The sequence below is a fragment of the Pseudomonas sp. GW823-FHT02C02 genome, assembly GCF_058797635.1.
Genome location: NZ_JBXAJV010000016.1, coordinates 1 through 57,671, shown reverse-complemented (window position 1 = coordinate 57,671; position 57,671 = coordinate 1). Strand labels below are relative to the sequence as shown.

Below are 57,671 nucleotides of genomic sequence, written 5' to 3'. Positions count from 1 at the left end.
TAGGTTGACAGATTTAATCGCAACAGAATACTGTTCCGTCACAGAACATTATTCTGTTACGGAACATCATTCTGTAAAACCATCCCTCAGCGAGGCTTCAAAATGAGTCAGTTTCTCAGCATGTTCAACAGCGCCGGCCCGGAAGCATTCAGCAAAATGGCCTGCCAGGTGGCGCCCTACTTCAGCACCATCAAGCCGCTGATCTCGGCGTTGCGCCCGAGTCATGCCACGGTGCAGGTGCCGTTCAGCAAGGAGATCACCAACCACTTGGGCTCGGTTCATGCGATTGCGATGTGCAACGCCGCCGAACTGGCGGCAGGGACGATGACCGACGTGTCCATTCCCGCCGGTGCGCGCTGGATTCCGAAAGGGATGACGGTCGAGTATCTGGCCAAGGCCAAGAGCGATGTGACGGCGGTGGCCGATGGCGAGGCGGTGGATTGGCGGACGGAGGGCGACAAGATTGTGCCGGTGGATATTCATGATGCCGAAGGCAAGAAGGTGTTCACGGCGCGCATCACCATGAATGTGAAGCTCGCTTAAACGCCCGCCTGCCTGTAGCAGCCTGCGTCCGGCTGCTACAACAATTGCGCAACCCGCCAATCGCGTGAATGCTTTCAAGCAGGGCCGAAAAACCTTTCTACCTCCCTACTCCGAAACAGCCACTTGATTACGCCCACGCGCCTTGGCTCGATACAGCGCTTTATCCGCGTTATTCAGCAAACTTTGAAAATCGTTGTCGCCGATGTCCATCGCTGCCACACCGAGGCTGGCCGATATACGGTGAACCGGTCCGGTCATCAATCCACCGATCGACTGGATAAGTTGCTCGGCGATGTTAAGGGCGACTTCAATGGAAGTATCCGGGAGCAGGATCGCGAACTCTTCACCGCCGAGCCTGCCGAAGACATCCGTGTCGCGGAAGGACCGGTTGATGATCACGCCCATTTGCCGCAACACCTGATCCCCGACCTGATGACCGTAGGTGTCATTGATGTGCTTGAAGTGATCCATATCCAGCATCACCGCGCACAACGGTAACCGGTTGTGTTGGCAGTCATGGAACAGTTGCTGGGCATGCTCGAAAAAAGCGCGGCGATTTTTCAGGCCGGTGAGTTCATCGGTCTGTGCGGCGTAAGTGGCAATGCGATGGGCGCGTTCCATTTCGCGGGTTAGCAGGAAGGCGGTTTCCAGGGCTTCGGCCAGTTTGCGTGTCGCGCTGGCCACGAATGAGGCGAACACAATCACGGCCAGCGCCATGCCGACCTGAATCGCTGACGATTGAAACAGCAGCCAGAGCGTACACGGCAACAACACAAGGCCAATGGACGCCAGCGTCATGTATCGATACGCCGAATAACACGACACCGCGCTGACCGACATGCCGACGGCAAAAAGCATGACCAGTGCCTGGGCCAACAGGTCGTTTGCCGGCATGACCGCAAATGCACCCGCCCCCCAGATACCGGCGGACAACACCAGCGTGAACCCGTATTTCCTCTCCCAGCGTTGCGGGGTGCGCTCACTGTCCGGGCAGCGAAACCAGGCCACGAACATCAGGAGGCGCAGCAACGACGACGCTGTCAGCAGCCCTATCCAGGTGAAAATGACGGAGTGATCAAAACGCTCCCAGCACAGCCCGCACAGCATGATCGCGGCCAGAAAACTGCCGAAAATCGCAGGGAATGACTGGTGGAAAAGCTGATGCAATCGATCACTGCGCACCTGCGCTGCGATGAAAGCATCCTGGTCGTGCCGAAATCCTGGGCCACCCATTTGATCCGCCTGATCATGATGCTGCGACAAAAAAAGCGATTGTGGCATCCTGCCACCTAGGCAAACAAACAATTACGACTCGTGGGTACCCGCACATTCACGGCAATGCGCCCTTAAAGCCTCTGTGACAATCGTCAGAAAAGTAATAGCACAAAGTGAGCTATCCCTAGGCATCGAGCCAAATGACATTGCCCCGGCAACGTACAACGCGTTCGTCCTGCTACGCTTTTGAAGCCTCCCATGGAATCGGGCGATAGTGACTCATACGGATCCACTTGACTGTTGAGGTTGCGCAATGTGAGAGCCCAACTTATCAGCGCCGTCATTACCCTGACCATGATCGGAGTGACGACGTATGGGTTTATAGAATGGAACACTGGCGAACGCGCGCGCCGGGATGCAGTGTGCAAGGCAGCTCGACAGCACAAGGAAGAGGTGGAAATTCGAGCACGAGCGATGGCTGCCGGGCTGTCTGTCGATGCTTACGCCGAAGCCGAGAAAGCCGAAGTCGGCAAATTGGTCAGCTCCCTGGATACCGCGAAGAATGATGCCGAGGTTGAAGCCGTCATAGACGCACACGCTGCCGAGTTGCAGGCGCAAGACGCCGCCACCGACGCAGAGCTGAAAAACCAGGGGAGCCAGCAATTTCTCGAACAGAAGTTCAAGGAACAGCGGATCACCACGGACATCAAGCAGGAAATTGAACGGGCCGAGAAGGCCGTGGCGGATGCTTGCCGTTAGGCCCCACTGACCGCTACCGCTGCGGCGCAACCATCCGAAACCGGATAATGATGTCGTCGGAAACAACCGTGTCGCCCCATTCACCCTCGCCGACCTTGAAGTCGCTACGCTTGAGCGTTAGCTGGCCATCGAAGATCCCGATGGCCTCCTCCTCTTTCAGGAGGACCGGAACAGTCACCTCACGGGTGACGCCTCTGAGCGTCAGTTTGCCGGTGATCGAATAGCGGTGGTCACCCAGCGCGTTCACGGCGGTCGATTCAAACGTCGCCTCGGGATACTTCTGCGTGTCGAACCAGGCGGGCCTTTGCAGTTCGGTGTTGGCGTCTTCGCTACCGGCATCGATGCTGTCGAGCTGGATGGTCAGCGCGGCACGGCCCTCCTCGGGGTTGTCCGTGTCGAAGTCGAGCGTGGCCTTGAACGTGTCAAACGAGCCGTACACCCGCGAGCTGAACTGGTTGTACGTAAAGGAGATCGTGCTGGCGGTTTCATTCACTTGCGTGTATTCGGCCGCTTCGGCACCTGGAGAAAAGCCGAAGGCAAGCGCAGCAGCCAGTACGGAAAACGACGGGAATCGAGTGTTCATGGGGCGCTCCAGTCGTGGCACACGCTGGCCAGACAGGTGGACTAAAGCAAAGAACCACCGTTTATTCCACCAGGCATTGAGACTTCCGACCTCCTGTCGGCAACGTGCACCACCGCCCGATACGGCCACCTGCACAGGTGTTTAATGACTCAAGCACTAACCGCTTCGGGAGACAGGACATGAAAATCGTCGTCATCGGTGGCACCGGGCTGATCGGCAGCAAGCTCTGCCAGAACCTGCAGGATCTGGGGCACGAAGCCTTGGCGGCGTCGCCAAGCACCGGCGTCAATGTCATCAGCGGCGAGGGGCTGACGCAGGCGTTGAAAGGTGCGGACGTGGTGGTCGACGTGTCGAACTCGCCCTCGTTCGAGGACCACGCGGCGTTGCACTTCTTCGAAACCGCCGGACACAACCTGATCGCGGCGGAGAAAATTGACGGCGTCAAACACCATGTTGCGCTGTCGGTGGTCGGCACCGAGCGGATGCTCGACAGCGGTTACTTCCGGGCGAAAATGGCCCAGGAAAAACTCATCAAGAAGTCGGGCATTCCCTACACCATTGTGCGGGCCACGCAGTTCTTCGAATTTATCCATGCCATTGCTCACTCCGGGCGCGAGGAAGGCGACACCATTCACTTGACGTCCGCCGCGCTGCAACCGGTAGCCTCGGCCGATGTGGCGGCGGCACTGACGGACATCGCGTTGAAAGCACCGATCAATCAGACCGTCGAAGTGGCCGGCCCTGAAAACCGCCCTCTCATCGAGTTCGCGAGCGACTATTTGAAGCACACCCGGGACCCGCGCCAGACCGTCGCGGACGACACGGTCCCTTACTTTGGAGCGCCGATCAATGACCAGTCGCTGACACCAGGTGCCAATCCCATTGTCGGCGCGACCCGGTTTCAGGAGTGGCTTGAGACCCACTAGGCGACAAAGCCAGGTCAAATATGAGGCGTGGCCGTTGCGCTAGGCCACCGCCTCGATCAACTGCATCGGCGTCATCTTCGTGACCATCATCATCACGATCACAAACATCCCCGCAAAACCCATCACGCCCATCCAGAACCACTTTTGGTAGACCGACCGGTATTGCGCGTCGAGCCCCTCGCCCGTCTCCACCGCGCTCAACGCCATCCCGTGCAGCCGCTTCTGCAGCACCAACACCGGCAGCCACAATGACCCCACGCACAGGAAAATGATCAACGAGGTCAGAATCCATTCAGTGCTCATGGGCAGCCCGGACACTTTCATCAGCAGGTAACCGGAGACGATCTGAATGAAGCCTGCCGGGGTGGTAATCCAGGTGTCGAAGCGCACCACCATTCTGGCGACGTGTGCGATCACTTGCGGGTTGGCTGTGCGACTGGCCGCGATCAGATAGAGATAGGAGCCCATGCCGAACCCGAACAGGAAAATCGCGGCAATGACGTGCAGGTACTTCAGGCACAGATAGAGCATGCTCAGCCCTGCTCGTCAGAAAAGCGCACGGACAGCTGCAGATTGGCGGGGTCGTTGATCGCGGCCATGTACTCGTCGACGCTGATCTCGCCCACGCAGGGACGGGCGCCGGGTGCCGGCACGTAACCCGCGCCCCGTTTTGCTACCAGGGCGACAGCCGCGCAGCTCGGGATTTCAGGGCCCTTGTCATTGTGCGCCGTCAATTGCACGGTCATGGACAGCGGTTGCCCGTCAACGCCCTGCCCTTCGACGTCGATGTACATCGCACTCAAGCCATCACCGAATCGCTCAAACCACGTCCCCCAACGATGCAGCCTTGCCGCCCACGCCGCGGAGTCTCGCACCAGCCCGATTCTCAAAGCCTCGGCGAGCACGTAGTTGACCACGCCACCGAGTTTCAGGCCCGAACCTGCCTTGAAACTCAAGGTATGGGCGCCGTAACGGGCCGCGAAGATATCCATGTCCGGCACATCGACATTGGACAGGACACGAGTCCCCAATTGCGGCATCTTGCGCAGGGTCAAATCCTGCCAGCCCGACACTTCGTGCACCTGGCCGTTCTTGAGCTGCTTGATTGGTTTGCCCGCATAGGCCAGCACCCCTTCGACGGTCGAGAGGCCGGGCATCTTGGCCGAGGAAGAAATGCCATGCGCAATCGAGTCGATGCGTTTGAAGCGATATCGATAGTGGTCGATGAGCGCCGACGACAGCGTCGGCACCGAACTGCACCCACTGAGAACGGCCACGCCGGCCTGTTTTGCGCTCGCGTCGAGCACATCAATGCCATTGACGAAGGTGCGGCAGTCAGCCAGATCGCAGTAGTTCACGCCCGCGTCGATGCAGCTTTGCGCGACGGCATAGGATTGCCCCTGAAACGGGCCCCCGGTGTGCACGACCCACTGGATGCCCATCGCGCTCAGCGCGGAGCCGAACGCACTGCCCATGGCATCACCGCACCAACTTTCACAGACACGGCCGGACTGGGTTTTCAGTTCATTGACCTGGCGCTGCAACTTGTGTGAGTTACGACCGGAGACCACCAGCTCTACGTCTGGCATCGCAACTAAATGCCTGCAAACGATGCTGCCGAAATTTCCGTAGCCACCGACCACCATCACCCTGAGTGTCATTCAACGCTTTCCTTAACCATTGGATCATGTAGCTAACCCGCCCGGGACCGGGCGCGGCAAAGCTTTACTGATATCGAACGGACAGGCAAGCCGCGAAGCACCGCTAGCCATAAGCGAGCATCCATTCACCGTGCCCGCTTACAGTTACGCGCCAAGATGGCGGCAAAAAAAAGCGACCTTCTCAGTGCAGGCCTATATTGCCTTGCACTAAGAAAGTCGCCACTGCCAGGCTTTAAAATAAGCCCGCCAGACTTACGCGCTGAACGGGCCTAGCACTGGCTCGCAACGGTCCGCGCAGAGAAAACGGCGTAGTCCTGTTGTTTGACTCGCTGAGTCAACACCAGCATGGTCAGGAAACCCAATGCGATCAGCACCGGATACGCGATCAACAGTTCGGAAAGCGAGTATTTCCAGGCCAACGGGCGACCGACGCCCAGCATGGCCGCGTACATCCACGACACCGCCGACAGCGAGCCGCAAAACAGCGCCAGCATCCGTGCGCTGAATCCGAGATCGAGTAAGGAGCCGGCCTTTTGCAAAGCGGGCAATACCAGGCGATGCAACAACATGCCGTTGTAGGTCAGCAACATGACAATAATAACTTTGGCTTGAAGTTTTGGGTTCATGAAGTAGTTCATACCTTTATCCAGGTAATCAATTCCCATGACAGCGATACCGGTTACCCATAACGCGATTAACGCAACCACCACCGACTTCTGCAGACTTTCCATGTGAGCATGATCATGCCCAGTGGACGTTTTCCGTTTCAATAAATCTTTAACCATTGCAATATCACTGGTCAACACCAGACCAATAGCCACGCAACACGACAATAAATGAACGTAAATAACGCCCAGCCGCAAAAATTCCATACATTCTTTGTTTTCCAACAGGCTCATAATTGTATTTATCGCCACGGTAAGTTCCCCACCTTATTCGATAGTACAGATCGGTTCTTCAACAGGGCATTTCGCTCTTCAAACCCTGTGCGATCTTACTTTTTATAAGATATGCCAAATCGTCGACCTGACACTGCTTAGCCCATTGAATTACCTGGCAATTCAATGACCGGCTTAGTTATTACCTCCTGAATTTCAGATAAAAAAATCCCCATTTGCATTCACTGCACATGAGGTTTTTTTCCACTTCTTTTTTACGACAGCAATAACACGTCATGGTGACATGCTGAAGTATCAGAGGGCGCAGAGGCTAGAATGTTCATTTTTTGAGCAGACTACCGACAAACGGTTACTTCAGTCAAAGCAACTCATCCCGACGGTAAGTCGGCAACTTCCCGGAAAGCCGCATGATAACTGGCCCGCGTAAATTAGATGAGCGCCAGATACTTTAATTGGATCCATTAGTTGTTGCATTACTTACGATAAGTGCCTGAGAGACCCGCGCTCATTTACTGTCCTCACCGCTGAAACAGTCGGACTTTTTAACGCAAGCGGACTTACGACAATGACCCGGCCGTTGTCAGTCTCCGATCACCGTCGCGAGCGGTAACCAGACGCACACTTCAAAACCCTCTTGTCGACCGGTTGCAGGAGAGACCAATTTCATACTCGCGTTGACCCCTTGGACAATAGTTTTGGCGATCGCCAGCCCTAATCCAGAACCGCTTATTTCACTGTGACCTCGCACAAAACGCTCGGTCAGGTGCTGTAACACCGATGCCGGCACCGCCGGGCCGCCATTGACTACCCGCAGTTGGGCCTGTTCGGTGAGGCTGACTTCGATCGGCTGGTCGGTGGCGCCGTACTTCAGCGCGTTCTCGATCAGGTTGCGCAACAAGATGCCAAAGGCATCCGGGTCGATGTTCGAGTACACGCTGGCCTGCCCTGGCAAATGCAATTCAATGCGCTGGCCGCTGCGCTGGTTCCACTCATCAACGCCATGGGCCAGCAACGGAATCAGGTCCTGAGGCGTTTCGGACAACAGCCCCCCGCCCTCGGCCTTGGCCAATTGCATGAGCTTTTCCGAAAGCCGCGCCAGCTCACGCAAGGCGTTTTCGATCTTCGCCGCCCGCACCCGCAACGGCCCTTCGGGCGCCTCGTGGTGTAAACGCTGGATCTGCGCCAGGGTCGCGGCCAGTGGCGTGCGCAGTTCATGGGCGCTGTTGGCGGTAAAACTGCGCTCGGCCTCCAGGGCCTTGCGCAAGCGCTCCAGCAGGTGGTTGACTGCCTCGGCCAACGGATCGATTTCTGCGGGCAGGCGGGCCACCTTGATCGGCGACAGATCCCCCACCCCACGCGCCTCGACCGCCCGACGATACGCCAACACACTGCGCAGGCTGATCCGCACGAACAACCAGGTGCCCAACAGGCTGACGGGAATCAGCGCCAACAGCGGCAACAACAAGGCAAACAAAGCCTCCCGCGCGGCTTCACGGCGATGACCCAGCGGCTCGGCGATCTCAATGAACAGCGTCTCGCGTAACGCACTGGCGCCATACAAACGGTACTTTTCAGAGGTGGAAAATCCTTCGGTCGGCCGCTTACTGAAGATCTTCGGGTTGGCGTCGTGGGACTGCATCAGGATTTTGCCGCTGGCATCGCGCACCAGGTACGTCAGGTATTCGTTGTGCATTTTCAACGTCGCAACGTGCTGCGCTTCACGGGGTTCCTCCCGGTTGCTGATTTCCAGCACGGCCAGCGGCAAGATCCGTTGCGCGGTCTCTTCCAGCGCACTGTCGAACGCCTCGTTCAACTCATGTTGCACCACCAGCCAGGCGCCGACAGTCGCGCCCAGCCACAGTAAAGTCATGCCCAGGGTCAGCCCCAGACCGAGGCGTTTTTGCAGGCTCGAAGAAGACTTCATGCGGCCGCCAACCGGTAGCCCATGCCGCGCACGGTTTCAATCAGATCGCGCCCCAGTTTTTTACGCAGACGGCTGATGTACACCTCGATGGTATTGCTCTCGATTTCGGCACCGAAGGCATACAGCCGCTCTTCGAGCTGCGACTTGGACAACAACGCGCTGGGGCGCTGCACGAACGCTTCGAACAGCGCCCATTCGCGGGCCGTCAGGTCCACGGTGGTGCCGGCACGCTGCACGGTGCGGGCGCTCATGTCGACCTGCACATCACCAAGTCTGATCTGCGGATTGGGGTTGCCGCTGTAACGTCGGGCCACCGCCGCCACACGGGCCGAGAGTTCAAACAGGTCGAACGGTTTGACCAGGTAATCGTCGGCCCCGGCATTGAGGCCGGCGATGCGATCGGAAATCTGGTCCTGGGCCGTCAGGATAATCACCGGGGTCACGTCCCCCGCCGAGCGCTGCTGACGCAAGAAATCCAGCCCGCGACCGTCCGGCAGCATCAAGTCCAGCAGGATCAGGTCGTAAGGCGTGGTGCGCACGCTGTTGCGCGCATGGTCCAGGCGCTGCACCCAATCGACGGCGTGACCGTCATCGGCGATCTGTTCGCGCACCGCTTCCCCCAGCCCTGGGGCGTCTTCGACCAATAAAACCCGCATCTGGCACCTCCTGTGGTGGTTGTCGTGCCGCACCTTAATTGCCTTACCTGACGTGAATCTGAAGATTCAGCTGGTTGTCAGGAATGCACCTTAGGGTATGCCACAGACGCCGACCTCGGCAGGAGACAGATCATGAAATCAGGTTTTATTGCCCATGCCGCGCTGTTGAGCCTGCTGCTTAGCGGTTTCGCCATGGCCGACGACGACTGCAGCGACCCGGTGAGCGACTGGCAACCGCGCGAGACTTTGCGACAGCAGGTCGAGCGGCAATACGGCTGGAGCGTGCAACGCATCAAGGTCGACGACGGTTGTTACGAACTCAAGGGGTTGGACCGCAAGGGCAACGCCATCGAAGCCAGCTACTCACCGGCCTCGCTGCGCCTGCGCACGCTCGAGATCCATTTCCGCGACGACGGCGATGCCAGGGATTATCTCGGCAGCCCGCTCACCGAATGACGCCTCACCCGTCGATGAGTTTTTCCTGCGATTCAGGTTGCTGTCAGCAAGCAGGTCCAGGCTCTCGACCTAACGATCAAAAGGACACCCTCATGAAAAAGATCATCGCAGCCACCTGTCTCGCCGGCGCCATTGCCCTGCCGGGGTTGGCCCAGGCCCGGGAAGTAACCCTGACCACCCAGCTCAAGGACTACAGCGGCAATGATGCCTACCTGGCGATCTACGTGACCGACGCCAACGGCCAATACCAGAAAACCCTGTGGGTGGCCGGCAAGAAGGCCAAGTACTACAAACACCTGGGCGACTGGGCCCGTGGCAGCGGGATGAACCCGAGCGAGTTTGACGGCGTCAGCGGCGCCAGTGTCGGCAGTGGGCGCACGCTCAAAGTCAGCGTCGAACTGGCAGACACCCTGATCGATGCCGGGTATCAGATCCGCATCGACAGTGCCGTCGAGGACAAACGTGACGCCCGCGCCGATGTCAGCGTGCCCCTGACGTCCAAGGGCGCAGGCCAGCCGGCGACCGGCAGCACCTATGTCGAGTCCTTTACTTACGATTTGTAGCACCTGCCCTTTCTGGAGGCTGAACATGCTTCGCCAGTCCCATTCCCTGTCCGGCCTGATCGCCGCCCTGTTGGTCATGCTGTTGGCCATCAGCGGCGCGATCCTGTCGGTCGACCCGGCGCTGGAACGCTTGCACAGCACCCCCACCGCGGCCGGGCAACTCAACGTCGGTCAATTGGCCGGGCGTGTGGCCAATCACTTTCCGGGCGTGGAGCAGATCCAGCGAACAGCGTCCGGGACGGTCATCGTCTACTACAACCAGAACGGTCAGGCCGGGGCTGAAACGGTCGACCCACTGACTGGCGAAGGCCTCGCGCCTTATGCGCCCTCCGCGTTCACGCGTTGGGTGAAAGAGCTGCACCGCTCGATGTTCCTTGGCACACCGGGCCATGGGGTGTCGGGTGTCGGCGCGTTGTTCATGCTGATGCTGTCAGTGTCCGGCGCGCTGTTGCTGGCCCGACGCCTGGGTGGCTGGCGCAACCTGCTGCGGCCACTGCGCGGCACGTTCAACCAGCGCTGGCATGCTGAAGTCGGGCGAATGGCTTTGCTCGGGCTGCTGCTGTCGGCCTTGAGCGGGCTGTATATGTCCGCCACCACTTTCGGCTTTATCGCCGACGGCAGTCAGAATGAACCCGCCTTCCCCGCTCACGTCAGTGCCGGGCCGGCCTTGCCAGTGGCGAGCCTGCAAGCCTTGCAGGCCACCGACCTGAATGACCTGCGCGAGCTGGTCTACCCCAGTCCCGGCAACCCGAAGGACGTGTTTTCCCTGCGCACGGCCCAGGGCGACGGCTACGTGGATCAGGCCAGCGGCGCCTTGTTGTCCTACCAGGCCCATGACTCGATGCACAACCTCTACGAATTGATCTATCAGCTGCACACCGGTGAAGGCCTGTGGTGGTTGGGCCTGTCGCTTGGGCTCTGTGCCCTCTGTGTGCCGTTGATGAGCGTCACCGGCCTCCTGTTGTGGTGGCGCCGGCGCAAGGCGAGCCCGAACATCCGCCACAACAGCCCTGCCCACTCTGCCGACAGCGTGATTCTGGTGGGCAGTGAAAACAACAGCACCTGGGGCTTTGCCAAGACCTTGCATGACGCCTTGCACCTGGCCGGACACCGAGTGCATAGCGCGGCGATGAATCAATACGCCAACGACTACCGCAGCGCCCAACGCGTGATCATCCTCACCGCGACCCACGGTGACGGCGACGCGCCAGCCTCGGCTTCGCAGTTCATGGCGCGGCTGGCCAAAACCGGCCTCAAGCCCGGCCTGCCCTTTGCCGTGCTGGGCTTTGGTGACCGCCAGTTTGCGCAGTTCTGTCAGTTCGCCCATCAGGTGCAGGACGCGATGTTGCAAGCCGGTGGCTCGCCGTTACTGGGGCTGGAAACCGTCAACCGCCAATCCTCTCAGGAATTTGCACGTTGGGGCCACGCGCTGGGCGACGTGCTCAAACATGACCTGACACTGGTCCATGCCCCGCAGCGGCCACAGACCCATCCATTGCTGCTGACAGAGCGCATCGTCTATGGCGAACAGGTGAACGCACCGACCCACGTCTTGCGCTTCAAGGCACCCGGTGCGCTGCCGGACTTCCTGGCCGGTGACCTGGTCGGGATTGTGCCTCCGGGCAGTCCGATCCCCCGTTTCTACTCGCTGGCCAGCGGTTCGCAGGACGGCGTGCTGGAAATCTGCGTGCGCAAACACAACGGCGGCGTGTGCTCGGAATTCCTTCATGGCCTGGACATCGGAGCATCGATCGAAGCGTTTATCCAGCCCAACCCGCAATTTCGCCCGGCGTCGGGCACGCACCCGGTGATCCTGATCGGTGCCGGTACCGGCATCGGTCCATTGGCCGGTTTTATCCGCAACAACACGGCCCACCACCCGATGCACTTGTATTGGGGCGGGCGCAACCCGGCCTCGGACTTCCTCTACGAGCCGCAACTCAAGCAGTACCTGGCCGACCGGCGCCTGACGGCATTGCGCGCCGCCTTTTCTCAGGTTCAGGACCGCTGTTACGTGCAAGACCGGCTGATCGGCGATGCCCAGGCCCTGCGTCGACTGATTGAAAAAGGCGCCCAGGTGCTGGTGTGTGGCAGTCGCGAAATGGCCAAAGGCGTGATGCACGCCCTCGATGAGGTGTTGGCACCTCTCAACCTGACGGTGCTGACCCTCAAGGCACAAGGACGCTACCGTGAAGACGTTTACTGAGTTGCAGCGCTACAGCCTGAACGGCGAAACCATGGGCAGCCGCTACACCGCCCTGTTCTATGCCGGGGCCGGAATCGATACCGACGAAGTGGGTCGTCACTTGGCGTGCGCGGTGGCCCGGGTGGACCAGCAAATGTCCACCTGGAAACCCGACTCGGACCTCAACCGCCTCAATGCCGCCCCCGAGCAGCAATGGATTTCGGTGCCCCAGGAACTGGCAACGGTGCTGTCAGCGGCACTGCGTGTCAGTCAGCAATCCGGCGGCGCCTTCGACATTGCCGTCGGTGATCTGGTGAATGCCTGGGGGTTCGGCCCCGCAGAACCGACCGTTACAGAACAGGCGCTCGCGACGATGCCGCCGCGCACCCGGCTGTCAGCCAGCGCCGCGTTGGTGGTCGACCCGTTACGCAATCAGGTGCGCAAACGCGCGCCGCTGCACCTTGATTTGAATGGCATCGCCAAGGGGTTTGGCGTCGATGAGTTGGCCCGTTGCCTGGAAGGTTTTGGCATCACCCGCTACCTGGTCGGCATCGATGGCGAGATGCGCGCCCGGGGCGTCAAACCCGACGGCCAGTGCTGGACCGTGGCGGTGGAAAAGCCTGACCGGGGCGTGCGTGCAGTCATGGGTGTGATGGAACTTGGCGACGCCGCGATCGCGACCTCCGGGGACTACCGACAGTGGGTCGACGTGGCCGGTCAAGCCTATGCTCATACCATGAACCCGGCCACCGGCGCGCCGCTGTGCAACCCGCTCGCCGCCGTCACCGTGGTGGCTGCTTCGTGCATGCTCGCCGATGCCTGGGCCACGGCGCTGATGGTGCTGGGTGAAACCGAAGGGCCACGCCTGGCACAGGAACGCGGGATGGACGCGCTGTTCGTGCTGCGCGACGGCCAACAATTCAAGGAAATATCCATTGTCGGCGGCCAGTTGCAGGCGCAGATTGAAACCCGCCCGATGTGAACCGCCCAATGACAGTGAGTCGCGCTCAACCATGAAATTCATGCACAGACACACCGAATCCCACCGCAGTGATCGTATCGGCTGGCTGCGCGCCGCCGTCCTGGGGGCCAACGACGGGATTGTCTCCACCGCCAGCCTGCTGATCGGCGTCGCCGCCGCCAACGCCAGCCACGCCACGTTGCTGGTCACGGGCATGGCGGGACTGATGGCCGGCGCCATGTCCATGGCGGCAGGCGAGTACATCTCCGTACACTCCCAGGCGGATACCGAGCGTGCCGATTTGTCCCGCGAACGGGCCGAGCTGGCCAGTGACCCGAAAGCCGAACACATCGAGCTCGCCAACATCTACATGCACCGTGGCGTATCACCCGAACTGGCGCATCAGGTGGCCGATCAATTGATGGCCCATGATGCGTTGGGTTCGCACGCCCGGGACGAACTGGGTATCAGCGCCACCCTTACCGCCAAACCCTTGCAGGCCGCCCTCGCCTCCGCCGCCAGCTTTGTGGTGGGTGCCGCCCTGCCCCTGGCGGTGACGTTTGTCGCGCCGGAGCTCAGCGTGGTGCCCTGGATATCGGGCATGTCATTGGTGTTTCTCGGGACGCTGGGCGCCATTGCCGCCAGGGCCGGCGGCGCCAAGGTCATCACCGGGGCATGGCGGGTGACCTTCTGGGGGGCGCTGGCCATGGCGGTTACGGCACTGGTGGGGCACTTGTTTGGCGCTGTGGTCTAGCACACGTCCCTCCCGCAAAAACAAAGGGCGCCCCTTAGTGAAAAGGGGCGCCCTTTTTACGCTGCCAACCTAAACCACGCCGACAAAATCACTCGCCGTGAGGGCCACATGCCCGACCAGATCAATCTGGAAGTCGGCGCCATTGCCGCTGTTCACATTGCCCTCCACATAGGTGTGATCGACCCCGCCGACATTAACGAAGTGGTACTTCAATTGCGCCTGGTTGTTGAACTCATTGCCGGCGCCGTTCCACTCGCCGAGGAAGGTGAAGTCCTGATTACCGGCGGAACCTGCGCCGGAGGTCCGGGCATCGATCAGGGACAAATCGATGCGGTCTTGCCCTTGGGTAAAGTCGGTAATTGCATCTCGGGTAAGGGTTGACGGACCTGAATCTCCAATGGCCGAGAAGACAAACAGATCATCGCCCGCTCCACCAGTCAGGGAGTCCCGGTTCGCGCCACCGACCAGAGTATCGTTGCCACCACCACCGCCGAGCGTGTCATTGCCTCCCAGGCCTGTCAGCACGTTAGCGCCACCGTCACCGGTCAGGGTGTTGGCGCCACTGCCGCCGATCACATTCTCGATACCGGTCAAGGTGTCATTGCCGGTTTGCGAACTGCTGGCAAGGCCGGTGAGCAGGTTGACCGATGCGTTGGCGGAGGTCCCCGACAGGTCGTAGGTATCGGTGTCGCCACCGCCGTCGTAACTGTCGTTGCCGTCATTGACCGACGCTTGGAAGGTGTCATTGCCAAGCCCACCGAACAGGCTGTCCGCGCCTTGCCCGCCAATCAACGTATCGGCGCCGCTGCCACCGTCCATCCAGTCATTGCCGCCCTGGCCTTGCAACAGGTTGCTGACCCCGTCGCCCTGAATGTGATCGTTGCCCGAACTGCCGGTGACGTTCTCGATGCCGGTCAGACTGTCGCTGCCAGTCTGGGCACTGGTTGAGGTGCCGGCCAGCAAGTCCACCGTGGCCGCCGCCGACGTGGCCGACAAATCATAGGTGTCGACATCCGCACCGCCGTCATAGTGGTCGTTGCCATCGTTCAAGGAGGCCAGAAGCGCATCGTTGCCCGCGCCCCCGAACACCGTGTCATTACCCGTCAAGCCAGTGAGCTGGTTGTTGCCGCTGTTGCCATTGATAACGTTGTCCAGTGCGTTACCGGTGCCGTTGATGTTGTTCGCCCCCAGCAAGGTCAGGTTTTCAACGTTGGCGCCCAGGGTGTAGCTGACCGACGACATGACAGTATCGGTGCCCTCGTTCAGATTCTCCTGAACCACATCGCCATTGGCATCGAGCATATAGACATCATTGCCGGTATTGCCACGCATTGTGTCGTTGCCCGTGCCGCCGTCCAGCACGTCGGAGCCCAAGCCACCGTTGAGGATGTCATTGCCCGAGTAGCCCATCAGGATGTCCTGAAAGTTGGTGCCATTGAGCGTGTTGTTGAAGAAGTTGGTGCCCTCGATCAAGCGCCCGACTGCCTCCGACGGGGCCGACGTCAGCTGTTCCACCGAGCCGCTGTCATCGGTGTACGTGGTGATCACCCGCAGTTGCTGGCCGAACTGCGCCGAGGTGGGCGCAAAGGTTGACGCATTCGCCCCGGTGATACTCAACCAGGTCGCACCCACCAGCGCTTGCCACTGATAGGAGAACCCGCTTGGCCCAGGCAAGCCGTCAGCGTCCTGGATGGCCGAGGTGTTCGCGGTCAGCCGGTATTGGGCCGGCACCGGACGACTTGGCGTGGTCGGCGAAGTGGCATAGCCCGACAGCACCACATTACCGGTCGGCAGATGATTGGTGATGCTCAGGTTGACCGTGCGGTCGGCGAAGCCCAGTTTCTCCACGCCAACCACAATGTCGCTGCCATCGCGGCCCGCCACGCTGTCGGTGATCTTGAAGGCGGTGATGAGCCCCTGATGCTGGGTCAGAAAGTTGATCCTCTGAATCGTGTATTCCGACCGGTTGCCCGTAAACATTGCCATGTCCGACACGCCTGCCGTGCCACCGTCACCGACCGTGACGCTATCGGCGAGATCGGCAGGATTGGTACTCGCAACCCCATTGCGCCACAAACGGGTGACCTGGCTACCGCCTAATTCCAGATTCTCGAAAGTGGCCGACTTCAGCATCTCGGTGAAGTGCTTGTCGTAGCCAGGCCCCACCGCGTCCAGCAGGCCGTTGGTGCCGATAAATCCGGCAGCACGGTAATTGGCGCCATCCTGATAATTGTCGTAACCACCGGCGTAGGTGCCGATCAGGCTGTCCAGACGGATGCCGTCACCGACGATCACGTCGTTGCCAATGCCGCCGACCAGCTTGTCATTGCCGCTGCCGCCGATCAGCCAGTTGCCGCTCGCATCGCCCAGGATGGTGTCGTTGTTCTGGCTGGCAATGACCCCTTCAATACCGACCCACGCAGGGAACGGAGTGGTCAAGTCGATGGCCACCGCCGGGTTTTGTTGGGTCGAGAAATCGATCGTGAGACCTTGGGGGGCCTTGGCATGGTCGCTGAAGTCGATCAAGTCGAATCCAATGCCCTTGCCATCGTTGCCCAGGTCGGTCTTGCCGTCGCCACCCAGTACTTCGTCCGGCCCACCGCCCATGGCTTGGGAGAAGGCCCCCGGGCGCAAGATATCGTCGCCATCGAGGCCGCCCGAAATATCCTGGTCGTCGCCGGCGATGATCAGGTCGTCACCGCCGTCCCCCCACAGCAGATCACCACCGGCACCGCCGTCAAGGATGTCGTTGCCATCACCACCGTGGGTGAAGGCATCGGTATCGCCTTCGCCGAACAGGAAGTCGTCACCCGATTCGCCCGACAGCTTGTCGATGCCGACACCGCTGTGCAGGATGTCATTGCCTTCGCCACCAATGATCTGGTCGATGCCCGCCGCTGCCGTGGCGGATTGTTCGCCGCTCACGTAGTCGTCACCGGCGCCACCGTCCAGCAGATCGCCGCCATCGCCGCCGTAGATGCGGTCGTTGCCATCACCGCCGTACAGGCGGTCGATACCGTTGCCGCCGTAGATTATGTCGTTGCCGCCTTCGCCATAGACCGTATCGTCACCGCCCCAGGCGTAAATCAGGTCGTTACTGTCGCTGGCCACTATCACCTCGTGGGACTCGGCACCGCTGTTCAGCGTGCCGTCGAGATTTCCCCCTCCGTTGATCGCCGTGGTGCCAGAGGTCGCGGCGCTGTCTTCGACACGGAAGTCACGGATGTACTGCACACCATTGACGGTCACGATGTCGCCGTTGTTGGTGGTGGCATTGCCCCGGGTTGAATAAACGCCCAGCGACTGGTGACCAATCACCGTAATGCCATCGGCGGCGTAGAGAGGATGAGCATCCTCGTAAGCCTTGATCGCATCGGCGTATTTGTGCTCGGTCTTGGCATTGGCGACCTCGTTCTGCGCCAGGTCGTAGTACTTGTCGGCATAGGCGAAAACGCTGCCATTGAGGTGCTCGGCGCCAGTGTTGCGCTCGACGATGTCCTTGAACTGTTCATTGACGATGCCCTCGCCCATCTGCAACTGGTCCAGGCGATAGAGGTAGTAAAAGCGGTCGCCGTTCATCAGTCGGCTGATCTGGTCGACAAACACCGTGTCGAAGGTTTCACCCAGAATGCCCCCGGTGACGTGCACCTCCGCCAGGCCGCCCAACCAAGTGTCGATGTGTTGAAAGCCGTCGACGCCATAGCTACCCGCGTCGGCGGGGCTGTTGAAGGTGTTGTTGAGGAAATCCAGTGCTTGGTTGTACGTATACCCTTGGGCTTCGGTGCTGCCTTCGGAGATCGTGCCGTTCTCCAGACCGATCAGCGCGGCGGCGCGTGCGACGTTGCCGTCGAACGAATAAGCCGCAATGAAATTCACCAGGTTGTCCGGGTGGATCATGTTGGCGCCAAAGTCGGCCCAACTGCTGTATTCGCTCAGGCCGATGGCCGCGCGGAACTCATTGAGTGTAGGGATGCCGACGTCGCGGCCACGGGCGATGTTGATCGCAGCCAGGTCCAGCGGCTGGCCGAGCAGACCCTGGTTCAGCGCTGGCGTGACATATTCGTCAACCTCGTTCGCCTGTTGGTGGGTCATGCCCAGGGCGATAGCGGCCGCGCCCTTTTGCGCAAACAGCTCAGGGGTGAGGAAAGCTCGCTCGAGTGCAACGCGCATCACACCGCTGGTGATGCCTCCCGACGGATCAATCAGGTCGATTGATTCGCGCAGGGTGCTGTGGCCGAAGCGGTAGGCCACTTGCGAGAAGTCCAGGCTCACATCGGCTTGTTCGCCGCTGTTGTAGCCCACGAACTCGGCGATGTTGGGTGTGATGGTTCGGGCAAACTGGTCCACCGCCGTATGCTGATACTCCATCTCGACCGTGATTTTGGCTGCATTGAACAGTTTGTTATCGTCCCAGGCGATGGCACCACCGGCGTAAACGTAATTGCCTTGTGCATCTTCGTAGTGATTGCCGACCACGCTCACCCCGGCCGCCACGACATCTGTCGCCTGGGTGACCACCGATACCTGCCACTCATGCAGCAGGTCATGGTTGTAAGTACCCGCCTGATCGAGCCGCTCCTGACGCAAGTCCTCGACCGCAACGGCTTCCTGAATGTTGCGCACCTGGAAGTTGTGCTCTTCGTGCCACACATGGTGTACCGCAGTAAGACCGATGTTCTCGTTCACTCGGCCGTCACCGGCAATGTAGTGATCGCCCACCGCCGCCATCAACAGCTCGCCGACGGCGGCGTGCACTTCTGGAGTGAGTGCGATCACGGTGGGTCCCGCCTGCATCGATGTCTTGATGCTGAAGTCGCTGAAATTCACCCACAGCGCCAATGCGCTGGCTCCCGTCAGCGTCACCGCCGGTGATCCCGGGCCCATGGCGCCGGCCGGCAGTTTCAGTTCCAGGTAACCATCATTGGGGCCAGCACCGTCGACATAGGCGAACTCATAACCGGCGCCCAACGCCAGCGCCGCAGCCTGGAGGGTCGCAATATTGGCCTGGAAATCAGTCGCAGCCTCAGGGTTCAACGGGTTCTTGAAGTGCGCCTCGTCGAAGCGCGGGTTCATATCAAGAATCAGCGCCTGGCCAGAGTTACCGGCCTCGGCCCCGGTTTCCACGTTGCCAGCCGCGTCGCGATTGCGCAGATCGAGCACGTCTTCCCAGGTCAAGTCAGCACGTTGGGTGAGCATCAGGTGCGCACGCAGTTCGTTCAGCGTAGGCAGCGTGGCGTGCGTCGTTTCGCCAAACGCATTCTTCCAGGCGACCGACGTGTTGCCGTCCAGCATTTGGGCGCCGGCATGGAAGGTGATACCGCCATCGGTGGACACCCACGCTCGCAGCAGATCGGTGACTTCCTGGTCGGAGCCATAGGTCTGGCTCTGATCAATATAGGGCGATGTGTGGTTGTTCCATTGCGGTGTACCGTCGGCGGTGAAGCCGCTCACATCAGCGCGGGAAATCACGATCTTGGTGGCAGGCTGGCCGGTGGTGGGGTTGATCACGCCATAGAGCGGATCGTCCGGGGACAGGTTGATCGTGATTTTGGTGCCGTCTGCGCCCTTGCCGATGAAATCGAGGCCGTGATCGAAAAACTGGCCGAACAGGACAAACCAGCCATTGACCGGTGACACACCAGGGTTCTGTGCGCCGATGAAGAACTCATCATTTGGCACAGACGAATACGCTTGTAAGTTGGCGCCGGTCAGCGGGTCAGTGACCGGATTGCCATTGCCATCCAGCTGCCAGACCGGATTGCCGTTGGCATCGAACTGCAAGTCATAGCCGCGTTGGGCGTCTTGCTGGCCGAGCGCTTCCAGCATGCCGTAGTCAGTCACCTGGGTGAAACCGTTGACGTCCTTGACGAGGTGAGTGCTACCGGGCTCCGTCTGGAAGGTAACGTCTGCGGTGGTGACTAACCGGCTAATCATGCGCGGCGTGTAATCCACAACGTCGTGAGCAGGAGACGCCTCATTGATCGGCGTCGCGAGGTTGTCGCCTCGCTTGGTGTAGTCCGCCGCCGCAGGGTCGGGGCTGGTTGTAAACGTATTGGCGTAGAACGCGTTGGGGTCGCTGCCAAGTCCCGCCATGGGCTTGACGTAATGATCGAACGACACCGCCATGCGTTGCAGGAAGGGTTGATCGGCTGATCCCCAAGTGGCATTGACCAGGTACAGGTTGTTGTTCAGCCCCGACGGATCGCGCAGGCCTTGAGAGGCCGTCACCGACGCGTAGGAGTGACCATACATCGCAAGGTTACTGTCAATCTGTGCCTGGCTCAGGGGTGTGCTGCCTGGATCGTAGATTAACCGGTGTTGCGCATCGTATATCGCACTCGACCCGCTCCAATCGACAATCGCGTTGCCATCCGCATCGTAGAGCGGACGAAAGTCAATCTGATCCCGCATGAAGTCCAGATCGGAAAGATTGAATCGAAAAGGTTTCAAAATATAGCGCGTGGCCATGATATTTCACCTGTCAAATTGGGTTTCAAACTTCAGATCCGTCATGACTGACCTGGCCTTGATCCCAACCTTTCGGGCAGCCTGTCAGCTGGATTCCAAATCGTTAATTCGTCATCTAAAGCATCCGGGAGGTGAACGAACAGCGATAGATGCGAAGGTCCAATCAAGAATCGGGACCTAAGTCGCAGGTGCAAACCTGACCTTGGTCGGCCACTGAAGTACGAATCCCCCTGGTTTGGCAGGCCGTTCCAGGCCACACAACAAGCCGTCGCGTGCTGTACTGATTGTCCATCTATAGTGAGCCTGTTCGTACAGGCAGCTTGAACATGACACGCTGCGGATATCCGGTGACGCGCAGGCTGTTCAATCAACGTCGAGCTATGACCAGGGAATTGAAGCGATGGCAAATGACTCAAAAGCCCACCCGGAAACCGAGACGTTTGTCGCTGAACCGAGTGAGATCCCGGACGGGACGATACCTGGACCTGATCGTCGTCGGAATCCGATGCGCAGCCGACTGATAGTTCAGGCACGCAAGCTAAGCCGCTCTACGCAGTTCGTGATTGCCGCCGCACTGATTCTGGGGCTGACGATGTTTTTCGTCGGCGAACTGGTCAGTGAGCGAATAGAGAGAGCCGCCGTACAAAGCGCCGCAGAGGCCGGCGCACACTACATGGAAGCGTTTCTGGAGCCCTATGTGCAGGAGCTGAGTCGCGAAAATGTCCTCTCGACCGAAAGCGTCAAATCCTTGGACCGCTTGATGGAGACCCACTCACTGAAACGGCACATCGTCTCGATCAAGATCTGGCGACCCGACGGCACGGTGGTTTACAGCACAGATAAATCCATTACTAATCGCAAGTTCCCGATGGAAGAGATTGCCGATGCGCTCAAAGGCAACGTGGTGACCGACCTCGAGGACCTTAAACAGGAAGAGAACCAGTTCGAGCGCAATATGAATGTGCCGCTCTATGAAATTTATGCACCGCTGCGCGAGTTCAATACCGGAAAAATCATTGCCGTGGGCGAGTTCTATGAAAAGGCCGACAGCCTGGAACAGGAGATCAGGCGCATCCGCCAGCAGGTGTGGATGGTCGTGGGCGCCGCGACACTGGCGATGCTGACGCTACTGTTCTTCCTCGTGAGGCGCGGTGACACGATCATCCAGCGCCAGCAAGTGGCTTTGAGGCTGCGGCTACTGGAGCAAACACGGTTGCGCATCAGTAATGCCGCGCTCCAGCGCAAGATGACCACGGCGACTGAGGAGTTCTCGCGGATCAACGAACTGACCCTGCGCCGCATCGGTGCAGACCTGCATGATGGGCCGGCACAGCTGTTGACCTTGATACTGATCCGGCTCGATGACCTGGCCGAGAACTGCACGGCAGTCGATCAGGAATCCCTGGAAACCATCCGAGGTGCAGCCACCGATGCATTGCGTGAGGTGCGGGAATTATCACGGGGTCTGGCGCTTCCGGAAATCAACGACCTTAGCTTGCAGGAGCAGCTTCAACTGGTGGCTCAACGACACGAGCAACGCACCGGCACCAAGGTCAAATTAACCCTGGGGGTGCTGCCCGAGGAGGCTTCACTGCCACTCAAATTGTGTCTTTACCGGTTCGTGCAGGAAACCCTCAACAATGCCTACCGTCATGCCCATGGCCACGGCCAGGCCATCAGCGCGGATTACATGGACGGGTTGCTACACATCAGCGTCAAGGACAATGGACCGGGCATGGCGGCTGACGCCATGGTGGTCGACACAGCGGGAAGAATCCGACTGGGGCTGGCCGGTTTGCGTTATCGCGTTGAATCCCTGGGAGGACTGTTCAGCATCGATTCATCCGCTGCCGGCACTTCGGTAAATGCACAGTTCAAGCTTTAGTCAGGGGCCACCCTATACATCCAAGTGAGAATTTACTGTCCCGATGCGCAGGCGATCCATAGCCTCGCGCTCCCAATAGCGGCGCAGGGCGGTGACAGCCTCGACACGGTTGCGGGCATGCAGCTTTTGCATCACACAAGTCATGTAGTACTTGACGGTTTTTTCGCTGATCAAGAGTTTTGAAGCGACTTCCTTATTGGTCAAGCCCATTGAGACTTCACGAATGATCTGCTCCTCCCGATGGGTGAGGTCGATCTTGCGGACTTCGGCTTCATGCTTTCTGAAGTTGCTCAGCAGCTTCTTGGCAAATTCAGGGGTGATGTACGTTTCACCCCTGGAGATCGAGCGAATTGCCAGCACCAGATCCGGTCCGCTGATCCCTTTCAACACATAACCACGAGCACCCGCTTCGAGCGCTGAATAAGCGTCATCTTCGGATTCGGAAACTGTCAGCATCAGCACCTTCACGTCCGGCAGTTGGGTCGAAATGTACCGCACGGCAGCAAACACATCGCCCGGCATATTGACGTCCATCAGCATCACGTCCGGTCTCAATCGCAGAGCGATGTCCCGGGCTTCGTCCGCGCTGCCCCCCTGCTCCACGACTTGTAAGTCCGTCCTCTTCCTCAGCGTATTGGCCACGCCTTCACGCAACATAGGGTGGTCATCGACAATGCCAATCCGTATGAAAGGGTTCATGACGCGCTCCTGACAGGGTCAATTATTCGAACACTATTGATTAATAGCAGCTAACCCCGGCGGATGCAGGGCACTGGTCGCAAGCGCCGCAGGCTTCGAGGACGATAACTAGACTTAAGTCGCACGAAATTTGATCGCCAACAAGCCAACTTCATTACAAGCGCTTCACAGTACAGCGCCCAACCCGTTGTTTTTAAACACTGTCAAAAGCGTCAATAAAATATTGACGCGTAAAAACTGGATCGGGACGTCATCCGACCAACAGTCGTTCTCCTACGCTGAGGTACATAAAACCACGGCATTGGACCCTTCCGATGAACAAGAAAAACCAGCAGCGATCCGAGTTTGCCGAGTTGCTTTTTCGGTTGCGCCATACGTTCTATTCGCTGGCGGGATTCAGTGGTGTCATCAACGTGCTGATGCTGGCGCCGGCCATTTATATGCTGCAGGTGTATGACCGGGCGCTGGTCAGCAGCAATGTCACCACGCTGCTGATGCTGACCCTTCTGATGATCGGTTTGTACACCCTGATGGCCATACTGGAAGTGGTGCGCACGCGGGTGCTGATCCGAGTCGGCAATCGACTGGACATGGCCCTGAACCGTCGCGTGTTCACCGCCGCTTTCGAGCGCAATCTGCAACGCACCGGCGGTAATCCCGCGCAAGCCCTGCAAGACCTCGCGCAAGTACGCCAGTTTCTTACCGGCAACGGGCTGTTTGCGTTCTTCGATGCGCCGTGGACGCCCATTTACCTGTTCGTCGCCTACCTGATCCACCCCTTGCTCGGGATCGTCACCCTGTGCGGTTCGCTGATTCTGGTGTCCCTGACCTGGCTCACCGAAATCGCCACCAAAAAGCCGTTGAACGAGGCGAACCTGGCGTCACAAATCTCAGGTACTTTCGCCAACAACAATTTGCGCAACGCCGAAGTCATTGAAGCCATGGGCATGTTGCCTGCCATCACCCAGCGCTGGTTTGGCAGCCACCTGCGGATTCTCGAAATGCAAACCCTGGCTTCCGATCGGGCTGCCTACATCAGCGGCCTCGCGCGTTTCGTGCGGATCACTCTGCAATCGCTGATCCTCGGCACCGGTGCCCTGCTGGCGATCGAAGGCTCGATCACCCCAGGCATGATGATCGCCAGCTCGATCCTCAGCGGCCGCGCCCTGGCCCCCGTGGAGCAACTGATCGGCGCCTGGAAGCAATTGCTGACCAGCCGCCGCGCCTGGTCGCGGCTCAAGCAATTGCTGCAGGAGTTTCCGCCCCGGGCCGATGCGATGAAGCTGCAACGGCCCTTGGGCATGCTCTCGGTTGAACACCTGCACGCCGGGGCGCCGGGCATGAGCCAATCGATCCTTCGCGGACCGCACTTCAACCTGTCGCCGGGTGAATCCCTAGGCATCATCGGCCCGTCCGCCTCGGGCAAATCAACCCTGGCACGGCTGCTGGTGGGCATCTGGCCGGCGCAAAGCGGCAAAGTGCGGCTCGACGGCGTGGACGTCTACCTGTGGAACAAGGAAGAGCTCGGTCCCTGGGTCGGTTACCTGCCCCAGGACGTGGAGTTGTTCGAAGGCACGATTGCCGACAACATCGCCCGTTTCGGCGCAGTCGACAGTGATGCCGTGATCGTGGCAGCCAAGCGGGCCGGTGTGCACGACATGATTTTGCGCTTTGCCCACGGTTATGACACGACCCTGGATGTAGACGGTAACCCGCTGTCCGGTGGACAGCGCCAGCGTATCGGCCTGGCCCGTGCACTTTATGGTGAACCGTCGATCATCGTGCTCGATGAGCCGAACGCCAACCTTGACGACGCCGGGGAAAAAGCCCTGATCGAGGTGCTGGAAGACCTCAAGTCCCGGGGGTGCACCACGGTGCTGATCAGCCACCGTCCGAGCATCCTCGGCACCGTCGACAAAATCCTGATGCTGCGCGAAGGCAGCACGCAATTGTTCGGCCCCAGGGACGAAGTGTTTGCTGCACTGCGTCAAACCAGCGTGCTGCCCGTCGGCGCACCCACCCTGTCAGCCGTTCGCGGGAGAGAATAAATGGGCGCCTTGAGTCTTGATCCTCGTAGCCAGGAATTGGTCCGCGCGGCGGCCAATATCGATATCAACGACCACCGCCTGGCTCGTTGGGGCGTGCTGCTAGTGATCCTCGGCTTTGGCGGATTTCTGCTTTGGTCATGGCTGGCCCCGCTGGACGCCGGCATCGTCGCCACCGCCACGGTCAAGGTCACCAGCAACCGCAAAGCCATCCAGCACCTTACCGGTGGTAGTGTCGAAGCGATTCTGGTGCGCGAAGGCGACAGCGTCAGCAAGGATCAGGAGCTGGTGCGGCTCGACGCCACCCAGGCGCTCTCGGAACAAGGGGTGGTCAACGCTCAGTTCATCGCCACCAAAACCATGGAAAACCGTTTGCAAGCCGAGCGTGACGGCGTACCCGAGGTCATCTTCGACCCCGCCATGTTGCAGCGCTACGCCGGCAGCGAGCACCTGAACAATGCGATCCTCCTGCAACGGCATTTGTTCACCACGCGCCGCGCCGCCCTTGAGGGCGAGATTGGTATCCTGCGCGAATCGCAAAACTCCGCCGAAGCACAGATCAAAGGGTTGCAACACGTCTACAGTGCCCGCTCGACACAGCTCGGGTTTCTCAATCAGGAACTGGTCGGGATACGGCAACTGGCCGCCGAAGGCTATGTGCCGCGCAACCGTATGCTCGAACTGGAACGCACCGGTTCTGATCTCAATGCCTCCCAGGCCGACAACCTCAACAACATTGCCAGGGCGCGGGGCCAGGTCGCCGAAATCAAGTTGCGCATCCTTCAGCGGGGGTTCGACTACCGCAAGGAAGTGCAGTCGCTGCTGGCCGATGTGCAGAAGGAAAACAGCGCCCTGACCGACCGGTTGCAGGCCCTGGATTATCAGGTCCGGCACACGGTGATCCGTTCGCCCATCGACGGTGTGGTCCAGGGCCTGAACGTCTCGACCATCGGCGGCGTGATCGCGCCCGGTTTCAAGATCATGGAAATCGTGCCGGCCCACGAACCGTTGCAAATCGACGCGATGGTGCCGGTGCAAGCCATCGACCGGATGACGCCAGGCCTGCCGGTGACCATCTCGTTCCCCGCGTTCAATCACGTGCAGACACCGAACATTCCGGGCCAGGTGCTGACCATTTCCGCCGATCGCCTGGTCAGCGACGACAACAAACAACCCTACTACCTGGCGCAGATCGAAGTGACGCCCGCCGGCATGGCCATGCTCGGCAGCAATCACATCCGCGCGGGCATGCCCGCATCAGTCACCATCAAGACCGGTGAACGCAACATGCTCAGCTATCTGTTGAAGCCGCTGCTGGACCGGGTCAACAGTGCGTTCAAGGAGCAATGACTTGAGCAGCCGCGCTCGGTTCATCGGCTTCTTCGCCCTGTTGCGCCTGCTGGCCAACCTGCGGCTGGCGGCGGATATGGACGCGCTGGACGATGACGACATCGCCAGCGCCAATGCCTGCCCGGGACCGAAGTTGGCGTTTTGAACACCGCGGGCCTGTCGGCCGCATTATTGATATACCTCAAGGATTTTTCGTCGTTCAGGCGTAGAAAAGACTTATCGGGCGCTCACGGTCCGTCCTGTCTCACGCCCTTCACAGAGGACTTCATCATGAACGACTTGAGTCTGCGTAATGCCATCCTGGATGAACTGGAATTCCAGCCTGAAATCAATGCTGCGAACATTGGTGTGGCCGTGGACGATGGTGTGGTGACCCTCACCGGTCACGTTTCCACCTACGCCCAGAAAATCGATGCAGAGCGCGCCGTCAAAAGCCTCAAAGGCGTACGCGCCGTCGCCGAAGAAATTCAGATCCGCCCCGAGAAAGGCGCCGGCACGGCAGATGACACCATCGCCAGTCGCGCGTTGAAAATTATTAATTGGAGTTCCGACGTGCCCGAAGGCGACATCAAAGTCGTCGTGCAACATGGGTGGGTCACCCTGGAAGGCCAAGTGGACTGGCAATACCAAAAAGAAACCGCGGAACGGGCCGTGCGCAAATTGTCCGGCGTGCTGGGCATCGACAATCAGCTTGCCCTTCGTCCCCGGGTCGACGCCGGTAATATCCAGCGCAGCATCGAAGCAGCACTCAAGCGCAATGCCGAAGTAGAAGCCGAGGGGATACACGTCAAGGTCCAGGGCGATGTGGTGATTCTCGAAGGCCGGGTCCATTTATGGCGCCAGCGTCAGGTTGCAGAACGGGCGGCCTGGTCAGTACCCGGTGTAAAAGAGGTGATCGATCACATACTGCTCGCCTGAGTCACGGCACCGGGGAGTGTGCAATCTCCCCGGGCTACAGCCGTGAGGTTCATCACTGAGACTCAAAGATCATTATGGTTTGGCGCCGAGTGTCGCCATGTAACGAGCGACAGATTCGGTGTCCGCCTCAGACAGTGAATGATTCGACGACTTCATCGAGTCGTCACGGGGGCGCTGCTCCGTCTGCTGCAGCACCTTGATCTGGCGAATCGCATACTCCGCATGTTGACCTGCCACCCGGGGAATCCGGCCATTGCCCTCCCCGCCAGCACCGTGACACGAACCGCACCGAGCGACGCCGGACTCGGGAATGCCGTTGCCAAAGATGGATTCACCCCGGGCATCGGCGCTGTCGGCATCCGCCTTCATTGGACTTTGACGTGAAAAATAATCGGCCAGTTCGGTGATCTGGGTCTCGGTCAAATGATCAAACCCGCGCATGTACTGAGCCCCGGATGTATCGCTGCGCAGATGCCGCTTGAAGTCGCCCAGTTGCAGCTTCAGGTACTCTTTTTGCTGCCCGGCCAGCTTGGGAAACATCGGTGAGACAGACTCCCCCGTCAAGCCATGACACAAGGAGCAGATCTGATCCACCATGGCGACACCGGACATGGCTGACGCGTCTTGCGAGGTCTGCTCGTTGCTACTCGTGCAGCCCATCAACGTCACGATGCACATGGCAAGTAAACGATGTGATTGGCGGGGAGTACGCTTCATGTCACAGGCTTCCATGGTCTCACCCTCGATTCGACGATCAATACACGCCCGTCACACCTTGAGGCTGTCGGAGTGACCCTCTGAATTGAGCTTAGCCAGAGGCCGCCCGTTACAGGTCAATGACAACGAACCGTTCAGCCTGATTCGAACTAAAGGCCATCGCTTCGCCTTATATCCCGTGTGCCGGGAACGCTGTCTCAAACACCATCGCTCAAGGCATTGCCCCCTTTGTTGATCAAACTCAATCATTTGTCTGAATCGAGGTGTTGGAATACCCACCAGACGATAAAGCATCTGATGGAAGACGCACGCCAGGCCTGTGGCAGTGACCTGACTCAAGGGGATAACCGTCATGAACACCCCCTCCCACGACTCGCCGGACAGGGATGGCTCTCCTCGACACATCGACGTGGCCACCATCGCACCGCTCCTGCGTCAATACGCAGAACCCCTGCCGACGCGGAACTCATCGACCTTTGGTGAAATGTTCGATCGCTACGCCGATGCCCGTGTCGTCATGATCGGTGAGGCCAGCCATGGCACCCGCGACTTCTATGAAACCCGGGCAGCGATCACCCAAAGGCTGATTGAACACCACGGGTTCAACATTGTGGCGGTGGAAGCCGACTGGCCGGACGCCGGCCATGTCGACCATTACGTCCGGGGCCTGGCCCGTTCGGCGTGGAAACGCCACATTTTCAGCCGTTTTCCGACCTGGATGTGGCGCAATGCCGAGGTGAGGTCATTCGTCCACTGGCTGCATCAATTCAATCACTCACTCGCCCCTGAACGTCGTGTCGAATTCCGGGGCCTCGACATTTACAGCTTGCGCAACTCCATTCATGAAGTGCTGCGCTACCTGGACCAGATCGACCCGCAGTTGGCCCACGAAGCACGGCGGCGTTATGGCTGCCTGACGCCGTGGCAGGATGATCCGGCGCTGTACGGTCACTTCGTCGAACGCGGCGGCCTGATGCCCTGCGAACAGCCGGTGGTCGAGCAACTCAACGCCATGCTGGCCAAACAACTGGCCGGGCTCGTCCGGGATGATGAAGGGTTCTTCAATGCGGCGCAAAACGCCCGGGTGGTGCAGGCAGCGGAGCAATACTACCGCGCGATTTATCGAGGCTCGACGGCCTCGTGGAATCTGCGCGACCGGCATATGTTCGACACCCTGCAGCGGCTGCTTGAGCATCGGGGGGCCCACGCCAAAGCCGTGGTCTGGGCGCACAACTCCCATATCGGCAATGCGGCCGCCACCGAAATGGGCTGGAAGGGCCAGTTCAATATCGGTCATCTATGCCGCAGTGCCTTTGGTCGCGAGGTCGTGCTGATTGGCATGAGCACCGACCGGGGCCAGGTGGCGGCGGCCGATGACTGGGACGGCGACCTGCTCATCAAGGACATCAGGCCCTCGCACCCGGACAGCTGGGAGCATCAGTTTTTCAAAGCCGGCATTCCAGCGTCGTTGACCGACTGGCGAGACCCGCGCCGCAAAGAACTGCGTCGCGTCCTGAGCAAGCCATTGCTGGAGCGGGCCATCGGCGTGATTTATCGTCCTGAAACCGAGCGTCGCAGCCATTACTTCGAGGCGGCGCTGGCCGACCAGTTTGACGCGATGATCTGGATCGAACAGACCCGCCCCGTGACCGCACTGGCGCTGCCGAAAGGCCAGGCGATCGAACCGGAGGACGAGACCTTTCCGTTTGGTTTGTGAGGCGCAGCAAGATCGATGAAAGCGGCTCCCCTGCGAGGTGCCCCTTCTTCAAAGGCTCAGGCGCTTGGCCAATTCAACACTGGGCACCCACAGCGCGTTGATGCAACTGTCCTCATCCTTTTCCGTCACCGGCTCAAGGGCCAACGGATCAAGCAGGCGCCAGTTGACCATCGCCATCCGCGCAATGCCGTTTTTGTCGAGGAGCGAATTCGCCAGACATTCACACAAGGACCGAGGCAGGGCTCTTGTGAGGGAATCGATGTCGGCATTCTCAAGCTCGATCTCAAAACGCGCTGTGCACCTGTCTGCCAAGTCTTGCGCCGCCTGGGAGGCGAAGTGAGACACCGTAAAGTATCCCGCCGTCAGCCCCATCAGGATCGCCACCAGGAAGGTTGCCTCACGTTTCCAGGAACGGGGACCCGGCCAGCGCAACTGCCCGAGTGCCGTCCCTCTGCCTTGGGTCACGTGAACCCCGCTGCTGACGAGTTTGTTGTCTGTCATGACCGTAGCTCTCGCCCATGTTTATTAAAACAATGACGCCGATCAGCAAATGCCGTTTGATCTTGATCAACTTGAGTGCAGTTGTGTCCTGTCTTCTCGTCTTGCACGGTGCCAATGCCTGCACAGCTTGCGCAGCTCGCTGAACCAGAAGACCAGGCTCGCCATTGCCAGACAAAGACCCCACTGGCTGAGCGTCAATGCACTCGTGCCGAACGCCTTGTTGAGTGGCGCCCAGTGCACCACTGCAATCTGCAAGACCATGGCCAGGACGATGGCGCCCCAGAGCCATCGATTGGCGAACAGGCCGATAAACGCACTGGTTGATTCAGAGCGCGCGTTCAACGCGTTAAACAGCTGCGCCAAAACAAGGACGGTAAAAGCGCCCGTGCGTGCTTCCTCCAGCGACGCATCCCCCGGTATCAACCCTCCCGGCAGCATCCAGTCGACCGTTAACAAACTCGCCAATGCCATGACCAGCCCCACCTCGAACACCCCCACCCACATGCGTGTGTCGATGATGCGGTCCGAAGGCTTGCGCGGGCTGCGTGTCATGACATCCTCGCTATGCGGATCAAGGCCCATGGCGATGGCCGGTGCCGCATCCGTGACCAGGTTGATCCACAGAATCTGCGTGGCCAGCAGCGGCAGGATGATCCCGCCGTTCTCATCCACCAGGCCGATGACGCCGGCCCCCACAACGGCGAGAAACACCGTCAGCACCTCGCCCATATTGGAAGACAGCAAGTAACGAAGAAACTTGCGGATATTGTCCAGAATCCCGCGGCCTTCACGCACGGCCAATACGATGGTCGCGAAGTTATCATCGGCCAGGATCATTTTTCCCGCCTGCTTGGTCACCTCCGTTCCGGTAATGCCCATGGCAATGCCGATGTCGGCTGACTTCAGTGCCGGAGCGTCATTCACACCATCGCCGGTCATCGCCACCACATGCCCCTGCGCTTGCAGCGCATCGACAATCCGCAACTTATGCGAGGGCGCCACACGGGCATAGACCGAGGTCGACCGGACCGCCTCGGCCAGGGCCGCATCGTCCAGCTTATCCAGATCGGCCCCGGTCAACGCCCCGGCACCGGCCTGGATGATGCCCAGATCCTCGGCGATGCGCGCAGCCGTTCGCGGATGGTCACCGGTGATCATAATGATGCGGATGCCTGCCCGATGGGCTTCGGCAATGGCCGGCGCGACTTCTTCACGCGGCGGGTCACTGATGCCGACCGTACCGATGAAAACAAGGCCGGCCTCAAGGGGTTCACCGCTCGTGACCTCCTCGCCAGCGGCCAAGGGACGGTACGCCACGGAAAGCGTGCGCAATCCCACGCCCGACAACTCATTCACATCAACCACGGCTTTTGCACGCAGGTCGTCGGTGAGTGGCACGACATCCATGCCGACCTGGACTTGTGTGCAATGCTGGAGGAGCACATCGGGCGCGCCCTTGCTGATCAGCAGCCGCTCGTCGTTGTGCTCATGATCGATGACCAGGGCCGACATCATTTTTCGATCAGAGGTAAAGGGTATTTCAGCCACACGCTCGAAGCGGTTCACGCTGCGCGCTGGCGCATCGAGCTTGCGCTCCGCCACCAGAAAGGCACCCTCGGTCGGATCGCCTTGAACCACCCAGGTGCCGTCTTCCTGCTGCGCCAGCACGGCATTGCCAGCCAGGCTGCCGCCGCGCAATAACAGCACGTTTTCGCTGTGCACCGGCCCCCCACTCAAGGGCAGGTCCTGGTGATGAATCTGCCCTTGCGGGGCGTAGCCGACACCGCTGACCACTCCTTTACCCGACGCAGTCATGGTTTGCTGGATGGTCATTTCGGAACGGGTCAGCGTGCCGGTCTTGTCGGTACAGATGACCGATGCAGACCCCAGGGTCTCCACTGAAGACAGTCGCTTGATGATGGCTTTGCTGCGCGCCATGCGCAGCATGCCGAAGGCGAGCACCAGTGACAGAACGGCAGGCAGCCCCTCTGGCACCGCCGCCACCGCCAGGGACACACCCAGCAGCAAAACCCGCAGCACATCGTCGACCGTCTGAATGTCAGTGAGCATCAGCACGGCCACGACGACCACCGTAGCGATCACCAGAACCGCAATGCCGAGCATCCGCCCTATGGCGCGCACTTCCTTTTGCAGAGGTGTGACCTCTTCGGGCGTGACATCCAGCAGATGAGCGATGGCCCCGACTTCAGTCGCCATACCGACCGCCGTGACCATGCCGACTCCCGTCCCCTGGGCGATGGCTGTGCCCTTGAAAATCATATTGGCGCGCTCTGCCAAAGGCACCTCGGTGCTTGAACACGCGGTATTTTTCGACACCGCTTCACTCTCTCCGGTCAGTGACGCTTCCAGTACGCGCAATTCATTGGCCTGGATGAGGCGAGCATCGGCGCCCACCGAATCGCCCTCGGATAACACCAGCAGGTCACCGACCACCAGTTGCTGACTGGGGATTCGCGTCAGGGCCCCGTCGCGGATGACGGAAGAAGAGGTCTGGGTCAGGTTGGCCAACGCCGCAACAGCTCGCTGTGAGCGGGTTTCCTGGAAAAACCCCAGCAACGCATTAGCCAGCACGATCAGCGTGATCACCAACGCATCGACCGGCCATTCCTGACGGTCCATCAGCAACCAGGTGGCCAGGGTGATGCCCACCGCGACAAGCAGCAGGTACACCAGCGGATCTTGAAACTGCCGCAGAAGATAATGCCAGGCAGGCTTGACCGGTTGGGTCCGTAACTCATTGGGTCCGTCACGACTCAGACGGGCCTGGGCTTGCGCGCTGGACAAGCCCACGCGCAGATCAGCGTCCAGCTCGCGGACAAGCGTTTCGACGTCTTCGAGGTGGGGAGAAACGATACGGCGTTTACCACTCTCAACTGCGCGATTCATCTGATCCCCTTTTACAACGGAGCGTGAGCCGTTGATCCATTGATAGCGTAACGAACGCGAATGCACCGAAATGATAGGTGACGATAACCGGTTGAGTGCGTAGTGCAGCATTCCCTGAATGAGCCGCTGCATTAATCGCTTGAGCAACATCAACAAATAGCCGATCCGCATCGGGTATCTTGGCGTGACTTTGCGCCCTGAGGATTCGCCATGCCTTCTACCCCCACCGAAGTGGACGTCGCAATTATCGGCGGTGGCCAGTCCGCACTCGCCGTGGCTTACTTTCTGCGCCGAACAGGGCGTTCGTTTGTGATTATTGATGCCGAAGCCGGGCCGGGCGGCGCCTGGCGGCACGGTTGGCATTCCCTGCGCCTGTTTTCACCCTCGACCTGGAGCTCCATCGCCGGCTGGATGATGCCGCCGGTCACGGACGGCTACCCAAGCCGCGACAACGTCCTCGATTACCTGCGCGAGTATGAGCAACGCTACCAATTCCCTACCGCGCGGCCCTATTGGGTGAACGCTATTGAACGCAGGGATAATCGGCTGCTCGTCAAGACCGATAGCCTTAGCTGGCTGGCCCGCACGGTGGTTAGCGCGACGGGCACCTGGCGCCATCCCTTCCTGCCTCACTACCCCGGCAGTGAAACCTTTACCGGCCAACAAGTGCATTCGGCCCACTACGTCGACGCCAAGCCGTTTGCCGGCAAAAAAGTCCTGGTGGTGGGCGGCGGCAACTCCGGTGCCCAGATCCTCGCTGAAGTCTCGCAAGTGGCGGACGCCACCTGGGTCACGCCGCAGCCGCCACAGTTTCTCGCCGATGACGTCGATGGCCGAGTGCTGTTCGAACGCGCCACCGAACGCTGGAAAGCCCAACTCGCCGGCACCGTCATTGAACAACCGGTCGGTGGCTTGGGCGATATCGTAATGGTGCCACCCGTCGTCGAAGCCCGGGAGCGCGGTGTATTGCACGCGGTTCGGCCGTTCCTGCGCTTTACCGACACTGGCGTGGAGTGGGCCGATGGCTCGCAAACGCCGGTCGACGCGGTGATCTGGTGCACCGGTTTCCGCCCTGCCCTCGGCTATCTGGGATCACTGGGCGTGTGCACCGCCGATGGGCGCGTGGCCGTCGAAGGCACGCATTCCATTCAAGAGCCGCGCTTGTGGCTGGTGGGCTATGGCGACTGGACCGGCGCCGCTTCCGCGACACTGATTGGCGTCACGCGCACAGCACGCAGCACCGTGGAAGAAATCGACAGATTTTTAACCGAACATTGAATCCAGGGGTGATCGCCGCGATGGGGCGATTCATCCCCCCAGGGTCCTTCGTCAATAACTCGCCGACGCCGGCAAAACTGTTTCCCCTGTCTCTGACTTAAATCAAAGACGGGCAGCCCGTTCACGCCGACATTTAGAGCCAGTATTCGCACCAGCGCATTCGCGGTGAGTGCAGAGAACTCTCGTCTCGTCTCGTGGAGGCTGACATGGCTACCCAACTGCAAGGCACTCAACCGATCATCCCACCGACGGTCCCCCATCCGTTGGCGGGCAGCTTGCGAAAGGTCGAGCCCAAACGACTTTCCCTGAGTTTGCTGATCGCGCTGGTGGTCGGTTCGATGATCGGCAGCGGTATTTTCAGTCTGCCGCAGAACATGGCGGCCAGTGCCGGAGCCGGGGCGATTCTGATTGGCTGGCTGATTACTGGCGTGGGCATGCTGTCCCTGGCCCTGGTCTACCAGACCTTGTCCAACCGCCAGCCGGCCTTGGACAACGGCGTGTTTGCCTATGCCCGCGCCCTGGGCGGCGAATTCCTCGGCTTCAATTCCGCCTGGGGCTACTGGATCAGCGCCTGGATCGGCAACGTCAGTTACCTGGTGATTCTGTTCGCGGCGCTGAGCTACTTCTTCCCGCTGTTTGGTGAAGGCAATAACAAAGCGGCCATTGCCGGAGCGTCCGTGGTGCTGTGGTCGTTGCACTGGATGATCCTCAGGGGCATGCGCACCGCGGCGCGGGCCAACGCGTTGACGACGATCGCCAAAATTGTGCCGTTGCTGCTGTTTATCGGTTTGGTGATCGCGGCCTTTCAGAAAGAAACCTTCTCGGTCGACTTCTGGGGTTCGTCGGCACTGGGCAGCACGCTTGATCAAGTCAAAAGCACCATGCTGGTCACCGTGTGGGTGTTCATCGGGATCGAGGGCGCCAACGTGTTTTCCGCCCGAGCCGCAGAACGGGCCAACGTCGGTCGTGCCACGGTCATCGGTTTTGTCATCACCCTGTTGCTGCTGATCGCGGTGTCCCTGTTGTCGCTGGGCATTCTCAGACAGCCAGAACTGGCGGCGCTGAAAAACCCGTCGATGGCTGGCGTGCTTGAGGCGGCGGCCGGGCCATGGGGCGCGGTGCTGATCAGCATCGGCTTGATCATTTCGGTGGGCGGTGCCCTGCTCGCCTGGACGCTGCTGGCAGCCGAATCGGTGTTCACACCGGCCAAGGAAAACGTCATGCCGGGGACACTCGCCGTGGAGAACACCCAAGGCGTGCCGGCCCATGCGCTGTGGATCACCAACGGCTGCATTCAACTGTTCCTGTTGCTGACGCTGTATTCGAGCGCCACTTACCTCGCGCTGATTTCTCTGGCCACGTCGATGATTCTGCTGCCGTACCTGTTCAGCGGTCTGTACGCGCTGAAATTGACCTGGCAGGGCCAGACCTACGCCGGTCACAGGGGCCTGCAACTGCGCGACATGGCCATCGCCCTGGTCGCCACGCTGTATTGCACATGGCTGCTGTATGCCGCCGGGCCTAAATACATGCTGCTCAGCGCGTTGCTTTACGCCCCCGGCTCGTTGATTTACCTGGTCACGATGAAGTCTCGCCAGGGCCAACCGCTCAGCGGCCCTGAAACCGGGCTGTTAATCATCATCTGGACGGCGGCCGCCTTTGCCGGGTGGATGCTGTGGTCCGGGACGCTGGCCTTGTAACGCAAGGGACTGCTGAGTGTTTTCCGGGTGGAATGCAGCGAGGGATGTTCAGTCCACCCTTCAATCCCAAGAGGAGTATTGAAAATGAGCAATTCCGTGAAAAAAATGCCGATAAAGACTGAGGAAAAAGGGAATCAGCCCTCCGTCACGACAGACCTTTGGAGACCTCTGGAAAAACTCCGGCAGCAGGTCGATCAACTGTTCTCGGACTTTGGTCACGGCCGGGGGCTATCCCCCTTCAGTCGTGGGCTGTTCGATGTCGAGCCTTTATGGTCGCAGGAGTTGACGGTCCCCAGCCTGCCGGCCGTGGACATCACCGAGAAAGACAAAAGCTACGAAATCACCGCCGAACTGCCCGGCATGGATCAGAAAAACATTGAGATCAAACTGTCCAACGGCAGCCTGATCATCAAAGGGGAAAAGAAAGAAGACAAGGAGGAAAAACGCAAAGGCTATCACCTCAGTGAGCGCCATTACGGCTCCTTCGAACGGGTGTTCAGCTTGCCCAAAGGCGTCGATGCCGAGAAGATCGACGCGAGTTTCAGCAAAGGCGTGCTGAGCATCTCGCTGCCGAAAAAGCCTGACGCGATGAAAGCGGACAAAGTCGTGCCGATCAAGGGCGAGTAAGTCCCGAGCAGCCCTCGCCCCCTGGCCGGAAAACCGGCCAGGGGGCTTTTTTATCAGGACGATGAACTTGAAGACGGATCGATGGGCGTGAGCTCGACGCTGTCACGGTATTCCGGCACCGAAACCGACCAGCCCAGCTCCAGGCTGATGCGCCGGCGCAAGACATCCGAGGCATTGGGCTCGCCGTGCACCACATAGGTGTGTTTCGGCGGCCGCTTGAACCCGCGCAACCACTCGATGATCTCGTCGGCGTCAGCGTGCGCCGACAGGGTTTCCATCGGCACCACCTCGGCCCGGATTGGCACCTCCTTGCCGTGGATACGCACCGAAGGCGCACCCGCGATGATCTGCGCACCGCGGGTGCCGCCGGCCTGAAAGCCCGGAATCAGCAGGGTATTGAGCGGATTGGGCGCCAGTGCCTTGAGGTGGTGCAGCACCCGTCCTCCGGTCGCCATGCCGCTGGCGGCGATGATCACCGCCGGGGTGCGTTGCTGATCCAGCTCGATCGAGTCACGGGTCGCCCGCACAAAATGCGTGCCCTGGCACATGCCTTCGCAGTCCTCCAGCGACAACCGGTGCTCACTGCGAAAACGCTGATACAAGCGCGTGACATCCGTCGCCATGGGGCTGTTGAGGTAGATCGGCAGGTCCGGGATCGCGTGCTGCTGTTTGAGTCGGTACAAGTGATACATCAACAATTGCGCTCGCCCGACCGCAAACGAGGGCACCAGGGTGATGCCATGGCGCAGCGCGGTGTGGGTGATGACCTCGGCCAGTTGTTTCTCTGGCGACTCTTCAGGATGACGACGGTCACCGTAGGTCGACTCTATGAGCAGGTAATCGGTCTGTTCGATGGTTTCCGGGGCGAACATCAACGGATCGTTCGGCCGCCCCAGGTCCCCGGAACACACCAGCGTGATGCCATCGGCGACGATTTCAACGGTCGCGGCGCCCAGGATATGCCCGGCCCCGCGCAACAGAATACTGAGCCCCGGAACAATCGTGACCCGGTGATGCAACTCAACCGGATGCAACAGCTTCAGTGCGCGTTCGGCGTCCTGCTCGGTATAAAGCGGCAACGCCGGGGCGTGTTTTGAAAAGCCGTGTCGATTGGCGAATTCGGCCTCTTCTTCCTGCAAGCGACCACTGTCTCGCAGCAGGATTTTGACCAATTCACAGGTGGCGGGCGTGGCATACACCGGGCCGCGATAACCATTGCGCGCCAGCACCGGCAAGTAGCCGCTGTGATCCAGATGGGCATGGGTCAGCACGATGGCCTGGAGGTCGCGAACCGGCAGCTGGAAAGGATCCCAGTTGTGCAAGCGCAGTTGCTTGTAGCCCTGGAACAATCCGCAATCGATCAGCACGTGTTGATCGCGATGCTCCAGCAAGTACTTGCTGCCCGTGACGGTGCCCGCAGCACCAAGAAATGTCATTCGCATGGCCGTCTCCTTGAACATTCATGGAAGCGCTATTGATCGCTCCTTTCGGCTCAAGGGCTGTTGATTTTTATCAACTGTGGCGCAACGGGTAGCCGTTCAGTCGAGCCAGGGGCGTGGCTTGACGAACATCAAACTGCACGGTGCGCGGTTCAATACGCTCTCGGCGGTACTGCCGATGAACCGGTCGAGCCCATGGCTATAGGCCGTCCCCAGCACCACCATGTCGAATGCGTGCCGTTTGGCGAACAACCCGATGACTTTGTGCGGAATGCCGGTCAGCAGGTGTCGGCGTTGCCTGTCGATGCCATAGCGTTCGGCAAGCGCCTCGAAGGCCTCCTCCTGGGCATCGTTGACCGCATCTCTGAGGCTGTCATTCAGACTCAGCGTCGGCACACTCATCGTTGCGTCGCCCACCACCGACCAGCTGCTGACGTTGAGCAGTTGCAAGGTTGAGCCACAGGAGGCCGCCAGCGTCGAGGCCAGGTCGAGAATCCGGTCGTTGAGACCCTGCGTCAGTTCCTCCAGATGGGACAGATCGATGACCGCAAGAATGTTCAACGGCTTGGGATTCCTGGCCTCGGTGACCAAATGCAAATGGGACGGGCAGTCGCGCAGCAACAGCCAGTCCAGTGGCCGATGGAACGCGCGGTCGAGTGCGGGTACATGGTGGGTGTCCTTGATCACCAGGTCCGGATGGAAATCGTTGACGTACTCAAGCACGTTCGCCCGGCTGGATTTGGCCCAGACCACTTCAGTGGTCACTTGCAACCCGATGCACCGCTGGAACCGGGCCTGCTGCTCCAGCCAGTGACGGTGCACTTGCAAATAGCCTTCCCGCGCCTGAGCCATCGCATCGTGGTCAAACAGTCCGGCAACGGCCAGCACCTGCACATAGTCGAAGGCAACGATGTGCAGCAAGGCACCGGTGGCACAGGCCAGTGCATGTGCGCGGTCGAATGCCGGGGTGCGGACCATCTCGGAAGGGGCAATCAATAAGATACGTTTGATATTCAGCATCACCTACCTCGTCCTGGGATCGACCTATTGCCTTACCGCAAACCCGATTCCTGTCGGCGTTTGTGCAGCTCTACAGACTGATGGCGGCTGGAAAGCTGTTGTTTGAGTATCAGGGGTTATCCCGTGGTGGCTCTGATCTTTGTCAACTAATGGAAGGCTTTCGGCGGGCGTCCCCATCGACTTCGGGCGCACAGAAGCATTGTTGATTTAACTCAATGATTTTTTGTCGCTCAGGCGTAGAAAACACTGACCAGACTCACGGTTGCGCCATCCCCGCCGCGGCCCCTTCTCTGAGCCACGTCCATGAAAAAAACCCACCAATGGAACCTGTCTTACTTCGCCATTGCGTTTGTCGTGCTGACCCTCGTTCAGTTTTTGTTTATCGAACGGCGTGTGGTGCAGAGCATTCCGTACAGTCAGTTCCTGCAACTGCTGAGCGAACAGAAAGTCAGCGATTTGCGGATCGAGAAAGACCAGATCAGCGGCAAGCTTCAAGAGCCCATCGACGGACGCCTGCAGTTCTCGACGGTGCGGGTCGATCCAGCACTGGCGAGCGACCTCGCGCATTCAGGTGTCGGCTTTACCGGCATCAATGAAAATACTTTCCTGAGTGGCCTGCTGGGCTGGCTGTTGCCCTTTGTGCTGATCATGGTGGTCTGGCATTTCCTGTTTCGCGGGCTGGCGGAAAAACAAGGCATGGGCGGGCTGATGAGCATTGGCAAGTCCCGCGCCAAAGTGTTCGTCCAGCGCGATACCGGGGTGACCTTCGCCGATGTCGCCGGCATCGATGAGGCCAAGGCCGAACTGGTGGAAATCGTTTCATTCCTCAAGGACAAGGCGAAATACTCACGCCTGGGTGCGCACATTCCCAAGGGTACGTTGCTGGTCGGCCCGCCCGGCACTGGCAAGACGCTGGTGGCTAAAGCGATCGCGGGTGAAGCCGGTGTGCCGTTCTTCTCGATCTCGGGGTCTGAGTTCGTCGAAATGTTCGTCGGCGTCGGCGCCGCCCGCGTGCACGACTTGTTCGAACAGGCTCGGGAAGCGGCGCCCTGTATCATTTTCATCGACGAACTGGATGCCTTGGGCAAAATGCGTGGCGTCGGTGCATTTGGCGGCAATGATGAAAAAGAACAAACCCTCAATCAGTTACTTGCCGAACTGGACGGATTCGATCCGCGTGAAGGCGTCGTTCTACTTGCCGCAACCAATCGCCCGGAAATTCTCGACCCCGCCCTGCTGCGAGCGGGTCGGATCGATCGCCAGCTGCTGATCGATCGCCCAGACCGCAAAGGCCGTCAGGCCATCCTCAAGGTTCATCTTCAAAAAATCGTCGTGGAGCCCACGCTGGACAGCGAGCAGATTGCCGACATCACCACGGGCTTCACGGGCGCTGACCTGGCCAACCTGGTCAACGAAGCGGCCATCGTCGCTACGCGTCGCGGCGCTGACGCGGTCAATCTTGCAGACTTCACCGCAGCGGTGGAACGCATTGTCGCCGGGGTCGAGCGCAAGAGCAGCGTGTTGCGTGCCGACGAGCGTCAGGTGGTGGCCTATCACGAGATGGGGCATGCCCTGGCCGCCAGCAGTCTGCCGGCCATGGACCCCGTGCATAAAGTCTCGATTGTGCCCCGGGCCATTGGCTCGCTGGGCTATACATTGCAGCGCCCCACTGAAGATCACTTCCTCATCAGCTGCCAGATGCTCAAGGACCGGATTGCCGTGCTGATGGCCGGTCGAGCCGCCGAATTCCTGGCGTATGGCCAGATCTCCACCGGCGCGGCCGACGACCTGGCCCGCGCCACCGATATTGCTCGTCAATTGCTCACCCGGTTTGGCATGAGCGCCGAACTGGGTCTGGCGGTGCTGGAGCGAAAAACGGCCACCTACCTTGGCGACAGCATGCAGGGCGTCAGTGAGAAAGACTATTCGGAACAAACCGCCAGGGAGATCGACCTGGGCATCCGTGCCCTGCTCGACGAAGCCTACACCCGGGCCAAGGCGTTGCTGCAGAGCCGCCGCACCGATCTGGACGCCGGGGCCCGTCTCTTGCTGGAGAAAGAAACCTTGACCCCTGAAGAGTTCCCCCCGCTTCAGCCCATGAAGCCGGTCCTGACACTCCCCCTCGCCGTGACACTGCGCGATCGCTAGAGGTTCGCCATGCTGGCAGTCACGCTGATCAATACACTGGTGGTGATCATCGTCGTGGTCATCCACTACGAATGCCTGTTACGCCTGAACGACTGGCTGCCCCGCCTGAGACTCTGGAGCCGCTTCAGGATCGTCGTCGGGGTATTCGGGGCCCTGTTTGCCCACGCAACAGAAGTCTGGTGCTTCGCACTGGTCTATTACCTGATGGTGCGTTCCGGCGAATGGGGCACCTTGACGGGTAACTTCGATGGCTCGTTCATGGACTGCGTGTACTTTTCCTTCACCACCTACACGACCATCGGCTTCGGCGATATTTCACCGGTGGGCAACCTCAAATACCTGACCGGCCTGCAAGCCTTGACCGGTCTGGTACTCATCACCTGGACGGCGTCCTTCCTGTTTCTTGAAATGCAGAAGTACTGGAAGCGCAAATAGCCGGCCCGAAGGCACGCAGCCCTCCCGGGGCCACTAGACCGCCAGCACGTTGCACGGCACCTGATACAAAATGTGCTCGGTGGTGCTGCCCAGGAGCTTGTCGACGCCGGAGGACTGGACCTTGCCCATCACGATCACATCCACCTCGTGTTCGTGGGCAAATTCGCTCAACGCCTTGACCGGATGGCCGGACACCAGGTGACGACGATCCGCAGGCACACCGTATTGGCCGGCGAGTTTCACGAAGGCTTGCTGCAGGTCCTTGCGCAGTGCTTTGGTCAGGTCCGCCAGGGTCAATCCATCCATGTCCGCCAGAAAGGCCGCCGAAATGTCACAGGCGTACAGCAAATGCAATTCGGCATCGCACTGGATGGCCAGGCTGTTGGCCTGCCTGATGATGCGGTCGTTCAGCGTATTGTCGGGGGACTCGGTGTCGGACACTTCCACCGCGGCCACGATCTTGCGCGGCCAGCCGTCGCCGCGCCCGCCCACCAGATACACCGGCATCGGACAGTGGCGCAGCAAGTACCAATCCAGCGGGGTGAAAAAGGCGCGCTTGAGCGCTGACTCGTGCTGCACCTGCTTGATCAACAGGTCGGGCTGCATTTCCGTGACATGATCGAGGATGTCTTGCTCCATATCCTCGGCCCAGGCCACCTCCGTGGTCGCATCGATGCCCTCGCAACGCAGCGTCTCGGCCTGCACCTGGAGCCAATCACGATGGTCTTGCAGGTAGCGCTGACGGGCCTGTTCCCGATCACCTTCCTCCAGCAGCGACAACAATTTGAACGAAGGAATGAAAGCGGCGATATGCAGGCTCGCGCCACTGGCCCTGGCCAATGCCGCCGCGTGTTTGATCGCCGGGGAATGGCGCAGGGCCGGGTTGATGATGAGTAACAAGCGTTGATACTGGCTCATGATGTGACTCCCGTCAGGTGAACATTCGACACGCACCGCGGCGCGGCAAGACTCAGGGATTTGCCAGCGCCCATTGCCAGTTCAGCACCTCGGGCATGTCTTGTCCGTGTTCGATGAGGTAGAGCTTGTGCCGCTCCATCGTCGACCAGTAGCGCGACCGCTCGGTTTGCAGCTGATCGCGCAGCCGCGGCACCCGCTCGACAACGTCCAGCGCCAGTTGATACCGATCCAGATTGTTGATTACCGCCATGTCGAACGGGGTGGTGGTCGCGCCCTCCTCCTTGAAGCCCCGGACGTGGAAATTGTCATGATTGGTGCGTTTGTAGAGCAGGCGGTGGATCAGCGCGGGATAACCGTGGAAGGCGAAAATCACCGGTTTGTCGACGGTGAACAGCTCATCAAACGCCGAGTCCGACATCCCGTGGGGATGCTGATAGGACGGCTGCAACACCATCAAGTCGACCACATTGACCACCCTCACCCGCAAGTCCGGCACGTACTCGCGCAACAGCGTCACGGCGGCCAGGGTTTCGAGGGTCGGCACATCGCCGGCGCAGGCCATGACCACGTCGGGGTCGTCATCGTTCTGGCTGGCCCACCCCCAGCGACCAATGCCGGCCTGGCAATGGCAAATGGCGGCATCGATGTCCAGCCACTGCCATTCCGGTTGTTTGCCGGCGACGATGACGTTGATGTAATTGCAGCTCTTGAGGCAATGGTCAGCCACCGACAACAGGCAATTGGCGTCGGGCGGCAGGTAGATGCGCACCACGTCCGATTTTTTGTTCGCCACCAGATCGATGAACCCGGGGTCCTGATGGGAGAAGCCGTTATGGTCCTGACGCCAGACATGGGAGGTCAGCAAATAATTGAGCGAAGCAATCGGTTTGCGCCACGGCACTTCGCTGGCGGTTTTCAGCCATTTGGCGTGCTGATTGACCATCGAATCGACGATATGGATGAACGCCTCGTAACAGGACAGCAGGCCATGTCGCCCGGTCAGCAGATAGCCTTCTAGCCAGCCCTCGCACACCTGTTCGCTGAGGATTTCCATGACCCGGCCATCGGCGGCCAAATGGTTGTCGTCCGCCTCCAGTGGCGCCATCCATGTCTTGGCGCTGACCTCGTAGACCGCGTCCAGCCGGTTCGAGGCGGTTTCATCCGGGCCGAACAGGCGAAAGTTGTTCGAGGCCAGGCTGTTTTTCATCACGTCGCGCAAAAACGTGCCCAAGACGCGCGTGGCCTCGGCGCGCAGGCTGCCGGGAGCCTCGAGTTTCACCGCGTAGTCGGCAAATCGCGGCAGGTCCAGCGGTCGCAACAACGCGCCTCCGTTGCCATGGGGATTGGCACTCATGCGCCGATGCCCGGTCGGTGCCAGCGCCGCGATGTCGGGCAACAACGCGCCATTGGCATCAAATAGCTCATCGGGTCGGTAACTGTGGAGCCATTCCTCCAGTTGCCGCAGATGAATCGGTTGCTGGAAATCGGCCAAGGGCACCTGATGCGCACGGCAGGTGCCTTCGACACGATGGCCATCGACGAATTTCGGTCCGGTCCAGCCTTTGGGGGTGCGCAACACCAACATCGGCCAAAGCGGCCGCTCTGGCGCCCCGGATGACCGAGGCTGGCGCGCTTCGCGCTGGATCTCGCGGATTTTCAGCACCATCGTGTCCAGCGTCCGGGCCAGGGCCTGATGCACCTGCGCCGGCTCATCACCTTCAACGAAATACGGGTCGTAGCCATAGCCATACATCAGGGCCGACAGCTCATCCTCGCTGATTCGGGCCAGCACCGTGGGGTTCGCGATTTTGTAACCATTGAGGTGCAGGATCGGCAATACCGCCCCGTCACGCGCCGGATTGAGAAACTTGTTGGAGTGCCAGCTCGCCGCCAGCGTGCCGGTTTCGGCTTCACCGTCGCCAATCACGCAGGCGACGATCAAATCGGGATTATCGAACGCCGCGCCATAGGCGTGGACCAGGCTGTAACCGAGTTCGCCGCCTTCATGGATCGAACCCGGAATCTGCGCCGACACATGGCTGGAGATTCCGTAAGGCCAGGAAAACTGCCGGAAAAGACAAACCAGGCCGTTGGTGTCGCGCTCCACCGAGGGGTAACACTCGGTATAGGTGCCTTCCAGGTAAGTCTGCGCCACCACGGCGGGGCCGCCGTGACCAGGCCCTGCGACGAACAGCATGTTCAAGTCGTACTGTTTGATCAGCCGGTTGAGGTGCGTATAGATCAGGTTCAGCCCCGGCGTTGTGCCCCAGTGACCGAGCAAACGCGGCTTGATGTGCGCCAGGGTCAAAGGCTGGTGCAGCAGCGGGTTGTCCTTGAGGTAGATCTGCCCGACGGCCAGGTAATTGGATGCCCGCCAATAGGCGTCCAGCCCCTCCAGTTGCTCATCACTCAGGAAATCGCTCATGAAGTTCTCCGTAAAAGGTCCGACCGGCCGGCAATCCTTGACCAATTCTGGGAGTCTGGAACGCTCGGGACTTGATTTACATCAAGTATCGCCGTCGGCGCTCAAGTTGAAGGGCGTTGAAATGCCATGAAAATCAAACCGTAAGGGACGGTTTTCCCGTTCGTCTATTACCCCGTCAAACGCCCGAATGAAGCTCCTCCCCGATGGCTCACCAACTATGCTTAAACCACTCCCAGATGGCGTCCGCCCCCATGCCTGAAATTCGTCCCCTGCAAGTTCATCACCTCAAGTCTGCGTGTTCCAGCTGCAGTGTGTTGGAGTTGTGTCTTCCCATTGGCATGACCGGAGAGGAGGTCGAACGGCTCGATACGCTGATCGTGCAACGCTTCAAGGTCAAAAAGGGCGCCGCGCTGTACCGCACCGGTGACCCTCTGCGTTCGCTTTACGCAGTGCGTATCGGCTCATTCAAGACCTGCGTGGTGTCCGTCGATGGCCGTGAACAAGTCACCGGGTTTCACATACCCGGCGAAATGCTCGGTCTGGATGCCATCAGTGCCGATGCGCACGCTTGCACGGCGTTTGCCCTGGAGGACAGCGAAGTCTGCCCCATTCACTTTGCGCAGCTGGAAAAACTGGCGCAAACCCTGCCGTCGTTGCAGCACAACCTCAACCGGCTGCTGAGCCGCGAAATCGTGCGCGATCACAGCATGCTGATGTTGATGGGCAACATGAACTCTGATGAGCGCCTGGCGGCTTTTTTGCTGAACCTGTCCCAACGGTTCAGCATCCGTGGCTATTCATCCAAGGAGTTCGTGCTGAAAATGCGTCGCGAAGAAATCGGCTCCTATCTTGGGCTACGCCTGGAAACCATTTGCCGGGGCATTGCGCACCTGCGGGACCAAGGGCTGGTGGAGATCGCCGGCCGCGACGTCAAGATCCAGGACATGGAAGGTCTCAAGCAGATGGTCGCCGGCTGTCATCGCCAACCTCGCTGATTTCGCCCGCCTGGAGCTTTGTCATGCGCGCCATGGTTCTGACTGTCCCCGGCCAACCGTTGCAATTGCAAGAACGTCCCATCCCGATACCTGGCCCACATCAATTGCTGCTTAAAGTGCTCGCCTGCGGCGTGTGCCGCACCGACCTGCACCTGGTGGACGGTGAATTGCCGCAAGCCGTGCTGCCACGGGTACCCGGCCATGAAATCGTCGGCGAAGTCACGGCGGTGGGCAGCGAGGTCGCGCCCGACTGGATCGGCCGGCGGGTCGGCGTTCCGTGGCTGGGCTGGACCTGCGGTGAATGCGCGTTCTGTACTTCGGGCCGGGAAAACCTTTGCGACCACGCGCAGTTCACCGGTTGTCACCTGGACGGCGGTTATGCCGAGTACACCGTGGCCGACCAGCGTTTCTGTTTCCCTATTCCCGAGGTGCTCTCGGACCTCCAGGCCGCGCCATTGCTGTGTGCCGGGCTGATCGGCTTTCGCGCGTTGCAAATGGCCAAGGGCGCTCGGCACCTGGGCCTTTATGGCTTCGGGGCCGCCGCGCATCTGGCGATTCAGGTGGCGCGGGGCCGGGGTCAACGGGTATCGGCCTTCACTCGACCTGAGGACAGCGAAGGCCAGGCCTATGCCCGGTCACTGGGCGCCGAGTGGGCCGGTCCATCGGACCAGCCTCCGCCGCACCTGCTCGATGCCAGCCTGATTTTCGCCCCCGTCGGTGCGCTGGTGCCGCTGGCACTGGCCGTCACTGCCAAGGGCGGCTGCGTGATTTGCGCCGGTATTCACATGAGCGACATTCCCGCGTTCCCTTATCGGCTGCTGTGGGGCGAACGCAGCGTGCGCTCGGTGGCCAACCTGACCCGTGAAGACGGCACCGCGTTTTTCGAAGAACTGCAACACACGCCTGTGCATTGCGACGTCACCCGTTTTGCCCTGGAAGACGCCAACCAGGCGCTCGCCTGTTTACGGGCCGGGCAGTTCAAGGGTGCCATCGTGCTCACCCCCTGACGTTCGACCTGACGGCCAGAATGCTGCCCGGCACCGAGTACAGCGCCCGCTCGGTGTTACTGCCGATCAACCGGTCGATCCCCACTCTGTGCTCCGTGCCCATCACCACCACATCCGCCAGGTAGTGCTCGACGAATTCACTGATCACCGGCACGGGCAGGCCCATCACGAAATGCCGCCGCTCTGGCGGTACACCGTAGCGATCCGCAAGGGCGACAAAGGCCTGGTGCAAGGATTGGCGCAGTTCCTCGATTAAATCCACGTCCCAGCCACCGCTGGCCAACGGCGCATCGCCGTTGAACGCCGGTGACAAGTCGTAGGCGTAAAGCAGGTGCAGCGGAGCGTCGCATTGCAGGGCCAGGGCGTTCGCGGTCTGGATGATCGTGTCATTCAAGCCATTGATTTGCGTCGACGGGTCGAACGGGTCCACCGCCGCCACGACCCGGTGCGGCAAGCCGTAACGCGCCTGGTTGACCAAGTGCACGGGCACCGAGCACTCGCGCAGCAAGTGACAATCGAGCGGTGTGATGAACACCCGTTTGAGCAACGGTTCGAAGGTGACATCCTTGATCAGCAGATCCGGCTTGAAGTCTTCGACCGTTCGCAGAATATCCAGCAGCGGATGGGTGGTGAACACCACCTCGACCGTTGCGTCCAGCCCCATCTCGTTGAGCCGTTCGACTTCATCGGCGGCCCAGCGACGGTAGCGGCGCAAATAGCCCTGATAGCGTGCGTCGTCGATTTTGTCTTCCCACACATGCACCACCGGCGCCGGCTCGACAAAGGCCCGCACCGCCAGTTCAGCCCCGCTCGCCCTGGCCAGCGCGACGGCCCGCAACATGGCGGGGGACTGATGCAGGGTTTGGTCGGCGATCAGCAACAAACGTTGGTATTGGCCCATCACACACCTCGGCTCGACACCGGTCATCAAACGCCGGCAAGTGTCCAAGACTGCGCTCCTCGCCCCCTCCTCCCGCTTGATTTACATCAAACATGAGCCAATCAACGCCTGCCGTCGCGACTCTCTGATCCAGATCAGATTCAGGCGTCGCCAACGGCGTAGAAAGGAAGTCACCGAACGGCTCGTCATCGTGCCGCCCACCTTTCAAACCGGATGGAGGAACACCCCATGCTGACTGTCAAAGACCACAATGACCGAGCCGCTGCGGCCTATGCCGCCGTCACCGGCAAATACTGGATCGAAGCGCTCAAGGACGGGCGTCATGTGCTGATCCGGCCACTGGCGGAAAAAGACCGCGAACGTGAACGCGCGTTTATCAAGCGCCTGTCGCCCGAGTCCCGGCATATGCGCTTTCTCGCACAGATCAACGAACCCGGCACGGCGATGCTCGACCAGCTGATGGACACCGATAACAAACAGCGCACGGCTTTCATTGCGCTGGTCCACGAAAATGGCCAACTGATCGAGATCGGTGTCAGCCGCTATGCCGCTACGGGGGAACATGAATGTGAATGCGCCGTGACCGTCGCCGATGAATGGATGCACCTGGGCCTGGGCACCTTGTTGATGGAGCATTTGATCAAAGCCGCGCGCAAGAACGGTTTCCGCCAGATGTATTCGGTGGACTCCGCCAGCAACACGCCGATGCGTGACCTGGCCAAAGCGCTGGGTTTCGAAACACACAACGATCCTGATGACACGCGTCAGGTCATTCACCGTCTAGCCCTGTAAAAAATCGTCCCGCGATGTTCAGGCCAACGGTTCATCGCGGGACGATCCAGCCTTCAGGATTGTAAAACCCGGCCCGGCTTGATGGCCAATACGCTGCAAGGCGCCCGATGCAACAGTTGCTCGGCCGTGGTCCCCAACAGCTTGTTCAGCCCCTTGTGCTGCACCGTCCCCATGACGATGACATCGGTGCGGTGCTCAGCAGCAAAATCACAAATGCTCGTCAGCGGCGCGCCCTCGATGAAATGGCGATTTTGCGGCGCTACCCCGTGGCGTTCGGCAATCGCCGCAAACGCTTCGTGCTGGGCGCTGCCCAGGGTTTCATAAATCCCGACGGCCAATGGCAGCGCGCCAAAGCCAATGTCCTGGGCATACACGGCCGTCCAGTCATACACATGCACCAGCTCAAGGGTTGCACCACACACGGAGGCCAGCTTCGCTGCGGCGTCGATGATCTGGTCGTTGAACACGTGGTCATGGTCCTCGCTGCGCAACACATCGATGATGGCCAGCACGTTGTGCGGCTTAGGGTTGACGGCGTTGGTCACCAGGTGCACCGGCACCGGGCAATCGCGCAACAACTGCCAGTCCAGCGGCGTGAAAAACACGCGCTTCAAGGCTGACTCTTCCTGCGCATCCTTGATGATCAACGCCAAGGACATCTCGTTGACGAAATGCAGGATCTCCTCATACGGATGCTGCACCCAGACCACCTCGCTGGTGACCTCGACGCCATGCTTTCTCATCAGCGCGGCTTGCTCGGCGAGCCATTCCCGATGGGTTTGCAAATACCCGTCACGGGCCAGGCTGATCTGTTCGGGGGCGAACAACCCCGCCACCGCCAGGGCCTGCAAATAATCGAAGGCGACGATGTGCAAGGGCATCTGCATGGCCAGCGACAACGCGGCGGCACGGTCGAAGGCCGGCGTGTGGGTCATGTTTTGGGGAGCGATTAACAGTAAACGCTGAGTCTGCGACATGGGGCACCTCGGCACGTGGTCGTTTCAATGGAATGAACAGTTATTCAGAGTGAGCGTTCCTGCTTCGGGCAACTTGATCTTTATCAGCTATAACGCGCGTTTTTGATGCCCGTTGCGTCCGTAAAAGTTGATTTTGATCAACAGATTCCCGGCCCCTTCCTCTTAGCCTGAATCAAGGCCTGATGCGTCCAGGGCTACATGGGAGGGGGCAATGATCGAATATGACCAGCAGGTGTTGGCAAGAGCATGGGACGCTGCGACTAACCCGGTGTTGATCACCGAGCGCACGGGATGCATCGTCTGGATCAATAATGCGTTCTGCCGCTTGAGCGGCTATTCCAAGCCGGAACTGGTGGGGAAAACCCCGCACCTGCTGTCTTCGGGTCGACAAAGTTCCACCTTCTACCGTGACCTGTGGCTGACGATTCTGGCGGGCCTGCCCTGGCAGGGCGAAATGGTCGAGCGACGCAAGGACGGCGCCAGCTGCACGGTCAATCAGATCATCACCCCCGTGCTCGACCCTCATGGCGTGGTGACGCATTTCATCGCCATCCTGCACAATTTCAAGGTCACGGATGAAGAACGCGCCAACATGCAGCAACTGGCGTTCCATGACGCCCTGACTGGATTGCCCAACCGCAGTCTGTTTCTGAACCTGCTCAATCAGGCGATCAACCACGCCACCAAACACCAGCAGCCACTGGCGTTGATGTTTATCGACCTGGACCACTTCAAATCGGTCAACGACACGTTGGGACACGCCTGTGGCGACAAGCTGCTGGTGGCCGTCGCCGAGCGCCTGGGCCAGTCCGTGCGCAGGTCTGACGTGGTCGCTCGCTTGAGTGGCGACGAGTTCGCAATCCTGATCACGTGCATGGAACAAGCCGACCAGCTTGAAGCCCTGGCCAACAAGCTGATCGCCGCGATCGGTGAGCCGTTCATGATCGATGCGCACCGCATCAACACGGCCATCAGCGTCGGGATCAGCCTGTTTCCTGCCAATGGCGCGAGTGTCGAAGACCTGCTCGAACAGGCTGACGGGGCCATGTACCTGGCCAAGCGAGCCGGTGGCAACGCCTGCCGCTTCAAACGACTGTCGCCCGATGACTAGATCGCAAACAGGGCCTCAGAGCAACCAGAGGCCCGCCCACATCGCCAGTGTCAGCAACACCTGGCCGGGCACCACATACACGGCGAACCGGCGCCCGCCGCTGACCCAGGCCACGACGCATTTGCTCAGGGAATTGCTGCTGACCGCGAGCAGCACAGGCGCGGCAATGACATCAAACGGCAACAACCCGGACTTGGCCAGGGCCGCAATCGAGGCCGTCGAGGCATGCGCATCGGCGAACCCGGTGAAGGCTGCCGTCAGCATCACCCCCACCTCGCCGAAGTAGTTGAGCATCATCGACGACAGAAAAGTAATACCGGTCATGGCCAGCGCGACCACCACGGCCAGCTTGAGGTTGAAGGCCCCACCGACCTTGATCGGCTGGCTGGGGCCGGCCACCGGCTTGTGAAACATCAGACCCAGGCCATAGAGCGCGGTGGCGATGGTCCCGCACAACAGCGGTCCCCACACGTGACGCAGCAGATCGGGTTCAACCGCCCCCAGGATCAGGCCGACCTGCGTGAAGGTGGCCAGGTTGGAGAAAATCGCCGCAGCGCCGAGGATCTTGATGTTGCCGGGCTCCGCGCTGACCCGATGCCCCATCGTGGCGATGGTCACAGTGCTGGAGGCAAACCCGGAGGCGATGGCACTGAGCGCATAGCCGTAACGGCTGCCGAGTGTTCGCACGGCAATATGGCCCACTGCGCCTATCGCCATCAGCAGCACGGTCAAGGCGCAAATGGTTCGCAGGTTGATTGCCGAATAGGGGCCGATGAAGCGGTCCGGCGCCAACGGCAATACCACCAGCACCGCCACCAGCAGCACCAGCGCGTCGCGCATTTCCGCCTCGGTCAATTGACTGCGCGCAAAGTGATGCAATTTCTGCCGATACGCCAGCAACCCCGCCATCGCCACACCGATGGCCGTGGCCAGCGCCGGCGCGGTAACGCACAACCCGCCCAGCACCAACACCGTGAACAAGGCCACTTCGCTGGTCACGCCCGGGTCATCGCTCAGGCTGCGCCAGTACGCCACCGTGACCAGCAACGCCACACAGGTGGCCATGATCCCCAACAGCAAGCCGCCGCCCACTTGCATCGCGCCATACCCCAGCAACGCGGTAATCGCGAACGTGCGCAAACCGGCACAGGCACGGCTGTCCCCTCGCCCCTTGTGCCGTTCGCGTTCAAGGCCGATGAGCATGCCGATCCCCAGCGCAGCCGCCGCGCCGGTCATGCCACCGAGGGTTTCATTCATTGGACTCTCAATCCGGCCAGGCCGGGGGGATCTGCATTCAGTTGACGCCAGCGTGCGCCAAACCGTTCATGCCCAGGTTGATCATGATCAACCTCTTCCAGTATGGCCCAGGCAACCAAACGTCGGCCGCCCTCGCGCCGACACGCGCAGGTTTGACAAAGATCAAGCGGCCCATCCTCACCATTGCCACTATGGACTTCAGGTAAACGCTCCAGCCAACCCTCGCGGCCACTTCAGGCCTGCGTCTGTGTGAAGACCCAAGGGAGAATTGTCATGACCGAACAAGCACGCTTTATGCTCATTGCCTCGCCCCTGATGGAAAACAGCCCCGCGTTCGACCGGGCCGCCGCGCTGGCCAAGGCGCAAGACGCGGCGCTGCACATCGTCGCGTTCGATTTCCTGGAAGGCCTGGCCACCGCCAGCCTGGTCAACCGGGACGCCCTGGAGCAGATGCGCCTGGGGTACGTCGAGCGCCACCGCCAGTGGCTGGAAGATCAGGCCCGGCCCTTGCGCAAGATCGGCGTGACCGTCACCACGGAAGTGGTCTGGGTCGAACGTCCGTTGCAGGAAATCCTGATCCACCTCAAAGAGCAGCCGATGACCCTGGTGATCAAGGCGCTGCAACACGAATCGCTGCTTTCACGGATGATGTTCACGCCGCTGGACATCCACCTGCTGCGCGAATGCCCGGTGCCGCTGCATTTTGTCAGCAACGTGCAACACGCCTTGCCGCGCCGGATCGTCGCGGCCGTCGACCCGTTCCATCGCGATGGCCAATACGAAGGCTTCAATGACCGCATCCTGCATGAGGCGGTGAAGCTGGGCACGGCCTGCAACGCCCAGGTCGACGTGGTGTACGCCTATGACCTGTCGTCCATCGGCGCTGATGAGTTCGGTTTCGGCGACGCCACCAAATTCTTCTCCTCGACCAAGGCCAAAACCCTGTTCGACGCCCAAGGTGAAGCCTTCAACGCGCTGGCCGAACGCAACGGCATTCCGCCGGAACAGCGGCACATGGTGATGGGCAACCCGGCCAAAGTCCTGTCCAGTTATGCCGATGCCTACAACGTCGACGTGATCGTCATGGGCCGGGTTGGCCACCGCGGCATCGGGCGGCTGATCGGCAGCACAGTGGAACACCTGCTGTACAAAATGCCGTGCAGCGTGTGGGTGGTGTCGCCGGAAGTCATCGAGGAATAAGCAACGACCGCGCGCCATCCAAAAAAATGGGCCGCCGTTTGCACGGCAGCCCATTTTTTATGGCGCGGCGCTACACCAACCGCTCGATCGCCTGATGCTTCCAGACCTTTTTGTAATACGCCGTCTGCAACACCAGCATGCCCAGGTACGCCACGGGAAAGGCCATCCACACGCCCTGCAACCCAAACTGCCCGTCCAGCAGATACGCCACCGGCAACTGCACGCCGACCACGCAGAAAATCGAAATCGCCATTGGTACCAGCACCGAACCACTGGCGCGCATGATGCCGCCGACAATCGCCTGAAAGCCAAACACCAACAGGCTCCAGAGCATGATGTGCAGCAGATGCTCCGCCATCGCCCGGGTCGAATCCTCGGTGAGAAACAACCCCAGCAACCAGTGCGACAGCAAATACCCCAACACCACCAGACCACCGGTCAGGCACACATTGATCAACAGCCCCGTGCGCAAAATCGGCCCCATGCGCTCAAGCCGCCCTGCCCCGATCGCCTGAGCGCCAAGGATCGACGCGGTGATCGCAATCGACAACGCCGGAAACTGCACGTAATTGACGATCTGCGTCACCGCCCCATACGCCGCCGTCGCCTGTGAACCGTGCCGATTCACCAGCGCCAGAATCACCAACTCCGACACCGACAACACCACCATCTGCAACCCGGTCGGCAAACCGATGCGCAACACCTTGCCGAGAATCACCAGGTCCAGGCGCATCGCCGCAAACATCTCCCGATCCGGCGCCAACGGATGCCCCTTGCGAATCAGGCGCCACGCCAACCAGCCCATCGCTGACAAATTCCCCGCCAGCCCCGCATACGCTGCACTCTGAATCCCCATCATCGGCAACCCGAACCACCCACGAATCAACGCTGGCGTCAGCGCCAACCCGATACACGTCGACACCACCAACGCAATCAACGGCGACACCGTATCGCTGACCCCGCGCAGCAGCTGAGTGAACAGCACGTAGACCAGCAGCGACGGCATGATCCACATCATCACGTGGGCGTAAGACACCGCATCGTCAATCACGTCGGCCGGTGTGCCGAGGCCTTGCAGGGCGGGCCGTGCAAAGACGCTGCCCAAAATCGCCACTACCAGTCCGATCATTGCGCCCAGGAGCAACGTGGTGCCGGCGATGGTTTTCACCAAGTGCGGCTCGCGCGCGCCCCAGGCTTGGCCGATGAGCACACCCGCACCGGCGCCGAGGCCGATGACCAGGGCGATGAAGAAGAAGACGATGGGGAACATGCCCGACACGGCGGCCAGGGCCTGGGTGCCGAGCATTTGGCCGATGTAGATGCTGTTGATGGTGCCCGACATGGATTGGAGGAAATTGGAGAGGACCATGGGAGCGAGGAAAAGGAGGTAGGTTTTCCAGAGGGGATGTTGAGGGGCTGGGGTTTGCATTGAGGGTCCGTCTCGGGGTGGGCGCGGTTTGGGAATTCTACGCTAGGGGGCTGGGCACTGCCCTTTCGATTTCGCGGATGTCAACAACGTGAGTGATGTGTGCTTTCGGCCAGAAGCTGCCTGTCAATTCCACGGGCGTTCTCCCGTCCTCACTAACCGCATACACGATCACTGACTGCTTGATTTATCTCAACTCTGCAGGCCTTGGCATCGTAATACTCCAAGGGTAAACACAATAAATGCGGACCAGGGTGCGGAGCTAGAGTATCGAGTCAGTGGAGCACCGTCGCACAGCCCCCAATGCGCCATGCAGCCACCCTGTTATGACCTGCGTTTTTCATTGCTTTGTACGAAATTATTCCCGACGTCAGAAGCTGTTTCGGGAGTGTGCTTGCAAACATGAGGAGACACGACATGCTAGCTCTGCTTCCCAGACAAATAGTACTCGCGGTGTTATCGAGTTGCGTGGTAATCGGCGCGGTGCACGCCGCACCTAACGACGCCACCGATGCAACTCGAAAAGCCAACGATGCTTTGCTCAGCTATTTGCCCTTTGCCAATAAACAAGACTTCGACGATGCGAACCACGGTTTCGTTGCCGATTTACCCAGTCCTGTGATCAAGGGCGATGCGGGCAATACCGTTATCGACCTGTCTCAGTACGACTTTCTCAAGCAAGAAGGCCCGACACCGGCCACCGTCAACCCGAGTCTGTGGCGGCAATCGCAGTTGCTGACGATTCGAGGGTTGTTCAAAGTGGTGGATGGTATCTACCAGGTACGCAATATCGATCTGGCCAACATTACCTTCATCCGTGGCAAGACTGGCTGGATCGTCATTGACCCACTGACTTCGGCGGAAACAGCCAAAGCGGCGCTGGGGCTGGTCAATGACAAAGTTGAAAAACTACCAGTGTCTGCCGTGATATTTACTCACTCGCATGTTGACCACTTCGCTGGCGTGCGCGCGATGGTCGACGACGCCGATGTGAAGTCCGGCAAAGTGCCGCTGATCGCCCCTGAAGGCTTTATGGAAGAAGCGGTCAGTGAAAATGTGTTTGCCGGCACCGCGATGAGCCGTCGCGCTTCTTACATGTACGGCAATCTGTTGCCAAAAGACCCAAAAGGTACGGTCAGTGGTGGCTTGGGTATAACCACAGCAGCAGGCACCATCACCCTGCTCGAACCGAACAAACTGATCGAGAAAACCGGAGAAACACTCACCGTCGACGGGATCGAGGTGGTGTTCCAAATGGCGCCCGGCACAGAAGCTCCGGCTGAAATGCTGTTCTACTTCCCGCAATTCAAAGCCATTGACTTGGCCGAGGATGGCAACCACACCTTGCACAACATTCTGACCCTGCGTGGTGCAAAAGTTCGCAGCGCGCAAAAGTGGGCGAGTGCCCTGGGGCAAACCATTGATCTGTGGGGGGCGGATGCCGTGGTGTCGTTCGGTAGCCACCATTGGCCGCAGTGGGGTAATGATCGCGTTGTGCAGCATCTGGAGAAACAGCGCGACCTCTACAAGTACATTAACGATCAGACGCTGCGCATGGCCAACCAGGGCATGACCATGAACGAGATCGCCGAGGCGTTCGTCCTGCCTGACAGCCTGGCGAAAGAGTTCTATAACCGCGGCTACTACGGCAATCTCAAACATAACGTGCGCGCGACCTATCAACTCTACCTGGGCTTCTGGGACGGTAACCCGGCCAACTTCGATCCATTACCACCAACCGAGGAGGCTAAGAAGTACGTCGAAATGGTGGGTGCCGACAAGATGGTCAAAACCGCTCAGGAAGCCTATGCCCAAGGCGACTACCGCTGGGCGGCGACTGTCGCCAACAAGGTAGTGTTCGCCGATCCGAAGAACCAGGCTGCTCGTTCTGTCGAGGCTGACGCCCTGGAACAGATGGGTTACCAGGCTGAATCGGGGCCTGCGCGAAACTTCTATCTGTCCGGCGCCCAAGAACTGCGTGGGGGCGTCAAGAAAATGGTCACGCCCAACACCAGTTCACCTGACATCATTCGCGGCATGACCACTGAAATGTTTCTCGACTTCCTTGCCATTCACTTGAATGGCCCGAAAGTCGGCGAGAAGTCCTATACGTTCAACCTCAACTTCCCGGACACCAACGCCACGTACGTATTGACTGTAAAAAACGGCGTCATGAACTACAAAAAAGGCAAGCCATTGGATAAGACCGACGGCACGGTCACTCTTAACCGGACCACCCTCGATGACATCGCCTTGGGCAAACTGAAACTGGGCAACTTATCGGACAGTGGCGAAGTGAAAATAGAAGGCGACAAGGACAAGTTTAAAGACATGCTGACCCATTTCGACAAGTTCGATTTCTGGTTCACCATCGCGGAACCGTAGCGCTTATGCGCTTGCACTCTGGCAATGGGTTTGATTGGTTTGCCTGATGAATCTCAGAGGGTGCGCTATGTATCGAAGCAGCCACGCTTGCCGACTGAATATTGCTCCACAGATCCTTGTTTTGACCCTATTGGGCAGTAACGCCTGGGCTGGCGGGATCCGGATTTACGAGGCCAGCCAGATAATTCTCAGATTTATTAATAGGGCAGGCAGTCCGCTCCTGGCCGATTTCTGCCCGTCGCGAAGGGCAGTCATCGACCCAAAGCAATGGGATGGACTCCTCCTCACCTCGGCATCTTGAGTGCCAGACTGAAGGTACGAACCGCAGTCAACCGTGA

Annotated in this window: 45 protein-coding genes; 25 read left to right on the top strand and 20 right to left on the bottom strand. The window is 59.9% G+C overall.

The window, feature by feature from the left end:
• Positions 1-102: 102 nt before the first annotated feature.
• Positions 103-543 carry a hotdog fold domain-containing protein gene (locus tag AC1ROI_RS25010; protein WP_102593874.1) on the top strand — a complete coding sequence of 147 codons (441 nt, stop codon included), beginning with the start codon at positions 103-105 and terminating at the stop codon, positions 541-543.
• Positions 544-648: 105 nt separating this feature from the next.
• On the opposite strand, the gene AC1ROI_RS25005 is transcribed toward AC1ROI_RS25010, so the two are convergent.
• Complete coding sequence (locus AC1ROI_RS25005) at positions 649-1,776, bottom strand: GGDEF domain-containing protein (RefSeq protein WP_102593893.1); 1,128 nt, start codon at positions 1,774-1,776, stop codon at positions 649-651.
• Positions 1,777-2,073: 297 nt separating this feature from the next.
• Between AC1ROI_RS25005 and AC1ROI_RS25000 the strand changes: the two genes are divergently transcribed.
• The gene (locus AC1ROI_RS25000) at positions 2,074-2,517 is read left to right on the top strand and encodes a hypothetical protein (protein ID WP_042932138.1); all 444 of its coding nucleotides are present in this window, start codon (positions 2,074-2,076) and stop codon (positions 2,515-2,517) included.
• A gap of 13 nt (positions 2,518-2,530) precedes the next feature.
• Here the strand turns inward: AC1ROI_RS25000 and AC1ROI_RS24995 are convergent, their stop codons facing one another.
• On the bottom strand, positions 2,531-3,100 hold the full coding sequence (locus AC1ROI_RS24995; protein ID WP_102593873.1) for a YceI family protein: 570 nt from the start codon (positions 3,098-3,100) through the stop codon (positions 2,531-2,533).
• 179 nt (positions 3,101-3,279) lie between these two features.
• Here AC1ROI_RS24995 and AC1ROI_RS24990 point away from each other — a divergent pair, with 179 nt between their 5' ends.
• The gene (locus AC1ROI_RS24990; RefSeq protein WP_010459367.1) at positions 3,280-4,026 is read left to right on the top strand and encodes an SDR family oxidoreductase; all 747 of its coding nucleotides are present in this window, start codon (positions 3,280-3,282) and stop codon (positions 4,024-4,026) included.
• 39 nt (positions 4,027-4,065) lie between these two features.
• On the opposite strand, the gene AC1ROI_RS24985 is transcribed toward AC1ROI_RS24990, so the two are convergent.
• From AC1ROI_RS24985 to AC1ROI_RS24965, 5 genes are all read right to left on the bottom strand, one after another.
• A complete protein-coding gene (locus AC1ROI_RS24985; protein WP_010459366.1) occupies positions 4,066-4,557 on the bottom strand; it encodes a DUF2269 family protein in 492 nt (163 codons plus the stop codon).
• A 2-nt stretch (positions 4,558-4,559) separates the two neighbouring features.
• On the bottom strand, positions 4,560-5,687 hold the full coding sequence (locus AC1ROI_RS24980) for a saccharopine dehydrogenase NADP-binding domain-containing protein (RefSeq protein ID WP_102593872.1): 1,128 nt from the start codon (positions 5,685-5,687) through the stop codon (positions 4,560-4,562).
• Positions 5,688-5,956: 269 nt separating this feature from the next.
• Positions 5,957-6,604 (bottom strand): hypothetical protein, encoded by a 648-nt coding sequence (locus AC1ROI_RS24975; RefSeq protein WP_102593871.1) that lies wholly within the window; start codon positions 6,602-6,604, stop codon positions 5,957-5,959.
• Between the two features lie 562 nt (positions 6,605-7,166).
• Complete coding sequence (locus AC1ROI_RS24970; protein ID WP_010459360.1) at positions 7,167-8,510, bottom strand: sensor histidine kinase; 1,344 nt, start codon at positions 8,508-8,510, stop codon at positions 7,167-7,169.
• Positions 8,507-9,166 carry a response regulator transcription factor gene (locus AC1ROI_RS24965; RefSeq protein WP_010459359.1) on the bottom strand — a complete coding sequence of 220 codons (660 nt, stop codon included), beginning with the start codon at positions 9,164-9,166 and terminating at the stop codon, positions 8,507-8,509. The genes AC1ROI_RS24970 and AC1ROI_RS24965 overlap by 4 nt, the downstream gene beginning before the upstream one ends.
• A 132-nt stretch (positions 9,167-9,298) precedes the next feature.
• Between AC1ROI_RS24965 and AC1ROI_RS24960 the strand changes: the two genes are divergently transcribed.
• From AC1ROI_RS24960 to AC1ROI_RS24940, 5 genes are all read left to right on the top strand, one after another.
• A complete protein-coding gene (locus AC1ROI_RS24960) occupies positions 9,299-9,622 on the top strand; it encodes a PepSY domain-containing protein (RefSeq protein WP_010459356.1) in 324 nt (107 codons plus the stop codon).
• Between the two features lie 92 nt (positions 9,623-9,714).
• Positions 9,715-10,185, top strand: a complete 471-nt coding sequence (locus AC1ROI_RS24955; protein WP_010459354.1) for a DUF2271 domain-containing protein — start codon at positions 9,715-9,717, stop codon at positions 10,183-10,185.
• Positions 10,186-10,210: 25 nt separating this feature from the next.
• Complete coding sequence (locus tag AC1ROI_RS24950) at positions 10,211-12,391, top strand: PepSY domain-containing protein (RefSeq protein WP_102593870.1); 2,181 nt, start codon at positions 10,211-10,213, stop codon at positions 12,389-12,391.
• Positions 12,375-13,352 carry an FAD:protein FMN transferase gene (locus AC1ROI_RS24945; protein ID WP_256580161.1) on the top strand — a complete coding sequence of 326 codons (978 nt, stop codon included), beginning with the start codon at positions 12,375-12,377 and terminating at the stop codon, positions 13,350-13,352. Before AC1ROI_RS24950 ends, AC1ROI_RS24945 begins: the two co-directional genes overlap by 17 nt.
• A 31-nt stretch (positions 13,353-13,383) precedes the next feature.
• Positions 13,384-14,085, top strand: coding sequence for a VIT1/CCC1 transporter family protein (locus AC1ROI_RS24940; protein WP_077749866.1), 702 nt, complete (start codon positions 13,384-13,386; stop codon positions 14,083-14,085).
• Between the two features lie 69 nt (positions 14,086-14,154).
• On the opposite strand, the gene AC1ROI_RS24935 is transcribed toward AC1ROI_RS24940, so the two are convergent.
• The gene (locus tag AC1ROI_RS24935; protein ID WP_172962158.1) at positions 14,155-20,553 is read right to left on the bottom strand and encodes a peroxidase family protein; all 6,399 of its coding nucleotides are present in this window, start codon (positions 20,551-20,553) and stop codon (positions 14,155-14,157) included.
• 400 nt (positions 20,554-20,953) lie between these two features.
• Here AC1ROI_RS24935 and AC1ROI_RS24930 point away from each other — a divergent pair, with 400 nt between their 5' ends.
• Positions 20,954-22,438 carry a sensor histidine kinase gene (locus AC1ROI_RS24930; protein ID WP_102593869.1) on the top strand — a complete coding sequence of 495 codons (1,485 nt, stop codon included), beginning with the start codon at positions 20,954-20,956 and terminating at the stop codon, positions 22,436-22,438.
• Between the two features lie 12 nt (positions 22,439-22,450).
• Here the strand turns inward: AC1ROI_RS24930 and AC1ROI_RS24925 are convergent, their stop codons facing one another.
• Complete coding sequence (locus AC1ROI_RS24925) at positions 22,451-23,137, bottom strand: response regulator (RefSeq protein ID WP_010459343.1); 687 nt, start codon at positions 23,135-23,137, stop codon at positions 22,451-22,453.
• A 314-nt stretch (positions 23,138-23,451) separates the two neighbouring features.
• Between AC1ROI_RS24925 and AC1ROI_RS24920 the strand changes: the two genes are divergently transcribed.
• The 4 genes from AC1ROI_RS24920 to AC1ROI_RS24905 all read left to right on the top strand — a co-directional run bounded on the left by AC1ROI_RS24920 (position 23,452) and on the right by AC1ROI_RS24905 (position 27,450).
• Positions 23,452-25,185 carry a type I secretion system permease/ATPase gene (locus AC1ROI_RS24920; RefSeq protein ID WP_102593868.1) on the top strand — a complete coding sequence of 578 codons (1,734 nt, stop codon included), beginning with the start codon at positions 23,452-23,454 and terminating at the stop codon, positions 25,183-25,185.
• Entirely contained in the window at positions 25,186-26,532 is a 1,347-nt protein-coding gene (locus AC1ROI_RS24915) for an HlyD family type I secretion periplasmic adaptor subunit (RefSeq protein WP_083377026.1), read from the top strand. It begins immediately after the preceding gene.
• 1 nt (position 26,533) lies between these two features.
• Positions 26,534-26,677 (top strand): hypothetical protein, encoded by a 144-nt coding sequence (locus tag AC1ROI_RS24910; protein ID WP_154504316.1) that lies wholly within the window; start codon positions 26,534-26,536, stop codon positions 26,675-26,677.
• 125 nt (positions 26,678-26,802) lie between these two features.
• Positions 26,803-27,450, top strand: a complete 648-nt coding sequence (locus AC1ROI_RS24905; protein ID WP_077749865.1) for a BON domain-containing protein — start codon at positions 26,803-26,805, stop codon at positions 27,448-27,450.
• Between the two features lie 72 nt (positions 27,451-27,522).
• On the opposite strand, the gene AC1ROI_RS24900 is transcribed toward AC1ROI_RS24905, so the two are convergent.
• A complete protein-coding gene (locus AC1ROI_RS24900; RefSeq protein WP_102593867.1) occupies positions 27,523-28,167 on the bottom strand; it encodes a c-type cytochrome in 645 nt (214 codons plus the stop codon).
• A gap of 352 nt (positions 28,168-28,519) precedes the next feature.
• On the opposite strand from AC1ROI_RS24900, the gene AC1ROI_RS24895 reads away from it, so the two are divergent.
• The gene (locus tag AC1ROI_RS24895) at positions 28,520-29,884 is read left to right on the top strand and encodes an erythromycin esterase family protein (RefSeq protein ID WP_102593866.1); all 1,365 of its coding nucleotides are present in this window, start codon (positions 28,520-28,522) and stop codon (positions 29,882-29,884) included.
• Between the two features lie 48 nt (positions 29,885-29,932).
• Here the strand turns inward: AC1ROI_RS24895 and AC1ROI_RS24890 are convergent, their stop codons facing one another.
• A complete protein-coding gene (locus AC1ROI_RS24890) occupies positions 29,933-30,385 on the bottom strand; it encodes a hypothetical protein (RefSeq protein ID WP_102593865.1) in 453 nt (150 codons plus the stop codon).
• Between the two features lie 66 nt (positions 30,386-30,451).
• Positions 30,452-33,292 carry a cation-translocating P-type ATPase gene (locus AC1ROI_RS24885; RefSeq protein ID WP_256580160.1) on the bottom strand — a complete coding sequence of 947 codons (2,841 nt, stop codon included), beginning with the start codon at positions 33,290-33,292 and terminating at the stop codon, positions 30,452-30,454.
• Between the two features lie 210 nt (positions 33,293-33,502).
• Between AC1ROI_RS24885 and AC1ROI_RS24880 the strand changes: the two genes are divergently transcribed.
• The 3 genes from AC1ROI_RS24880 (at position 33,503) to AC1ROI_RS24870 (ending at position 36,897) form a co-directional block, all read left to right on the top strand.
• Entirely contained in the window at positions 33,503-34,570 is a 1,068-nt protein-coding gene (locus tag AC1ROI_RS24880; RefSeq protein ID WP_102593863.1) for an ArsO family NAD(P)H-dependent flavin-containing monooxygenase, read from the top strand.
• A 206-nt stretch (positions 34,571-34,776) separates the two neighbouring features.
• Positions 34,777-36,270: an arginine-ornithine antiporter gene (gene arcD / locus AC1ROI_RS24875; protein ID WP_077749859.1), complete on the top strand. Its 1,494-nt coding sequence runs from the start codon at positions 34,777-34,779 to the stop codon at positions 36,268-36,270.
• Positions 36,271-36,354: 84 nt separating this feature from the next.
• Positions 36,355-36,897, top strand: a complete 543-nt coding sequence (locus tag AC1ROI_RS24870; protein ID WP_010459321.1) for an Hsp20/alpha crystallin family protein — start codon at positions 36,355-36,357, stop codon at positions 36,895-36,897.
• A gap of 53 nt (positions 36,898-36,950) precedes the next feature.
• Here the strand turns inward: AC1ROI_RS24870 and AC1ROI_RS24865 are convergent, their stop codons facing one another.
• Positions 36,951-38,339, bottom strand: a complete 1,389-nt coding sequence (locus AC1ROI_RS24865) for an MBL fold metallo-hydrolase RNA specificity domain-containing protein (protein ID WP_256580159.1) — start codon at positions 38,337-38,339, stop codon at positions 36,951-36,953.
• A gap of 96 nt (positions 38,340-38,435) precedes the next feature.
• Positions 38,436-39,356 carry a universal stress protein gene (locus AC1ROI_RS24860; RefSeq protein WP_102593861.1) on the bottom strand — a complete coding sequence of 307 codons (921 nt, stop codon included), beginning with the start codon at positions 39,354-39,356 and terminating at the stop codon, positions 38,436-38,438.
• A gap of 303 nt (positions 39,357-39,659) precedes the next feature.
• Here AC1ROI_RS24860 and ftsH point away from each other — a divergent pair, with 303 nt between their 5' ends.
• Both ftsH and AC1ROI_RS24850 read left to right on the top strand, forming a co-directional pair.
• Complete coding sequence (ftsH, locus tag AC1ROI_RS24855; RefSeq protein ID WP_010459316.1) at positions 39,660-41,504, top strand: ATP-dependent zinc metalloprotease FtsH; 1,845 nt, start codon at positions 39,660-39,662, stop codon at positions 41,502-41,504.
• Positions 41,505-41,513: 9 nt separating this feature from the next.
• The gene (locus AC1ROI_RS24850) at positions 41,514-41,939 is read left to right on the top strand and encodes a potassium channel family protein (RefSeq protein ID WP_010459314.1); all 426 of its coding nucleotides are present in this window, start codon (positions 41,514-41,516) and stop codon (positions 41,937-41,939) included.
• Between the two features lie 33 nt (positions 41,940-41,972).
• Here the strand turns inward: AC1ROI_RS24850 and AC1ROI_RS24845 are convergent, their stop codons facing one another.
• Both AC1ROI_RS24845 and AC1ROI_RS24840 read right to left on the bottom strand, forming a co-directional pair.
• Complete coding sequence (locus AC1ROI_RS24845) at positions 41,973-42,857, bottom strand: universal stress protein (protein WP_077749857.1); 885 nt, start codon at positions 42,855-42,857, stop codon at positions 41,973-41,975.
• Positions 42,858-42,909: 52 nt separating this feature from the next.
• Positions 42,910-45,282 (bottom strand): phosphoketolase family protein, encoded by a 2,373-nt coding sequence (locus AC1ROI_RS24840; protein ID WP_102593860.1) that lies wholly within the window; start codon positions 45,280-45,282, stop codon positions 42,910-42,912.
• Between the two features lie 251 nt (positions 45,283-45,533).
• On the opposite strand from AC1ROI_RS24840, the gene fnr reads away from it, so the two are divergent.
• On the top strand, positions 45,534-46,277 hold the full coding sequence (gene fnr / locus AC1ROI_RS24835; protein ID WP_102593859.1) for a fumarate/nitrate reduction transcriptional regulator Fnr: 744 nt from the start codon (positions 45,534-45,536) through the stop codon (positions 46,275-46,277).
• Between the two features lie 23 nt (positions 46,278-46,300).
• Positions 46,301-47,284: a zinc-dependent alcohol dehydrogenase family protein gene (locus tag AC1ROI_RS24830; protein ID WP_102593858.1), complete on the top strand. Its 984-nt coding sequence runs from the start codon at positions 46,301-46,303 to the stop codon at positions 47,282-47,284.
• Here the strand turns inward: AC1ROI_RS24830 and AC1ROI_RS24825 are convergent.
• Entirely contained in the window at positions 47,274-48,185 is a 912-nt protein-coding gene (locus AC1ROI_RS24825; protein WP_010459308.1) for a universal stress protein, read from the bottom strand. The genes AC1ROI_RS24830 and AC1ROI_RS24825 overlap by 11 nt on opposite strands.
• 228 nt (positions 48,186-48,413) lie before the next feature.
• Here AC1ROI_RS24825 and AC1ROI_RS24820 point away from each other — a divergent pair, with 228 nt between their 5' ends.
• Positions 48,414-48,977, top strand: a complete 564-nt coding sequence (locus AC1ROI_RS24820; protein WP_010459307.1) for a GNAT family N-acetyltransferase — start codon at positions 48,414-48,416, stop codon at positions 48,975-48,977.
• A 53-nt stretch (positions 48,978-49,030) separates the two neighbouring features.
• On the opposite strand, the gene AC1ROI_RS24815 is transcribed toward AC1ROI_RS24820, so the two are convergent.
• The gene (locus AC1ROI_RS24815; RefSeq protein WP_102593857.1) at positions 49,031-49,954 is read right to left on the bottom strand and encodes a universal stress protein; all 924 of its coding nucleotides are present in this window, start codon (positions 49,952-49,954) and stop codon (positions 49,031-49,033) included.
• Positions 49,955-50,165: 211 nt separating this feature from the next.
• On the opposite strand from AC1ROI_RS24815, the gene AC1ROI_RS24810 reads away from it, so the two are divergent.
• On the top strand, positions 50,166-51,065 hold the full coding sequence (locus AC1ROI_RS24810) for a diguanylate cyclase domain-containing protein (protein ID WP_102593856.1): 900 nt from the start codon (positions 50,166-50,168) through the stop codon (positions 51,063-51,065).
• Between the two features lie 15 nt (positions 51,066-51,080).
• Here the strand turns inward: AC1ROI_RS24810 and AC1ROI_RS24805 are convergent, their stop codons facing one another.
• A complete protein-coding gene (locus tag AC1ROI_RS24805; RefSeq protein ID WP_102593855.1) occupies positions 51,081-52,322 on the bottom strand; it encodes an MgtC/SapB family protein in 1,242 nt (413 codons plus the stop codon).
• A gap of 273 nt (positions 52,323-52,595) precedes the next feature.
• Between AC1ROI_RS24805 and AC1ROI_RS24800 the strand changes: the two genes are divergently transcribed.
• A complete protein-coding gene (locus AC1ROI_RS24800; protein WP_077749851.1) occupies positions 52,596-53,522 on the top strand; it encodes a universal stress protein in 927 nt (308 codons plus the stop codon).
• A gap of 70 nt (positions 53,523-53,592) precedes the next feature.
• Here the strand turns inward: AC1ROI_RS24800 and AC1ROI_RS24795 are convergent, their stop codons facing one another.
• Positions 53,593-54,951: an MATE family efflux transporter gene (locus tag AC1ROI_RS24795; RefSeq protein WP_102593854.1), complete on the bottom strand. Its 1,359-nt coding sequence runs from the start codon at positions 54,949-54,951 to the stop codon at positions 53,593-53,595.
• Between the two features lie 414 nt (positions 54,952-55,365).
• Between AC1ROI_RS24795 and AC1ROI_RS24790 the strand changes: the two genes are divergently transcribed.
• Entirely contained in the window at positions 55,366-57,333 is a 1,968-nt protein-coding gene (locus tag AC1ROI_RS24790; RefSeq protein ID WP_102593853.1) for an alkyl/aryl-sulfatase, read from the top strand.
• The last annotated feature ends 338 nt before the right edge of the window (positions 57,334-57,671 follow it).

What these genes read in the sequence shown, in the direction of transcription:
- AC1ROI_RS24985 (WP_010459366.1), bottom strand. Translation starts at nt 4,557, where the DNA reads ATGCTCTATCTGTGCCTGAAGTACCTGCACGTCATTGCCGCGATTTTC.
- AC1ROI_RS24890 (WP_102593865.1), bottom strand. Translation starts at nt 30,385, where the DNA reads ATGACAGACAACAAACTCGTCAGCAGCGGGGTTCACGTGACCCAAGGC.
- AC1ROI_RS24995 (WP_102593873.1), bottom strand. Translation starts at nt 3,100, where the DNA reads ATGAACACTCGATTCCCGTCGTTTTCCGTACTGGCTGCTGCGCTTGCC.
- AC1ROI_RS24845 (WP_077749857.1), bottom strand. Translation starts at nt 42,857, where the DNA reads ATGAGCCAGTATCAACGCTTGTTACTCATCATCAACCCGGCCCTGCGC.
- AC1ROI_RS24805 (WP_102593855.1), bottom strand. Translation starts at nt 52,322, where the DNA reads ATGAATGAAACCCTCGGTGGCATGACCGGCGCGGCGGCTGCGCTGGGG.
- AC1ROI_RS24940 (WP_077749866.1), top strand. Translation starts at nt 13,384, where the DNA reads ATGAAATTCATGCACAGACACACCGAATCCCACCGCAGTGATCGTATC.
- AC1ROI_RS24860 (WP_102593861.1), bottom strand. Translation starts at nt 39,356, where the DNA reads ATGCTGAATATCAAACGTATCTTATTGATTGCCCCTTCCGAGATGGTC.
- AC1ROI_RS24905 (WP_077749865.1), top strand. Translation starts at nt 26,803, where the DNA reads ATGAACGACTTGAGTCTGCGTAATGCCATCCTGGATGAACTGGAATTC.
- AC1ROI_RS24895 (WP_102593866.1), top strand. Translation starts at nt 28,520, where the DNA reads ATGAACACCCCCTCCCACGACTCGCCGGACAGGGATGGCTCTCCTCGA.
- AC1ROI_RS24930 (WP_102593869.1), top strand. Translation starts at nt 20,954, where the DNA reads ATGGCAAATGACTCAAAAGCCCACCCGGAAACCGAGACGTTTGTCGCT.
- AC1ROI_RS24950 (WP_102593870.1), top strand. Translation starts at nt 10,211, where the DNA reads ATGCTTCGCCAGTCCCATTCCCTGTCCGGCCTGATCGCCGCCCTGTTG.
- AC1ROI_RS25005 (WP_102593893.1), bottom strand. Translation starts at nt 1,776, where the DNA reads ATGGGTGGCCCAGGATTTCGGCACGACCAGGATGCTTTCATCGCAGCG.
- AC1ROI_RS24885 (WP_256580160.1), bottom strand. Translation starts at nt 33,292, where the DNA reads ATGAATCGCGCAGTTGAGAGTGGTAAACGCCGTATCGTTTCTCCCCAC.
- AC1ROI_RS24960 (WP_010459356.1), top strand. Translation starts at nt 9,299, where the DNA reads ATGAAATCAGGTTTTATTGCCCATGCCGCGCTGTTGAGCCTGCTGCTT.
- AC1ROI_RS24955 (WP_010459354.1), top strand. Translation starts at nt 9,715, where the DNA reads ATGAAAAAGATCATCGCAGCCACCTGTCTCGCCGGCGCCATTGCCCTG.
- AC1ROI_RS24800 (WP_077749851.1), top strand. Translation starts at nt 52,596, where the DNA reads ATGACCGAACAAGCACGCTTTATGCTCATTGCCTCGCCCCTGATGGAA.
- AC1ROI_RS24880 (WP_102593863.1), top strand. Translation starts at nt 33,503, where the DNA reads ATGCCTTCTACCCCCACCGAAGTGGACGTCGCAATTATCGGCGGTGGC.
- AC1ROI_RS24925 (WP_010459343.1), bottom strand. Translation starts at nt 23,137, where the DNA reads ATGAACCCTTTCATACGGATTGGCATTGTCGATGACCACCCTATGTTG.
- arcD (WP_077749859.1), top strand. Translation starts at nt 34,777, where the DNA reads ATGGCTACCCAACTGCAAGGCACTCAACCGATCATCCCACCGACGGTC.
- AC1ROI_RS24865 (WP_256580159.1), bottom strand. Translation starts at nt 38,339, where the DNA reads ATGCGAATGACATTTCTTGGTGCTGCGGGCACCGTCACGGGCAGCAAG.
- AC1ROI_RS24815 (WP_102593857.1), bottom strand. Translation starts at nt 49,954, where the DNA reads ATGTCGCAGACTCAGCGTTTACTGTTAATCGCTCCCCAAAACATGACC.
- AC1ROI_RS24810 (WP_102593856.1), top strand. Translation starts at nt 50,166, where the DNA reads ATGATCGAATATGACCAGCAGGTGTTGGCAAGAGCATGGGACGCTGCG.
- AC1ROI_RS24915 (WP_083377026.1), top strand. Translation starts at nt 25,186, where the DNA reads ATGGGCGCCTTGAGTCTTGATCCTCGTAGCCAGGAATTGGTCCGCGCG.
- AC1ROI_RS24850 (WP_010459314.1), top strand. Translation starts at nt 41,514, where the DNA reads ATGCTGGCAGTCACGCTGATCAATACACTGGTGGTGATCATCGTCGTG.
- ftsH (WP_010459316.1), top strand. Translation starts at nt 39,660, where the DNA reads ATGAAAAAAACCCACCAATGGAACCTGTCTTACTTCGCCATTGCGTTT.
- AC1ROI_RS24830 (WP_102593858.1), top strand. Translation starts at nt 46,301, where the DNA reads ATGCGCGCCATGGTTCTGACTGTCCCCGGCCAACCGTTGCAATTGCAA.
- AC1ROI_RS25010 (WP_102593874.1), top strand. Translation starts at nt 103, where the DNA reads ATGAGTCAGTTTCTCAGCATGTTCAACAGCGCCGGCCCGGAAGCATTC.
- AC1ROI_RS24980 (WP_102593872.1), bottom strand. Translation starts at nt 5,687, where the DNA reads ATGACACTCAGGGTGATGGTGGTCGGTGGCTACGGAAATTTCGGCAGC.
- AC1ROI_RS24790 (WP_102593853.1), top strand. Translation starts at nt 55,366, where the DNA reads ATGCTAGCTCTGCTTCCCAGACAAATAGTACTCGCGGTGTTATCGAGT.
- AC1ROI_RS24920 (WP_102593868.1), top strand. Translation starts at nt 23,452, where the DNA reads ATGAACAAGAAAAACCAGCAGCGATCCGAGTTTGCCGAGTTGCTTTTT.
- AC1ROI_RS24900 (WP_102593867.1), bottom strand. Translation starts at nt 28,167, where the DNA reads ATGAAGCGTACTCCCCGCCAATCACATCGTTTACTTGCCATGTGCATC.
- AC1ROI_RS24970 (WP_010459360.1), bottom strand. Translation starts at nt 8,510, where the DNA reads ATGAAGTCTTCTTCGAGCCTGCAAAAACGCCTCGGTCTGGGGCTGACC.
- AC1ROI_RS24825 (WP_010459308.1), bottom strand. Translation starts at nt 48,185, where the DNA reads ATGGGCCAATACCAACGTTTGTTGCTGATCGCCGACCAAACCCTGCAT.
- AC1ROI_RS24990 (WP_010459367.1), top strand. Translation starts at nt 3,280, where the DNA reads ATGAAAATCGTCGTCATCGGTGGCACCGGGCTGATCGGCAGCAAGCTC.
- AC1ROI_RS24870 (WP_010459321.1), top strand. Translation starts at nt 36,355, where the DNA reads ATGAGCAATTCCGTGAAAAAAATGCCGATAAAGACTGAGGAAAAAGGG.
- AC1ROI_RS24935 (WP_172962158.1), bottom strand. Translation starts at nt 20,553, where the DNA reads ATGGCCACGCGCTATATTTTGAAACCTTTTCGATTCAATCTTTCCGAT.
- AC1ROI_RS24840 (WP_102593860.1), bottom strand. Translation starts at nt 45,282, where the DNA reads ATGAGCGATTTCCTGAGTGATGAGCAACTGGAGGGGCTGGACGCCTAT.
- AC1ROI_RS24795 (WP_102593854.1), bottom strand. Translation starts at nt 54,951, where the DNA reads ATGCAAACCCCAGCCCCTCAACATCCCCTCTGGAAAACCTACCTCCTT.
- AC1ROI_RS24820 (WP_010459307.1), top strand. Translation starts at nt 48,414, where the DNA reads ATGCTGACTGTCAAAGACCACAATGACCGAGCCGCTGCGGCCTATGCC.
- AC1ROI_RS24965 (WP_010459359.1), bottom strand. Translation starts at nt 9,166, where the DNA reads ATGCGGGTTTTATTGGTCGAAGACGCCCCAGGGCTGGGGGAAGCGGTG.
- fnr (WP_102593859.1), top strand. Translation starts at nt 45,534, where the DNA reads ATGCCTGAAATTCGTCCCCTGCAAGTTCATCACCTCAAGTCTGCGTGT.